This is a genomic window from Exiguobacterium sibiricum 7-3, from assembly GCF_000620865.1.
Taxonomy (GTDB): Bacteria; Bacillota; Bacilli; order Exiguobacteriales; family Exiguobacteriaceae; genus Exiguobacterium_A; species Exiguobacterium_A sibiricum_A.
The window spans coordinates 1,069,007-1,126,677 of sequence record NZ_KK211190.1; the positions used below are offsets into that span (position 1 = coordinate 1,069,007).

The 57,671-nt window shown below is 47.2% G+C and carries 61 protein-coding genes and 1 other annotated feature (2 of these 62 running past the window's edge); of the genes, 54 read left to right on the plus strand and 7 right to left on the minus strand.

Annotated features, from left to right (window positions below; all coding sequences use genetic code 11):
- A protein-coding gene (locus P402_RS0106310) for a cryptochrome/photolyase family protein (RefSeq protein WP_026827910.1) crosses the window boundary here: on the plus strand, positions 1 to 1,007 show its 3' portion. It extends 349 nt beyond the left edge of the window; only the last 1,007 of its 1,356 coding nucleotides appear in the window; its start codon lies beyond the left edge, outside the window; the stop codon is at positions 1,005 to 1,007.
- Positions 1,008 to 1,070: 63 nt separating this feature from the next.
- Here the strand turns inward: P402_RS0106310 and P402_RS0106315 are convergent, their stop codons facing one another.
- Positions 1,071 to 1,964, minus strand: a complete 894-nt coding sequence (locus P402_RS0106315; protein ID WP_026827911.1) for a COX15/CtaA family protein — start codon at positions 1,962 to 1,964, stop codon at positions 1,071 to 1,073.
- Positions 1,965 to 2,288: 324 nt separating this feature from the next.
- Here P402_RS0106315 and cyoE point away from each other — a divergent pair, with 324 nt between their 5' ends.
- The 9 genes from cyoE (at position 2,289) to P402_RS0106360 (ending at position 9,582) form a co-directional block, all read left to right on the plus strand.
- Positions 2,289 to 3,221, plus strand: coding sequence for a heme o synthase (gene cyoE / locus P402_RS0106320; protein ID WP_012370859.1), 933 nt, complete (start codon positions 2,289 to 2,291; stop codon positions 3,219 to 3,221).
- A gap of 64 nt (positions 3,222 to 3,285) precedes the next feature.
- The gene (coxB, locus tag P402_RS0106325) at positions 3,286 to 4,317 is read left to right on the plus strand and encodes a cytochrome c oxidase subunit II (RefSeq protein ID WP_012370858.1); all 1,032 of its coding nucleotides are present in this window, start codon (positions 3,286 to 3,288) and stop codon (positions 4,315 to 4,317) included.
- A 34-nt stretch (positions 4,318 to 4,351) separates the two neighbouring features.
- Positions 4,352 to 6,220, plus strand: a complete 1,869-nt coding sequence (gene ctaD / locus P402_RS0106330; protein ID WP_026827913.1) for a cytochrome c oxidase subunit I — start codon at positions 4,352 to 4,354, stop codon at positions 6,218 to 6,220.
- Between the two features lies 1 nt (position 6,221).
- Entirely contained in the window at positions 6,222 to 6,851 is a 630-nt protein-coding gene (locus P402_RS0106335; RefSeq protein ID WP_012370856.1) for a cytochrome (ubi)quinol oxidase subunit III, read from the plus strand.
- Between the two features lies 1 nt (position 6,852).
- A complete protein-coding gene (locus P402_RS0106340) occupies positions 6,853 to 7,182 on the plus strand; it encodes a cytochrome C oxidase subunit IV family protein (protein ID WP_026827914.1) in 330 nt (109 codons plus the stop codon).
- 130 nt (positions 7,183 to 7,312) lie between these two features.
- The gene (ctaG, locus tag P402_RS0106345; RefSeq protein WP_026827915.1) at positions 7,313 to 8,218 is read left to right on the plus strand and encodes a cytochrome c oxidase assembly factor CtaG; all 906 of its coding nucleotides are present in this window, start codon (positions 7,313 to 7,315) and stop codon (positions 8,216 to 8,218) included.
- 18 nt (positions 8,219 to 8,236) lie between these two features.
- The gene (locus P402_RS0106350; RefSeq protein WP_026827916.1) at positions 8,237 to 8,698 is read left to right on the plus strand and encodes a DUF420 domain-containing protein; all 462 of its coding nucleotides are present in this window, start codon (positions 8,237 to 8,239) and stop codon (positions 8,696 to 8,698) included.
- A gap of 12 nt (positions 8,699 to 8,710) precedes the next feature.
- Positions 8,711 to 9,316, plus strand: a complete 606-nt coding sequence (locus tag P402_RS0106355; RefSeq protein WP_026827917.1) for an SCO family protein — start codon at positions 8,711 to 8,713, stop codon at positions 9,314 to 9,316.
- 8 nt (positions 9,317 to 9,324) lie between these two features.
- Complete coding sequence (locus P402_RS0106360; protein ID WP_026827918.1) at positions 9,325 to 9,582, plus strand: hypothetical protein; 258 nt, start codon at positions 9,325 to 9,327, stop codon at positions 9,580 to 9,582.
- A 129-nt stretch (positions 9,583 to 9,711) separates the two neighbouring features.
- On the opposite strand, the gene P402_RS0106365 is transcribed toward P402_RS0106360, so the two are convergent.
- Together P402_RS0106365 and P402_RS0106370 are read right to left on the minus strand one after the other, a co-directional pair.
- On the minus strand, positions 9,712 to 10,062 hold the full coding sequence (locus P402_RS0106365; protein ID WP_026827919.1) for a YugN family protein: 351 nt from the start codon (positions 10,060 to 10,062) through the stop codon (positions 9,712 to 9,714).
- Between the two features lie 110 nt (positions 10,063 to 10,172).
- Positions 10,173 to 10,940, minus strand: a complete 768-nt coding sequence (locus tag P402_RS0106370; RefSeq protein WP_235188830.1) for an ATP-grasp domain-containing protein — start codon at positions 10,938 to 10,940, stop codon at positions 10,173 to 10,175.
- Between the two features lie 101 nt (positions 10,941 to 11,041).
- Here P402_RS0106370 and P402_RS0106375 point away from each other — a divergent pair, with 101 nt between their 5' ends.
- The 5 genes from P402_RS0106375 to P402_RS0106395 are packed head-to-tail and all read left to right on the plus strand — an operon-like array spanning position 11,042 to position 13,875.
- Entirely contained in the window at positions 11,042 to 11,482 is a 441-nt protein-coding gene (locus P402_RS0106375) for a YlbF family regulator (RefSeq protein ID WP_012370848.1), read from the plus strand.
- A gap of 25 nt (positions 11,483 to 11,507) precedes the next feature.
- Positions 11,508 to 11,765, plus strand: a complete 258-nt coding sequence (locus P402_RS0106380) for a YlbG family protein (protein ID WP_081776616.1) — start codon at positions 11,508 to 11,510, stop codon at positions 11,763 to 11,765.
- Positions 11,766 to 11,801: 36 nt separating this feature from the next.
- Positions 11,802 to 12,389 (plus strand): 16S rRNA (guanine(966)-N(2))-methyltransferase RsmD, encoded by a 588-nt coding sequence (gene rsmD / locus P402_RS0106385; protein WP_268745041.1) that lies wholly within the window; start codon positions 11,802 to 11,804, stop codon positions 12,387 to 12,389.
- The gene (coaD, locus tag P402_RS0106390) at positions 12,386 to 12,880 is read left to right on the plus strand and encodes a pantetheine-phosphate adenylyltransferase (protein ID WP_026827923.1); all 495 of its coding nucleotides are present in this window, start codon (positions 12,386 to 12,388) and stop codon (positions 12,878 to 12,880) included. The genes rsmD and coaD overlap by 4 nt, the downstream gene beginning before the upstream one ends.
- Entirely contained in the window at positions 12,877 to 13,875 is a 999-nt protein-coding gene (locus P402_RS0106395) for a SepM family pheromone-processing serine protease (RefSeq protein WP_026827924.1), read from the plus strand. The genes coaD and P402_RS0106395 overlap by 4 nt, the downstream gene beginning before the upstream one ends.
- Here P402_RS0106395 and P402_RS0106400 read toward each other — a convergent pair.
- Positions 13,848 to 14,999, minus strand: coding sequence for a tRNA(Met) cytidine acetate ligase (locus P402_RS0106400; protein WP_026827925.1), 1,152 nt, complete (start codon positions 14,997 to 14,999; stop codon positions 13,848 to 13,850). The two genes, P402_RS0106395 and P402_RS0106400, sit on opposite strands and share 28 nt — an antisense overlap.
- Before the next feature lie 170 nt (positions 15,000 to 15,169).
- Between P402_RS0106400 and P402_RS0106405 the strand changes: the two genes are divergently transcribed.
- The 35 genes from P402_RS0106405 to P402_RS0106570 all read left to right on the plus strand — a co-directional run bounded on the left by P402_RS0106405 (position 15,170) and on the right by P402_RS0106570 (position 51,589).
- Positions 15,170 to 15,679 carry a YceD family protein gene (locus P402_RS0106405; RefSeq protein ID WP_234944528.1) on the plus strand — a complete coding sequence of 170 codons (510 nt, stop codon included), beginning with the start codon at positions 15,170 to 15,172 and terminating at the stop codon, positions 15,677 to 15,679.
- A 47-nt stretch (positions 15,680 to 15,726) separates the two neighbouring features.
- Positions 15,727 to 15,900 (plus strand): 50S ribosomal protein L32, encoded by a 174-nt coding sequence (gene rpmF / locus P402_RS16835; RefSeq protein WP_012370841.1) that lies wholly within the window; start codon positions 15,727 to 15,729, stop codon positions 15,898 to 15,900.
- Positions 15,901 to 15,987: 87 nt separating this feature from the next.
- Positions 15,988 to 16,809, plus strand: a complete 822-nt coding sequence (locus tag P402_RS0106410; protein ID WP_026827926.1) for a ketopantoate reductase family protein — start codon at positions 15,988 to 15,990, stop codon at positions 16,807 to 16,809.
- Entirely contained in the window at positions 16,806 to 17,162 is a 357-nt protein-coding gene (locus tag P402_RS0106415) for a DUF3397 domain-containing protein (RefSeq protein WP_026827927.1), read from the plus strand. The genes P402_RS0106410 and P402_RS0106415 overlap by 4 nt, the downstream gene beginning before the upstream one ends.
- 25 nt (positions 17,163 to 17,187) lie before the next feature.
- Positions 17,188 to 18,747: a bacillithiol biosynthesis cysteine-adding enzyme BshC gene (bshC, locus tag P402_RS0106420; RefSeq protein WP_026827928.1), complete on the plus strand. Its 1,560-nt coding sequence runs from the start codon at positions 17,188 to 17,190 to the stop codon at positions 18,745 to 18,747.
- 160 nt (positions 18,748 to 18,907) lie between these two features.
- A complete protein-coding gene (gene rsmH, locus P402_RS0106425; RefSeq protein ID WP_026827929.1) occupies positions 18,908 to 19,846 on the plus strand; it encodes a 16S rRNA (cytosine(1402)-N(4))-methyltransferase RsmH in 939 nt (312 codons plus the stop codon).
- Positions 19,847 to 19,859: 13 nt separating this feature from the next.
- On the plus strand, positions 19,860 to 20,246 hold the full coding sequence (ftsL, locus tag P402_RS0106430) for a cell division protein FtsL (protein ID WP_026827930.1): 387 nt from the start codon (positions 19,860 to 19,862) through the stop codon (positions 20,244 to 20,246).
- Positions 20,243 to 22,381: a penicillin-binding protein gene (locus P402_RS0106435; RefSeq protein ID WP_026827931.1), complete on the plus strand. Its 2,139-nt coding sequence runs from the start codon at positions 20,243 to 20,245 to the stop codon at positions 22,379 to 22,381. Before ftsL ends, P402_RS0106435 begins: the two co-directional genes overlap by 4 nt.
- Before the next feature lie 104 nt (positions 22,382 to 22,485).
- Positions 22,486 to 23,805 (plus strand): UDP-N-acetylmuramoyl-tripeptide--D-alanyl-D-alanine ligase, encoded by a 1,320-nt coding sequence (locus tag P402_RS0106440; RefSeq protein WP_034769804.1) that lies wholly within the window; start codon positions 22,486 to 22,488, stop codon positions 23,803 to 23,805.
- 22 nt (positions 23,806 to 23,827) lie between these two features.
- On the plus strand, positions 23,828 to 24,790 hold the full coding sequence (mraY, locus tag P402_RS0106445) for a phospho-N-acetylmuramoyl-pentapeptide-transferase (RefSeq protein ID WP_026827933.1): 963 nt from the start codon (positions 23,828 to 23,830) through the stop codon (positions 24,788 to 24,790).
- A gap of 36 nt (positions 24,791 to 24,826) precedes the next feature.
- Positions 24,827 to 26,173 (plus strand): UDP-N-acetylmuramoyl-L-alanine--D-glutamate ligase, encoded by a 1,347-nt coding sequence (murD, locus tag P402_RS0106450; RefSeq protein ID WP_427376456.1) that lies wholly within the window; start codon positions 24,827 to 24,829, stop codon positions 26,171 to 26,173.
- Positions 26,170 to 27,264, plus strand: a complete 1,095-nt coding sequence (gene murG / locus P402_RS0106455; RefSeq protein WP_026827935.1) for an undecaprenyldiphospho-muramoylpentapeptide beta-N-acetylglucosaminyltransferase — start codon at positions 26,170 to 26,172, stop codon at positions 27,262 to 27,264. The genes murD and murG overlap by 4 nt, the downstream gene beginning before the upstream one ends.
- 61 nt (positions 27,265 to 27,325) lie before the next feature.
- Positions 27,326 to 28,105, plus strand: a complete 780-nt coding sequence (locus P402_RS0106460) for a cell division protein FtsQ/DivIB (protein ID WP_026827936.1) — start codon at positions 27,326 to 27,328, stop codon at positions 28,103 to 28,105.
- Positions 28,106 to 28,334: 229 nt separating this feature from the next.
- A complete protein-coding gene (gene ftsA, locus P402_RS0106465; protein WP_026827937.1) occupies positions 28,335 to 29,639 on the plus strand; it encodes a cell division protein FtsA in 1,305 nt (434 codons plus the stop codon).
- Positions 29,640 to 29,678: 39 nt separating this feature from the next.
- On the plus strand, positions 29,679 to 30,836 hold the full coding sequence (gene ftsZ, locus P402_RS0106470) for a cell division protein FtsZ (protein ID WP_026827938.1): 1,158 nt from the start codon (positions 29,679 to 29,681) through the stop codon (positions 30,834 to 30,836).
- A gap of 82 nt (positions 30,837 to 30,918) precedes the next feature.
- Entirely contained in the window at positions 30,919 to 31,695 is a 777-nt protein-coding gene (gene pgeF, locus P402_RS0106475; RefSeq protein WP_026827939.1) for a peptidoglycan editing factor PgeF, read from the plus strand.
- The gene (locus P402_RS0106480; RefSeq protein ID WP_026827940.1) at positions 31,682 to 32,353 is read left to right on the plus strand and encodes a YggS family pyridoxal phosphate-dependent enzyme; all 672 of its coding nucleotides are present in this window, start codon (positions 31,682 to 31,684) and stop codon (positions 32,351 to 32,353) included. The genes pgeF and P402_RS0106480 overlap by 14 nt, the downstream gene beginning before the upstream one ends.
- 201 nt (positions 32,354 to 32,554) lie before the next feature.
- Positions 32,555 to 32,878 carry a cell division protein SepF gene (locus tag P402_RS0106485; protein ID WP_233494514.1) on the plus strand — a complete coding sequence of 108 codons (324 nt, stop codon included), beginning with the start codon at positions 32,555 to 32,557 and terminating at the stop codon, positions 32,876 to 32,878.
- Between the two features lie 2 nt (positions 32,879 to 32,880).
- On the plus strand, positions 32,881 to 33,153 hold the full coding sequence (locus tag P402_RS0106490; RefSeq protein ID WP_034769807.1) for a YggT family protein: 273 nt from the start codon (positions 32,881 to 32,883) through the stop codon (positions 33,151 to 33,153).
- Positions 33,153 to 33,926, plus strand: a complete 774-nt coding sequence (locus P402_RS0106495) for a YlmH family RNA-binding protein (protein WP_026827943.1) — start codon at positions 33,153 to 33,155, stop codon at positions 33,924 to 33,926. Before P402_RS0106490 ends, P402_RS0106495 begins: the two co-directional genes overlap by 1 nt.
- A 26-nt stretch (positions 33,927 to 33,952) precedes the next feature.
- Entirely contained in the window at positions 33,953 to 34,474 is a 522-nt protein-coding gene (locus P402_RS0106500; protein ID WP_026827944.1) for a DivIVA domain-containing protein, read from the plus strand.
- Positions 34,475 to 34,703, plus strand: a binding site (T-box leader).
- A 58-nt stretch (positions 34,704 to 34,761) separates the two neighbouring features.
- Positions 34,762 to 37,497 (plus strand): isoleucine--tRNA ligase, encoded by a 2,736-nt coding sequence (gene ileS, locus P402_RS0106505; RefSeq protein WP_026827945.1) that lies wholly within the window; start codon positions 34,762 to 34,764, stop codon positions 37,495 to 37,497.
- Positions 37,498 to 37,569: 72 nt separating this feature from the next.
- Positions 37,570 to 38,043 carry a signal peptidase II gene (lspA, locus tag P402_RS0106510; protein WP_012370820.1) on the plus strand — a complete coding sequence of 158 codons (474 nt, stop codon included), beginning with the start codon at positions 37,570 to 37,572 and terminating at the stop codon, positions 38,041 to 38,043.
- Positions 38,044 to 38,967, plus strand: a complete 924-nt coding sequence (locus P402_RS0106515) for an RluA family pseudouridine synthase (RefSeq protein WP_026827946.1) — start codon at positions 38,044 to 38,046, stop codon at positions 38,965 to 38,967. It abuts the gene before it with no gap.
- A 243-nt stretch (positions 38,968 to 39,210) separates the two neighbouring features.
- The gene (pyrR, locus tag P402_RS0106520; RefSeq protein WP_012370818.1) at positions 39,211 to 39,741 is read left to right on the plus strand and encodes a bifunctional pyr operon transcriptional regulator/uracil phosphoribosyltransferase PyrR; all 531 of its coding nucleotides are present in this window, start codon (positions 39,211 to 39,213) and stop codon (positions 39,739 to 39,741) included.
- Positions 39,742 to 39,792: 51 nt separating this feature from the next.
- Positions 39,793 to 41,109: a uracil-xanthine permease family protein gene (locus tag P402_RS0106525; RefSeq protein ID WP_026827947.1), complete on the plus strand. Its 1,317-nt coding sequence runs from the start codon at positions 39,793 to 39,795 to the stop codon at positions 41,107 to 41,109.
- Positions 41,110 to 41,247: 138 nt separating this feature from the next.
- Positions 41,248 to 42,147, plus strand: a complete 900-nt coding sequence (locus P402_RS0106530; RefSeq protein ID WP_026827948.1) for an aspartate carbamoyltransferase catalytic subunit — start codon at positions 41,248 to 41,250, stop codon at positions 42,145 to 42,147.
- 1 nt (position 42,148) lies between these two features.
- Positions 42,149 to 43,420: a dihydroorotase gene (locus tag P402_RS0106535; protein ID WP_026827949.1), complete on the plus strand. Its 1,272-nt coding sequence runs from the start codon at positions 42,149 to 42,151 to the stop codon at positions 43,418 to 43,420.
- Positions 43,413 to 44,501, plus strand: a complete 1,089-nt coding sequence (locus P402_RS0106540; RefSeq protein ID WP_026827950.1) for a carbamoyl phosphate synthase small subunit — start codon at positions 43,413 to 43,415, stop codon at positions 44,499 to 44,501. The genes P402_RS0106535 and P402_RS0106540 overlap by 8 nt, the downstream gene beginning before the upstream one ends.
- On the plus strand, positions 44,494 to 47,706 hold the full coding sequence (gene carB / locus P402_RS0106545; protein ID WP_026827951.1) for a carbamoyl-phosphate synthase large subunit: 3,213 nt from the start codon (positions 44,494 to 44,496) through the stop codon (positions 47,704 to 47,706). The genes P402_RS0106540 and carB overlap by 8 nt, the downstream gene beginning before the upstream one ends.
- Positions 47,703 to 48,434 (plus strand): dihydroorotate dehydrogenase electron transfer subunit, encoded by a 732-nt coding sequence (locus P402_RS0106550; protein WP_026827952.1) that lies wholly within the window; start codon positions 47,703 to 47,705, stop codon positions 48,432 to 48,434. The genes carB and P402_RS0106550 overlap by 4 nt, the downstream gene beginning before the upstream one ends.
- Positions 48,431 to 49,360 carry a dihydroorotate dehydrogenase gene (locus tag P402_RS0106555; RefSeq protein WP_026827953.1) on the plus strand — a complete coding sequence of 310 codons (930 nt, stop codon included), beginning with the start codon at positions 48,431 to 48,433 and terminating at the stop codon, positions 49,358 to 49,360. Before P402_RS0106550 ends, P402_RS0106555 begins: the two co-directional genes overlap by 4 nt.
- Positions 49,335 to 50,033 (plus strand): orotidine-5'-phosphate decarboxylase, encoded by a 699-nt coding sequence (gene pyrF, locus P402_RS0106560; protein WP_026827954.1) that lies wholly within the window; start codon positions 49,335 to 49,337, stop codon positions 50,031 to 50,033. Before P402_RS0106555 ends, pyrF begins: the two co-directional genes overlap by 26 nt.
- Positions 50,030 to 50,674: an orotate phosphoribosyltransferase gene (gene pyrE, locus P402_RS0106565; protein ID WP_026827955.1), complete on the plus strand. Its 645-nt coding sequence runs from the start codon at positions 50,030 to 50,032 to the stop codon at positions 50,672 to 50,674. The genes pyrF and pyrE overlap by 4 nt, the downstream gene beginning before the upstream one ends.
- Positions 50,675 to 50,779: 105 nt before the next feature.
- The gene (locus P402_RS0106570; RefSeq protein ID WP_026827956.1) at positions 50,780 to 51,589 is read left to right on the plus strand and encodes a GNAT family N-acetyltransferase; all 810 of its coding nucleotides are present in this window, start codon (positions 50,780 to 50,782) and stop codon (positions 51,587 to 51,589) included.
- Between the two features lie 82 nt (positions 51,590 to 51,671).
- Here P402_RS0106570 and P402_RS0106575 read toward each other — a convergent pair whose 3' ends face one another.
- Both P402_RS0106575 and P402_RS0106580 read right to left on the minus strand, forming a co-directional pair.
- Positions 51,672 to 52,643 carry a zinc-binding dehydrogenase gene (locus P402_RS0106575; RefSeq protein ID WP_026827957.1) on the minus strand — a complete coding sequence of 324 codons (972 nt, stop codon included), beginning with the start codon at positions 52,641 to 52,643 and terminating at the stop codon, positions 51,672 to 51,674.
- Between the two features lie 2 nt (positions 52,644 to 52,645).
- Positions 52,646 to 53,137: a lactoylglutathione lyase family protein gene (locus tag P402_RS0106580; protein ID WP_026827958.1), complete on the minus strand. Its 492-nt coding sequence runs from the start codon at positions 53,135 to 53,137 to the stop codon at positions 52,646 to 52,648.
- A gap of 105 nt (positions 53,138 to 53,242) precedes the next feature.
- Between P402_RS0106580 and P402_RS0106585 the strand changes: the two genes are divergently transcribed.
- The 4 genes from P402_RS0106585 (at position 53,243) to P402_RS0106600 (ending at position 56,287) form a co-directional block, all read left to right on the plus strand.
- On the plus strand, positions 53,243 to 53,542 hold the full coding sequence (locus P402_RS0106585; RefSeq protein WP_012370805.1) for a winged helix-turn-helix transcriptional regulator: 300 nt from the start codon (positions 53,243 to 53,245) through the stop codon (positions 53,540 to 53,542).
- Between the two features lie 40 nt (positions 53,543 to 53,582).
- Positions 53,583 to 54,272: a metal-dependent hydrolase gene (locus P402_RS0106590; protein WP_026827959.1), complete on the plus strand. Its 690-nt coding sequence runs from the start codon at positions 53,583 to 53,585 to the stop codon at positions 54,270 to 54,272.
- 207 nt (positions 54,273 to 54,479) lie between these two features.
- Positions 54,480 to 55,379, plus strand: coding sequence for a DUF4097 family beta strand repeat-containing protein (locus tag P402_RS0106595; RefSeq protein WP_026827960.1), 900 nt, complete (start codon positions 54,480 to 54,482; stop codon positions 55,377 to 55,379).
- Positions 55,376 to 56,287, plus strand: a complete 912-nt coding sequence (locus P402_RS0106600; protein WP_026827961.1) for an FUSC family protein — start codon at positions 55,376 to 55,378, stop codon at positions 56,285 to 56,287. Before P402_RS0106595 ends, P402_RS0106600 begins: the two co-directional genes overlap by 4 nt.
- A gap of 58 nt (positions 56,288 to 56,345) precedes the next feature.
- Here the strand turns inward: P402_RS0106600 and P402_RS0106605 are convergent, their stop codons facing one another.
- A protein-coding gene (locus tag P402_RS0106605; RefSeq protein ID WP_026827962.1) for an Rqc2 family fibronectin-binding protein crosses the window boundary here: on the minus strand, positions 56,346 to 57,671 show its 3' portion. The gene runs 369 nt beyond the window's last position; the window shows 1,326 of its 1,695 coding nt (coding positions 370–1,695); its start codon lies off the right edge, out of view — the gene reads right to left on this strand; its stop codon occupies positions 56,346 to 56,348.

Here is a 57,671-nt window from a genome sequence, read left to right on the forward strand (position 1 = left end):
AAAAGTCGGAACGTCTGCTTGACCGTCATCTGCTTCATCCACATGCCGTCAAAAAAAATGACGGTTCCTATTATAAAGTGTTCACACCCTATAAAAATGCTTTTTTGAAGAAAGATATCGATAAGCCGTACCCTGTCAATCTGGATCTTCTGAAAGAACGTTATCACACACGACGTCAAAACAATGCATTTATGTTGGATTACTTTAAACAAGCGGCATCGGATGCTGACTTTGGTGTAGGGGAAGAACAGGCGAAGAAACGATTGCAGACATTCATCAAAAATAGTCTGTCTTCTTATGACGAGCAACGGGATCTGCCAGCGGTCGACGGAACAAGTCTGATGTCTCGTTACCTGCGGACCGGTGAAATTGGAATTCGGACAATCTATGAAGCCGTCAATCAGGAGGAAGATTCGAAAGGGAAGCAAACGTATGTGACAGAATTGATTTGGCGGGAGTTTTATTACACGATTTTGATGCATTATCCGGAGTCCAAACGATTACCGGTCAACGAGCAGTATACGAAGATTGAATGGGAAACAGATGAGGCTGGCTTTAAAGCCTGGACAGAAGGGGAAACGGGCTATCCGATTGTCGATGCAGCCATGCGACAGCTCAACACGACGGGGTGGATGCATAACCGTCTGCGCATGATTGTCGCGTCCTTTTTGACAAAGGACTTACTGGTCGATTGGCAAAAAGGGGAGCGGTATTTCCAGCAAAAACTGGTTGATTATGAAGCCGCATCGAATATTGGCGGGTGGCAATGGGCGGCGTCCGTCGGGACGGATGCTGTTCCGTATTTCCGAGTCTTCAATCCGACGACTCAGTCGAAGAAATTTGATAAGGATGGAACCTTTATCCGCCAGTATTTGCCGGAACTCAAGGATTTACCTAAAACGTCGATTCATGAGCCGACGGAACAACAACGACAAGATTACGATTATCCGATGCCGATTGTCGACCACGACATGGCCCGAAAACGAGCGATTGCCCGTTTCAAATAAAACGTGTAAAAAAATAGGGAGGAGGATTAAAATCCTCTCCCTGTTTTTTAGTTGAAAGTCGAATCAGCGTAACCGGGAATCGTCTTTTCGCGTCCGGAACGCATGGTAAGCGAGGTAAGAGATGACTCCGAAATAGCAAGTGATCAAGAACGCGTGCAATAACGGGACGTACGTGGCATGTCCACCAAGAACGATCCAGGCACCGGTTGCGACCTGACAAGAGATGAAGAAGGTTGCGAACAACATACCGGTACGCGAGGTCCGGTGTTTCAGGCGAATCGCCATGTAGTGAACGAACAGCGTATAGAAGAACAACAGACCGGCCAAAATCCGGTGAATCATTTGAACCCACGCTTCGAACGTCATCGTTGGTTGCGAACAGACCGGCCAGCCGACGCATGCATACGTCGCACCGACATGGCGGACGAACGCTCCGGTGTAAACGACAATTAACGTATAGATCAATAAGCCGTACAACAGTTTACGCAAGAACGCTGGGACCGATTCCCTGAATTCTTGACCGGGACGCTCCATAATCAAGATCGTCAAGATAAGTAAGGAAGCAAAAGAAATCAATGAGATTCCGAAATGTAATGCCATGACGAGATCTGACTGTTGCCAGACGACGGCACCTGCACCGACGATTGATTGAATCAACATGAAAATGAAGGCCAGGAAAGCGAAAATCTTGATATCCAGGCGATCTTTGAAAGCGACAAGTGTCCAAAGGCACAAGGCGATGATCAATAAACCGACGACTCCTGTTACTGCGCGGTGACTATACTCAATCATCGTTTCGACACTTGGATTAGTTGGAATCAATTCTCCATGACAGAGCGGCCAATCGGTCCCGCATCCGTTTCCGGAATCTGTTTTCGTGACGGTTCCTCCCATGAGAAGAACAATCATCATCGTGAATGTGACAAATGCTGAAAAAATCGAAAGTTTTCGATTCAAAACGCAGCCACCACCTTTCTAGGGAAATACATGATACTTGAAATACCTAGCAATAGTATCGCATAAAAAATATCGAAACGCTTGCAATCTTTTAGAAGAACGCTATTCTAATATTAGGTAAATATGGTGAACTGTGAGGTTAATCACATAGATTTCACATTTTGTTCATTATGTCGAAAGTATTTTCATACGTCATGACCTTGAATATGTGGTATCTTTTATAGAGAAAAGGACGTTTCGTGGCGTGTCTGTGTTATTTCTGTGAAGAAAATACGTGAATCCTACGTACAGAAAGAACGCAGACGGTTAGAAGGAGGAAACAACATGGCGAAAGTAAACGGGGAGACCCTGGACATCATGATCGAGCAATCGGATCAGCCGACGTTCAAGGACTATGTCACCCTAGCAAAGATGGGAATCGTTCGTGCGAATCTCATCACCGTCTTCGCAGGTTATGTCGTAGCAGCATCATACTTAACGGATGATGTTCTACTGTATTTGTGGCAGACGAAGTTGACATTATTGTGGACGCTTCTCGGAAGTGGACTGGTCATTGCCGGTAGTTGTTACCTCAATAACTATATCGACCGTGACATTGATTACAAGATGGAACGGACGATGGGAAGACCGAGTGTAACCGGTAAGATGGATGGGCAACGGATATTGGCATTAGGACTTGGGATACTGGCTACCGGTACCGTTCTCTTGCTGATCGTTAACCATGTTGCGGCAGTTTTCGGATTGATTGGTTCGTTTGTCTACGTCGTCATCTATACGATGTGGTTAAAGCGGACACACACGATCAATACAGTCGTAGGTGGTATTTCCGGAGCAGTGCCACCGATCATTGGATTTGCGGCAGTCACTCCAACACTTCATATCGATGCATGGATTTTGTTTCTCATCATGTTCGTATGGCAACCGCCTCACTTCCTTGCGCTCGCCATGAGACGGACGGAAGAGTACCGGGCTGCCGGTATTCCAATGTTACCTGTCGTGAATGGTTTTGCAATCACGAAACGACAAATTGTATGGTGGATTGCAGTGTTACTTCCATCATCACTCCTCCTCGCGCACTACGGCATCATTTATATGCTTGTCATGGCTGTGCTTGGCGGATACTGGCTCTACATGGGACTGAAAGGTCTCAAAATCAAGGAAGAACAAGCTGAGATTAAGTGGGCTTCGAAGATGTTTTTCTTCTCGCTCTTTTACTTCACGGCTTGGATCGTGACGGTCGTACTCGTTTCTCTCTAAAACGATTTGACATATTCACGGACACCATTTAAGAAAGAAAAAAATTGGGGAAAAGAAAGTGGGGATGGTTGTGAAAAAATCAGGAAAAATGCTCTTCCGGCTTCTTCCGATCGGTTTGATGGCATTATTGTTATCAGGTTGTGGAATCCCGGAATTGTCCGCACTACAGCCTCGCGGGGAAGGCGCACAAATGCAACTTGAAATCATTAAGCTTAGCTTATGGGTCATGTTGTTTGTCCTTGCGATTGTAGCAGTCATCTATATTTACGTACTTATGAAATTCCGTCGTAAAGCTGGAGACAACACTGTTCCGAAACAAGTGGAAGGAAATCACACACTTGAAATCATTTGGACAGTCATTCCGATTCTCTTGTTAGTCGTTCTTGCCGTACCAACCATCAAAACGACGGTTGAATTAGCAGATGCGAAAGAAGCGAAGAAAAATGAAGTCATCAACGTTACAGCAAACCTGTACTGGTGGGAGTTCGAATACCCAGACAAAGGTGTTTCGACAGGACAAGAACTTGTTATTCCAGTCGGAAAACGCGTTGCTGTCAACTTAACTTCAAAAGACGTCATTCACTCATTCTGGGTACCAGCTCTTTCAGGTAAAACAGATACAAACCCAGGTCTTGATAATGAAATGTGGTTACAAGCACAAGAAGCCGGTACGTACTATGGTAAATGTGCAGAGTTATGTGGACCATCGCATGCTTTGATGGACTTCAAGGTCATCGCGCTTGAGCAAGATGATTACGATGCATGGCTTAAAGACATGAAATCAGCTAAAGAAGCAGAAACAAAACAGTTGGATGCAAAAAACAAAAAGAACTGGACGACAGGCGAGCAAGTTTACGCACAAAACTGTCTCAGCTGTCACGGTGGCGGGAAAGTCGCGCCGAGCTTAACAAACTTTGGTGATCGTCAGCGTATCGCTGGATACCTCGATCATGATAAAGAAAATCTCGAAAAATGGATTCGCAATCCACAAAAAGAAAAACAAGGAACAAAAATGCCTGGTTTCTCTGAAGATAAGATTAGCGATGAAGAGTTAAGCGAACTTGCAGACTACCTATTGGACAAGAAGCTCCAATAATATTTAAGGGGGAATCATAGTGGGGACACATACTATGGGTATGCCGAAGAAAAAAACCGGCATCATGGACTGGCTAACGACAGTCGACCATAAAAAAATCGGGGTTCTCTATATCATCTCTGGATTGTTTTTCCTTCTAGTTGGTGGCGTAGAAGCCTTAATGATTCGTTTTCAATTGATTAAACCGATGAATGATTTCGTCAGCGGTGAATTATTTAACCAGTTGATTACGATGCACGGTACGACCATGATCTTCCTGGCAGCCATGCCGATGTTGATCGGCTATATGAACGCTGCTGTTCCGCTTCAAATCGGAGCACGTGACGTTGCGTTTCCGTTTTTAAACGCACTTGGTTTTTGGTTGTTCTTCTTCGGGGGAGTTTTGTTGAACCTGTCATGGTTCTTCGGCGCAGCTCCGAACGCAGGGTGGACAGCATATGCTCCGCTTTCAACTGTTCCAGAATCTCTCGGTGTTGATTTCTACTCACTCGGATTACAGATTTCTGGTTTCGGTACACTCATGGGGGGGATTAACTTCCTCGTTACGATTTTAAACATGCGTGCACCAGGTATGAAACTGATGCGGATGCCATTGTTCACATGGACAGCATTCGTTGCATCAGCATTGATCGTTTTCGCATTCCCGCCACTTACGGTCGGATTGTTCCTTTTGACGTTTGAACGTCTCTTCGGGGCACATTTCTTCGATCCGGCAGCCGGTGGTAACATCGTCATTTGGGAACACCTTTTCTGGATTTTTGGTCACCCGGAAGTATACATCTTGATTTTACCGGCTTTCGGTATTTTCTCTGAAATCATTCCTACATTTGCCCGTAAACGTCTCTTCGGTTATACGACGATGGTCTTTGCGACAATGTTGATCGGTTTCTTAGGATTCATGGTTTGGGTCCACCATATGTTCACAGTCGGACTTGGTCCGGTTGCGAATGCGATCTTCGCGGTTGCGACAATGGCGATTGCCGTTCCGACCGGGGTTAAGATCTTCAACTGGCTCTTTACGCTATGGGGCGGTAAATTGACGTTCCCAGTTGCGATGTTGTATTCAGTTGCGTTCATTCCATCGTTCCTCGTGGGTGGTATGACAGGGGTCATGCTTTCTGTTGCTCCTGCCGATTATCAGTACCATGACAGCTACTTTGTAGTTGCTCACTTCCACTACGTTATCGTTGGTGGGGTTGTCTTCGGTCTCTTCGCGGGTCTGTACTACTGGTTCCCACTCATGTTCGGGAAACAGCTCAACGAGTTCTGGGGTAAAATTCAATTCTGGTTGTTCTTCATTGGCTTCCACTTGACGTTCTTCCCGCAACACATTCTCGGTCTGACTGGTATGCCACGTCGTGTCTTCACGTACTTGCCAAACCAAGGCTGGGAAACAATGAACTTGCTGTCATCAATCGGAGCGGCCTTCATGGGTGTCTCGACAATCGTTCTTGTTGTCTCGATCGTTGCAGCATTGATGTCAAAAGAATACGTCAAACGTGACGTATGGGGTGACGGTCGTACACTCGAGTGGACACTTCCTGTTCCAACTCCAGAGTACAACTTTGCACAAATTCCACTTGTTAAAGGTCTTGACACATACTGGCTCGAAAAAATGGCTGGAAACAAAACCGTTTCTGTTTCGGAAGAAGTCGGCGATATCCACATGCCGAACAACTCGATCCTGCCATTCGTCATGTCCGTTGGTCTATTCCTTGCCGGTCTTGGATTCATTCTTCGCCTCGACTACGGTACAGTAGGTCTGATTATCGCCTTGATCGGTCTTGCGATGACACTCTTCGCAATGTTCCTCCGTTCTTGGATTGACGATGAAGGATACTACATCCCGAAAGCGGAAATCGAAAAAGATCTACGCCTTGAAGCTGAAAAGGAGGCGAAGTAAGATGGGACATCATTCAGTACCAAACAACCCGATCACGGGTATTCCGGATCATGTTGAAAAAGCAACACTTGAGGGTAAGAATAAATATGTAGCCTTCTGGTTCTTCCTTGGAGGAGAGACGACATTGTTCGCTTCGCTCTTCGGGACGTACATCGGGTTACACAACTCGGGTGCGAAAGAAGGATTACGCAGTTACGATATTTTTGAAATGGGTCTTGTCTTCATCATGACGATGCTCCTTCTCACAAGTTCACTGACAAGTGTTCTTGCGATGATGGCGATGAAACGTAATGATGTGAAGAAGATGAAAATGTGGTTAATCATCACGCTCGCACTTGGTTTAGGGTTCCTCAGCGGTGAGATTTATGAGTTCAATCATTATTACCACATCGGTCATACGTTTACTTCAAGTGCTTTTGGATCTGCCTTCTACACGTTGGTTGGATTCCACGGAGCACACGTCTTGTTCGGTCTCCTCTGGATTTCTACATTATTGATTCGGAACTGGAACCGCGGGATTACGGTCGTTAACGCACCGAAGTATTATGTTTCAAGTCTTTACTGGCACTTCATTGACGTCGTCTGGGTCTTTATCTTCTCAGTCGTCTACCTCATGGGGATGGTGAAATAAGATGGAAAAACACGAACCGCAATTAACACGAAATCAAGTTGAACTCGAGATGAAAGCAGATCGCAGCCGCGAGATGCAGTTGCAACTCACAAGTTTCGCTTTGATGATTTTTCTCACACTGATTGCTTTTGGTGCGGTCATGGCAGAACTCATGCCACACTGGGCAGCGGGTGGATTCCTGATCATCATGGCAATCGTTCAAGTCTACTTGCAGCTCTATATGTTCATGCATATGAACAATAAAGGCAACACGTGGATCAAAGTCATGATGGCACTCGGCGTCTTCGTCGCTTTGACGATCGTCGCGACACTCCGTCTTTTGATCTGGTAATAAATTGTGACCATTCTGCTAACGTTTAGCAGGATGGTCTTTTATTTTGGAATCGTTTTATGAGAAACCTTTACAATGAAATAGGGGAACGGTAATCTTAATCTGTAGGAAAAAGGAACGGGGTGAAAACATGTTAGGCAACTTAAGGGGATCTTTATCACAATTCGACTGGACGGTTTTATGGAGTCCATATTATGCATTACTTTTGATTGGTATATATGTTTTATACGCTGTCTTGACGGAAAAAATCCGTCGACCCGATGAAGCAGAGACGACGCTAGGGCAAAAATTTTCGATGCTTGCGGCATTATTCGTCTATTACATCGGTTTTGGCAGTCCGCTTGACGTACTCGCGCATATCACATTCTCTGCCCATATGCTGCAGATGGTATTTGTGTATATGGTGGCGCCGCCGCTCTTGATGATTGCGATTCCAGGGTGGGTGTTCAAACGGTTGTTTGAGGTGCCGTATCTCGGACGGACATTACGATTTTTCGTTTTGCCATTGATTGCACTGATTTTGTTTAATTCATTGTTCACGTTTTACCACATGCCATTCATCTTTGATTATGTATTGACGAATTATACGGTGCACCGGATTTTCCACGGAACATTGATTTTCCTCAGCATGACGATGTGGTACCCGATCATTGCACCCGTCAACGAAGAAGACAGCTTGTCGGACTTGAAGAAGATGGTGTATATCGTAGCGAACGGTGTGTTGTTGACACCGGCGTGTGCGTTCATGATCTTTAGTCAAAGTTTTCAATACGATGCCTATCAGGATCCGGCAACATTCGCGAAAGTATTAGCTTACTGTATGCCGAATAATGATTTGAGTGGGCTAAATATGGAACGCTTATTCGGAACAACAAAAGATTTGCTTGAAGACCAGCGTTTTGGCGGGGTTCTCATGAAACTCGGTCAAGAGTTAGTGTACGGGCTGTTCTTTGGTCTGACGTTCTTTACATGGGTCAGACGTTCTAAAAGTACTGCTGTCGATGAAGGTATGTCCTTCTCGCCAAAAGCGGATTAAATTGGGGGAAGTTGGAACATGAGTTATTTGCCATTGATTTGTGTCTCGTTGATTGTCATCAGTGCGATTTTCGTCGCGATTGGTTGGTTTTTGATTGCGCAGACACGCCGGAATATGAAAGCACACCAATTCGTGATGACAATTGCTGCTGCGTTAGCGTTACTATTTTTCATCATGTACGCGTTACGAACGATTTTGTTAGGGAATACTGCATTTGGAGGACCGGATACGGTCAAACCGTATTACACAGGATTTTTGATTTTCCATATCCTGCTCGCAACATCAGGTGGTGTCCTTGGACTAATGGCTCTTTTCTTTGCTTATAAGAAAAACTTTGCGAAACATCGTAAAATCGGTCCGAAAGCATCGGTCATTTGGTTTTTAACGGCGATTACAGGTGTTATCGTCTACTGTCTTTTATACGTGGTCTACGAGCCAGGAGAGACAACAAATGTGTTCCGGGCAATCTGGAACCATTAAGGAGGTCTTGATTTGAAGAAAAACAGTTATTTGACTGTCGCCGCAGTCGTATTGATCTTAGTGGCTGCAGCAGGCGGGTATTATTATTTCTTCATGAAAGAAAAATTACCTGTCATTGCGGAACCGACTCCGTTTGAATTGACGAATGCAGTCGATGGAAAGCAGTTTAGTTCGGAAGATGGAAAAGTCAAAGTCTTGACGTTTTTCTACTCGAACTGTCCGGACATCTGTCCGCTGACGTTAAACGATTACCGCAAATTAGAAAAACAGTTACGTTCTGAAGAATTGTACGGAACAGATGTTGAACTTGTCGCGGTTACGGTCGATCCGAAAGTGGATACACAAAAAGTCTTGAAAAAATATGCGTCCAACTTCGAAGCGAATGCAGAAGGCTGGAAAGTCTTGACGGGAGACGATGTCGTCATCGATCGTCTGACACGCCAATTGAATTTCTATTATTCAAAAGCAGAAAGCGGCTTGGTGACACACGGCACGCAGATGTTCATCCTCGATCGGGACAATAAAGTCCGGGCGATTTCTTCGATGGCAAAAACGACAGACGAACCGGTGGACTTAGAGGAAGTAATGACATCGGTCAAACAACTTGCGAAGGAGTGAATACCGTGATGGAACAGCAGTATGAAGTAACAGGCGAAGTGACGGTCTCCGTTCAAGCGATTGAAGAACTTTTACTCTGTACAGTCCTTGATTTCGGCGCAACTGTAGCACGAATCAAACGATTATCCGGAGACTCGATTTCATTCAGCTTGAAAGTCGAAGTGGACGTCAAACGACTTCCCGGTCTATATCACTACTTGCGTGAACAAGTAAACATCCAATTAGGAGAAGATGTATTGGATTACTTACAGTTGATTGCTAAATAAAAAAATGGTCTTCTCTTAATTGAGAGGACCATTTTTTGTTTTGTTCATCTTATGCGACACACTGAGAACAGGCAATGGTAAATAAAAAAATCAAAATCCACGCGAAGTGAATTTTGATTTGGAGATAACTTATTTTTCAAGTGTTTCAAGTAATGCAGTCAGGCGACGTTCGCAGTCTTTGACGATTTCAGGAGGGAACTCCTCATCGTATTCGACGCCGTGCGGATAATAGTGTTTTCCGAGTAACGGTGTCAACATCCGAACGACGGCTTGACGGTCTTCGATCTCACCTTGGATGGCATAGACCGGAACACGGAGATAGAATACCTCTCCCGTTGATTGTTTTTCGTACTTCATGTCATACATGGCACGCTCATAATCCCACTGTCCTTCGCGGACAAAACGATGATGATCCATGATGGTTTCGAGTAACCCGAATTTAATTTCTTTGCCTTCGATTCCGAACTGTTCAAACTTCATGTGTGAATCCCCCTATACCCCAGTTTGCTAGTGTACACTAGTCTTTCCAAGCTATCATACCATAATGAAACAATCGATAAAGAAAAAGTTGTGAAGTCAATTTGAAGAATTCATGAACTTCCGTATTTTCGTTCGACGTATTCAAGAATCGTATCTGGCGCATGGATGCCGAGATGATTTAATCCTTCTCCACCAAAGAAAACGTTAAACTCAAGAACATAGATATGATCATCTCGGAAAATGAGGTCGAATCCGGCATGATCGATATCAAGTTGCTTAGCGAGAGACAGAACAAAATCAAGTGCCTCTTGTGGAATGTTCTCGAAATCAAGGACACCGCCTTGAGCAACATTGTTTAGAAATTGAGCGCCTCCAACACGCCAGTAAGCCGCAAGAACTTTGTCGCCGATGACGACGACCCGAAGATCCTTCTCATTCGGGATGTATTCCTGAACATAAAACGTCTCATGCAGCGCGACATATTTGTCCCAATCGGCTTGATCTTTAATCAGATGGACGCCTTGTCCCATCGAACTCCGGACGGTCTTGGCAACAAACGGAAAACTGAACTCATCCAGCACACGGGAAATCGTGAATTCATTTTTTCCGTAAATTCCTGTCCGCGGAATATTCTCAGGTATGACGGTCTGGAAGATACGGGTCATTTCAATCTTATCGTGTCCGAGATGGAACGTGGCCGCCGAAGGGAAGATTGGTTTCTTCATCCCGTAGATGATGGAATGGATCTGCCAATATTCCGGGAACAAAATCACGTCAGCTTGAGCGATTTTGCCGAGTGAATCAAAGTGATAATCGGACTTCGCATGTTCGGTTTTAATCCCGATCGTGCGGAACATGTTAAATGATAAAAATTGCATACAATTCATTCCTTCCTTCTGAACAAATTATACACAATTCAGCGTGCTAGGAGCGAGATAAATGTTATGATATGATGGTTAAGTTAAGGAGGAGATTCGTTGTGATTTATTCAGATAAAACGATAGACCTCATCAACGCAGCGGAAGACCTTGCATACTCTCTCTCGCAAAGCGAAACAGGTCAAGCATATAGATTAGCAAAACAGGCACGTGCCAACTCAAGACAAGCACAGGACGTCATTCGTGACTTTAACCGGATTAAAGAAGAATACGAATTGGTGCAACGGTTTGGCCGGTATCATCCGGATTATCAAACCATCACAAAAAAAGTGCATGAAATTAAACGTGCACTGGATTTACAAGAAGAAGTCGCGCAGTTTAAAAAAGCTGAAAAGCAACTGGAAACGCTTCTCGGACAAGTCAGTCTCGTCCTAGCAGGACAAGTCTCTCCTCAAATTAAAGTACCGACCGGAAATCCATTTTTCGATCAAGGATGTGCAGGAGGATGTTCGACTGGAGGAAGCTGCAGCTGTAGCGGTTAAGAACGACACGAGGGAGGAACGGTGTGTGATTAAGGATCGAATCGGACTTATCGTCTATGTCAATGCGTTGAAAGCATCACGTCAATTGCGTCGGTTCGGAAATGTCTATTTCACTTCAAAGCGGGAACGATACGTCTTTTTATACGTTGATTTGGAACGACATGAACAGATGGTTGAGCGGATTACAGAATTACCGTTTGTCGAGAGCGTCATTCGATCAGAACGACCGTTCATCAGTGAAACGTATGCGAATAAAAAAGGTAAGATACAAGAAGAAGTCTAACAGGTAGAGCGATGAGGACATCCTCGTCGCTCCTTTTTGAAAGGAAGGAACAGGATGCGAGTCATATCGGGGGAACGAAAAGGCATGCGAATCAAAGCTGTACCGGGAGATCAGACACGACCGACGACAGATAAGGTCAAGGAGTCCTTGTTTAATGTCATCGGACCGTATTTTGACGGAGGAAAGGCACTTGATCTATTTGCAGGGAGTGGTGGGCTTGGAATCGAAGCATTATCACGAGGCTGTGATGAAGCTGTTTTTGTCGATCAACACTTTAAAGCGATTCAAACGATTAAAGAAAATCTAGAGACGACACGTTTTACGGATCGAAGCCGTATCTTGAAGAAAGATGTGAACGTTGCGTTATCGGAACTTGCGGCTGAATCACCGTTTAAACTGATTTTCCTTGATCCGCCGTATGCGAAGGAGCAACTTGCCGATCAAGTGGCATACATAGACCAACATGACATGCTGACAGACAATGGTGTCATTATTTGCGAACATGGATCAGAGACGGAGTTACCAGATGAAATTGGACGTTTACAGGTCATCAAACGCCTGCGGTACTCTACGGTCATCTCGATTACATTGTATGAATTTACAGAACTGGAGGAACAAGCATGAAACGAATCGCCATCTGTCCGGGAAGTTTTGACCCCATCACGAACGGACATCTTGATATCATTGAACGGGCAGCACCTATTTTCGACGAAATCATCGTTGCGGTACTGAACAATTCCTCGAAGCAACCGCTGTTTTCAGTTCGTGAACGAATGGATCTGATTTCAGAAGTGACGGAACATTTACCGCATATTAAAGTCGACTCCTTTAACGGGTTACTTGTCGATTATGCCTCGGAGGTCGGGGCGGGTGTCATCGTCCGTGGATTACGTGCTGTATCGGATTTCGAATATGAGATGCAAGTCGCCTCAATCAATAAAAAAATGAATGATCAAATTGAGACTTTATTTATGATGACAAATAACCAGTATTCGTTTTTGAGTTCATCGATTGTCAAAGAAGCGGCAAAATACGGAGCATCAGTTGCTGGACTTGTTCCTCCTGCTGTTGAAGAAGCATTACGTCATAAATATAGCAAGGGAGAATTGAGATGAAAGCTTGGAAACCGGCATTAGCCGCTGTACTTGCAGCGATGATTGCTTTTTTTGTTCCGCTTCCGTATTTCATCTCTTATCCGGGGGATGCGACATCGACAGAACAATTGATTGATGTTAAAGGGGCGACGAAAGAACCAGGGGATTTGATGATGCTGACGATTGCCCAGCGCCGGGCGACTCCTTATTTTCTTGTAGAGAGTCTATTTTTACCGTTTGCGGACCGTTCGAGTGTCAGTGACTATTTGTATGACGGTGAGTCGGATACGCAGTACGAGAAGCGTCAGAAGCTTTACATGGAAGAAGCACAGTATAATGCGACGATTGAAGGGTATGAACTCGCAGGGGAAAAGGCGACCGTCGATTTCAAGGGGATCTATGTATCGGGCATCATTCCCGACGGTCCGGCAGACGGGAAATTAAAAGCGGGGGATCAAATCACGACCATCGGTGACAAGGCAATTACTTCATTAAGCGGATTCATGAAAACGATCAGTAGCAAAAAAGCAGGGACGGAAGTAAAGTTGACGTTCCTGCGAAATAAAAAACAACGACAGACGACCATCACCGTCAGTCAGCTGACAAACGAGTCAGAGCGAGTGGGACTGGGGATTTATGAGCCTCTTCCGATGTCTTCCGTAAAAACGGAGCCGAAAGTTGATTTTAATGTCAAGGATGTCGGCGGACCGTCAGCTGGAATGATGTTTACGCTCGAGATTTACGATCAACTGACGAAAGGTGATTTAGCAAAAGGGTATAAAATTGCCGGAACAGGTACCATTGAAGAAGGTGGAAAAGTCGGTCCGATTGGCGGTGCCTGGCAAAAAGTCGTAGCGGCAGACGAAGCCGATGCAGAAATCATGTTTGTCCCGGCCGGTGAAAATTATAAAGAAGCCAAGCCATCCATCAAAAAAATCGAGACGAATATGAAACTCGTCCCGATTAAGACAGTGGAAGATGCACTGGATTATTTAGAAGCGTTGCCAGAAAAATGAGCAAAGCGACGATGTTCTTCGAGTATGTCGTAACGAGCCAAGGGCACAGCATATGCTGCTGTGACTTGGCTTTCTTTGATGAGCCAAGGATGTTTCTCGAATGTCGAGATGACCGGGATACGCTGTTTGATTTCGCGTAAGGCCATGCGTCCTTTATCATTGAATGCTAACGGACGGATGTAATCAATCCGGTCAAATGCAACATCATCCATTTCGTTTGCCATAGTTGAAGTCAATAAGTAAATCAGTACGCGCTGCAGGCTGGTACGGGTATAACGACGCGTTTTTACAGCAGTCATGAAGTCATCGAACGTCTCATTTCTGCGTGCTCCTTCAATCAATCGCGGAGCCAAAGAGGAATCAATACCATTAAATTGCGTCAAATCATCGAGACTGGTTGTCAGAAGACGATGGCGGATAAAAGGATAGTAGGACTCAAATGAAGCGAAGACCGCGTTCTGCAGCGTCTCAGCGGTCAGTTTTGGCAAACCGATTAACGAGTGATGGTTGGCGTAGTAGGCGCGGATTGCCGTGGCACTCATGATGTCACCAGTTGAAAGGTCATGATAGCCGCTTCCGATTCGTTTGGTCGTGTGTAAGGTGATCGTAGAGGCAGCCCGCGCGTAATAGTACCCTAGGGTATTATTCGGTGTCGTCAAATCCAGTATCGTGGTCATTTCCCGAAAAGCTTGGCTAGCAGCTGTTGCAGAAGACAGTCCGCGCGCTAATCCTTGTTGGACCATTTCTTGATAACGCGGACTCGCTTCATGATTTTCAGCAGCGGCGTGGATGAAAGGGGCTAACTGACCACATTCGCTCCCGAACGATAAACTCTCGGCCCCGATGGTCTCAGCGATCGTCACCCCGCCGAGGGCGAATCGGTCAGCCCGTTGGACGGCAAAATAAAATGGAAGTTCGAGAACGAGGTCGATTTCACCACTTGCGACAGCTGCCTGTGCGCGCGTCCATTTATCCGTAAAGGCCGGTTCACCGCGTTGTGTGAACGTCCCGCTCATGATCGCAACGATCAAATCAGCATCGGTTTCCTGACGTGCGACTTTCGCTTGATAAAGGTGTCCGTTGTGAAACGGATTGTACTCAGAAATAATTGCAGTCATTCTCATGAAACTTTCTCCTTTGCAAACCGAATTAAGTGCGGTAATATGGATGAAGACGTCCAAAAGTGTTCGTTCTCTAGCGATTTCAGTGTAAAGAAAAAACATTGACAAAACAAGATGTCCTCTCTATAATTCATATTGTTGCAATTGAGGTGATTCGGATGAAATGGTCCCTGATGCAATTGAATAAATTGCGCAATCTGGGTCAACTTCAGGTTAACGAGACGATTGAGCTTCCTGAGCTTATCGCCCTCCATCCGGATATCCGGGCGGTGCAACCTGTGCACGTTCGTGCAAATGCATCGTTTACATCGAATCAATTAATATTCAATCTCCGGATTACAGGTGAAATGACGCTTCCGGATGCCCGGACGCTGAGTGACGTCGCGTACCCGTTCGAGATTGAATCCATCGAGTCGTTCCTGCTCGAGGTTGATGCTGTTCCGAGTGATTCGGATGACATCAACTTACCGAACGGGAATACGGTTGATCTTCAACCACTCGTGCAAGAATTGATTTTACTTCATGTGCCAGTGCAAGTGCATGGGGATGATGAAGAAAATCAGTTGGTTCAAGGGGAAGGCTGGACGGTTCTCTCTGAAGAAGCGCCAGAAGAAGCTGAACCAAAAATTGATCCGCGACTTGCGGGTCTCGCTCAGTTCTTTAAAAAAGATCAGGATTCCTAATCTTTTCATAAAAAGACGAGTGTATTTTTTCAAGGAGGTGGACAACGATGGCAGTACCATTCCGCAGAACGTCGAAAACACGCAAACGTCTTCGCCGTACTCATTTCAAACTCCGTGTACCAGGTATGGTCGAGTGCCCAAACTGTGGTGAAATGAAACTTTCACACCGCGTTTGTAAAGCATGTGGCTCGTACAAAGGTAAAGAAATCGTCAGCAAGTAAGCTGAATGATCGGTATAAAAGCGACCCTAGAATCGAGCAATCGGTTTGACAGGTCGCTTTTTTTGATGACAGAAGGAGCGTGAGCAGATGAGTAACATAGGAATCATCGGTGCGGGATCGATTGGATTGTTAATCGCGTCCTACCTTGCAGAACAACACCATGTGACACTCTATACGAGACAAACGACAGGACATGACATCACGATCCTCCGGGATGATCAAGTCAGCCGACCGGTAGAGGTACGGCCGCTTGATCAATTCGAGTCGCAAGACTTGGTGTTCGTGACGACAAAGTCGTATGATATAAAAAGTGTGATGCCTTACCTGACGTCCGCGGAGATGCCGGTCATGTTCTTACAGAACGGAATGGGGCATGTGAAAGAAACAGAGCGGGTACAGTATGCTTTGTTCGGGATCGTTGAACACGGTGCCATGAGAACGGGACAATACGCGGTGCGACACACCGGGATGGGACGCATCCGCTACGGACGAGTACCTGTTCCGATGCTTGAAGCGACACCGTTACAGTTTGAGTATGTTCCGAACATCGAGCAGGTCATGTTAACGAAATTATTCATGAATGCGGTCATTAATCCTTTGACTGCCTATTACGGGATACCGAATGGTCAATTATTAGATTCACCCTATGCTGAAAAGGCACATGGTATTTTTGAAGAGTTGCGAAACGTCTTTCCAGAGCATCCGATCAGCTACGAAGAAATCGAACAGGTCATCAGACGGACGGCATTAAATCGTTCGTCGATGCTTCAAGATCTAGAGCGGGGAAGGCAGACAGAAATTGAACCGATTGTCGGTTTCGTCCTGGAACACGCGGTTAATCCGACGCCCTTACTGACTTTTTATTTTCATCAGATTAAATCTCAGGAAAAAAGAGGGGATTCGATGTGACATGGTTTATTATTTTTCCGATCTTCAGCTTGGTTAGTCTATATATCATTTTTTTGGCTGTCTTTCGCCAACATGGAAAAGCAGTTCGTTTTGCACTTGATTTAGGTACATTCATCGTCTTGTATGGGATCCACGTCGCGTTGATTGCACTGACAGGTCAAAATTACTTAGGATGGTTGCTGATTGCCGTACTGTTGATTTTTGCGGTCAATGCACTATGGCAACGCATCAAAAAAGTGGACGTGGATTATATACAAATGATACGACACAGTTGGCGGATTACGATCTTGATTGCTCTTCCAGTTCAGTTGATGCTGTTTGGAATCGGAATTCAACAACTGTTCATTCATTGATTTTGTCAGAAAGAAGGGATTTTGTTTGAAGGTACAATCATTTCATGCCTTGTACGACGAAGATTCATTGATGCATAAAGCCTCTCGCCAGGAATTTTCGAAATACGTTGATCATATTGGAACAGAAGGAATGCAGGCAAGGAGCAATCTTTTACAAGAACGGCAATACCCGCATCTTAACTTGCTTGTCGACGAACTGATGCGGCAAAATCCTCGGTTGAACGACAACTTGAAGAACCGTCTCGAACTGTTGCGGACAGGTGAGGCACAAGTCGTGATTACCGGTCAACAAACCGGAATCTTTGGCGGTCCGATGTATGCCGTTTATAAATTGTTGACCTGTCTAAAGGTTGCCCGCCAAACGGAAGAACTGATCGGTCGTCCGGTTCTCCCGATATTTTGGCTCGCAACCGAAGACCATGATTTTGATGAAATCAATCATCTGATCGTCCCGACACATGATTTCCGGACGCGGAAGCTGGCAGTCCAGGCGCCGGACTCGATTTCGCGCTCTGTCAGCCGCTTGGCCTTTGATCAGGCGGCCGTCCAGGACATCGTACGTCAGGCATTATGTACCGAACGAGAGACGCCCTATACAAAAGAGTTATTGGCATTGTCGGACCGGTTAATCGAATCCAGTACGACATACGGAGACTTTTTCGCTTCTTTCTTAGGAGAACTTGTCGATCACGATATCATCTTCTTTGATGCAGATACGGAAACAGTCCGTCAACTTGAAATCCCGTTTTTCGAACGATTGATTCAAGACAATGCAGAAATCCGCCAAGCCTTATCGAGAGGTATCCAACAAACAACCGAATTACCGGATACATTTCTGAATGAAGAAGCGGCCCACCTCTTTGTTGAGGATATCGGACGCGATTTATTATACCCGGGTCAAGATTTTGTGACGAAACAAGGTAAGACCTATACCGAACTGGAACTGTTGGCATTGCTGTATGCGAGTCCGGAACGTTTTTCAAACAGCGTCGTCACACGTCCTTTGATGCAAGATTACTTATTCCCGACACTCGCTTATATCGGAGGACCGGGAGAGATTGCGTATTGGACGAGGCTCCGTCCGTTGTTCCATCACTTTGATTGGACGATGCCGCTGCTGATTCCACGGATGGGAGCCGTCATGTTGCAGGCGAAAGACGAGAAGGGACTTCGGCGTCATGGTCTGAGTCTTGAACAAGCGCTTCAGGCGGGTGTGCCTCTCGCGGCATTTGATGTGACTGCGATCAAACGACAAATGCATGAGTCGACCTTGTTAAGCACGGTCTTGATTGAAGAAGTCACCCGGGTTGAAAAAGAGGTGTTGCAGACGACGGCTGTCGCAACAAAGCTCAACAAACAGCTTCAGCTTGCCTTGGAAACAATCGTCGATCAAAAGCGGCGTCTCCATGAACAAGCGAACCGTTCGGACCGGGCACTTCAGTATCAATTGGCACCCGATCATGCACCGCAAGAACGGATTCATTCGATCTTACCTTGGCTGAACCGATACGGTTTGAATTTAGTTCAGACCTTACGAATGCAATATGAACAAACTGATGCGGAACAATTGAAAATCATGCTATAAACCTGCGAATTCAGCAGGTTTTTTTGTTTTTTTAACGAAAGATACATAAAAGTTCAAAAAATCAAGGAAACTGTCTCATTTTCGTAACGTTTTCAAGAAAGAATATGATACATTGAAAAAGAGTAACGTCCGGTTTGGACAGTGAAAGGTGAGGCAGCACATGTTTGAGCATGAAACAGTATTAAAATGGGAGTCCATTAAAGGACTGAATATCAAACCTGACGGGATTTATGTCGATTGTACGTTAGGTGGAGCAGGACACAGTGAAGAGATCGTCAAACAGTTAACGACAGGACATCTGTACGCGTTTGATCAGGATGATGTCGCACTGGCACATGCAGCAGAACGTCTCGCGGCGTATGAAGGTCGCTTTACTTTAATAAAAAGTAATTTCGTACATTTAAAAGAAGAATTAGCAGAACGATCTGTGACAAAAGTGGACGGGATTTTATTTGATCTCGGTGTATCTTCTCCGCAACTAGACGAAGGCGAACGTGGATTCAGCTACAACTTTGATGCCCGACTCGATATGCGTATGGACCAAACGTCATCGCTATCGGCATATGAAGTCGTCAATGAGTGGCCGTATAACGATCTTGTTCGAATTTTGTTTACATATGGGGAAGAAAAGTTCTCCAAACAGATTGCACGCAAGATTGAGAAGGCACGTGAAATCGCACCGATTGAAACGACGTTTGAACTAGTTGAATTGATCAAAGATGCGATTCCGGCACCGGCCCGCCGCAAAGGGGGGCATCCGGCAAAACGGACGTTCCAAGCGATTCGAATTGCCGTGAATGATGAATTGAACGTTTTCGACCGTGCCGTCTATCAAGCAATTGATTTACTCGCTGTCGGTGGACGCTTATGTGTCATTACTTTCCATTCACTCGAAGACCGCATGTGTAAGCAAGCGTTCAAAGAGAAATCATCTTTACCTGAGCTTCCGCAAGGGTTACCGATGATTCCGAAAGAGTTTGAACCAGAACTGCGCCTGGTGACAAGAAAACCGATTACAGCAGGAGATGATGAACTCGATGACAATCGTCGATCACGGTCTGCTAAGTTACGAATCGTTGAAAAAATGAAGGAAAGTTGAGAGGAGCATTCAAATGGCAGAGCCACTTCGTAAACCGATGCAATCCATGGAACCCGTTCGGCAGCAACCGATGCAAGAACCACGTAAGACGGAAGATATCGCACGTCGTGTCGCGGTTCGTCCGAAATATCGTCTATATCCATTTGAAAAATTTTTGTACAGTGCGATGATTGGTGGAATCGTCCTTTTCGGCAGTATGACGATTAGCGCTCATAATGAAGCGTATAATGTAAGCCGGGATCTCGCGAAGGAAAATCAAGTCACACAAGAGATGAAGAAAGAAAATGAACGTCTTCAACTCGAAGTGACCAACTTAAGCTCTCCAGAACGAATTTACAAGATTGCGAAAGAACAAGGTCTTGATATGCGAAAAGGGAACATCAAGGTGATTCCTAAATGAATCCACTATCTAAATCCCGACGGAGAGTAGCCATTGTCATGTTGATATTTGCTGCTCTCTTTTTGGTGTTCATTTCACGCTTTTTGTACTTATCGACGACGAAGAAATTCCACGGGGAAGACATGCTTGTCTATGCCGAAAAAAAACGTTGGGAGTCCCAGGCCACGCTGTCGGCAGAACGTGGAGAAATCTTTGACCGACTTGGATCGCCGATTGCCATTAACATCCCGTCCTATCATTTGGTCGCCGTTTACCGGTTAGGTGGGGAAAAAGATCCGGATGAGACAGTAGTCGACTTTAAGAAAACAGCAACCGGACTTGCACCGATTTTAGGCATGTCGGTTAAAGAATTGGAAACCTATCTGATTGAAAATAAAAATCGCTCCCAAATCGAATTCGGTAAAAAAGGGAACGATTTGACGGTTGATCAGAAAGAACAGATTGATCGGTTAAAGCTGCCGGGTATTCGATTGATTGAAGAACCGAAGCGCTATTATCCGAATGGGATTTTCCTGTCCGATACGTTAGGATTCGTCCAGAAAATCACAGAAGATAATGGACGGGTCGTCTTAAAAGGACAGATGGGCATCGAAAAACAGTATGATGAGGCCTTACGTGAATCGTTTGGTTCCCGTGTCTTTGAAAAAGATCGCAGTGGCGGAGAATTGGTTCAAGGTACTTCAAAAATCTCGAATGAGCCGAAAGACGGATCGAACCTCTATCTGACAATCGATCACCGGATCCAGCAAGCACTTGAGAAACAGATGCAGAAGATGTACAACGAGTACAAACCTAAAAATGCGACAGGAATCGTCATGGATGCCAAGACAGGCGAAATTTTGGCGATGACGGATCGCCCGTCGTTTAACCCGAATTTGCGTGATATGACGGATTTTACGAACTTTGCTGTGTCCTCACGGTTTGAACCCGGGTCGACGATGAAGATTTTTACGCTGGCTGCTGCAATCGATGCAGGTGTCTTCCGTCCGAACGAACCCTACAAATCAGGGAGTTATAATTATAAGGGAACCGTCATCAAAGACTACAATGATGTCGGTTGGGGAACGATTCCGATGATTGAAGGGGTCTACCATTCCTCCAATGTCATGTTCTCGATCCTGACAGCTGAAAAGCTTGGGATCGAACGGTATAAAGACTATTTCAAGAAGTTTCATTTTGATCAAAAAACGGGTATAGACATCTCGGGCGAAGTAAACAGCCAATCTGATTTATCAAAACCGTTGAATACGTTGATTACATCATGGGGACAATCGACGGCGGTGACGCCGATGCAGATTCTCCAAGGGGCGACAGCAATTGCCGGAAACGGTGAAATGGTCAAACCGCACATTATCCAAAAAGCGGATCATACGGATAAAGCGCCGTATAAAGCAAAAACGGAAGTGGTCGGAAAACCGATTTCTGCGGAAGCGGCAAAAGCGACCCGTGAAGCACTAGATGGTGTCGTTAACAGTAAAATCGGAACCGGACAGATGTATAAGCTGAAAGATTACCGCGTCATCGGAAAAACAGGGACGGCGCAGATTTCAGAGAATGGGAAATACATTCAAGGGCAGTTCATTCATTCCTTTATTGGAATGGCACCGAAAGATGATCCGGAATTGATCATGTATATCGCTGTGGACCGACCATCGAAAAATGAATCATCGGTTTCCGGACCAAGTATCATGAGTCCGGTCTTCAAAAGTGTCATGAATACCGCTTTGCAATATCGAAGCATTAAACCTGCGACTCAAAAAGAGTCGGTGGATGTCAAGGCTAAAATCATTCCAAGCTACATCGGGAAAAGTATGAATCAGGCAGAAACAATGGCGAAGGAACAAGGTGCTGTGCCGGTCGTTTTGGGGGACGGGGTTGAAGTCGTCTCACAAATACCGACGCGTGGACAAGAATTCGTCAGCGGGGAACGTGTCCTCTTTAAAACAGGACGGACGTTTAAGATGCCTGACATCACCGGTTGGTCACAACGGGATGTGAAAAAGCTCGTCAGTCTCTACGATTTAAAGTTAGACGTGATTGGTAAAGGTTTTGTAACCAAACAATCGGCACGAACTGGTACACTAGTGAAAGAAAATGGAAAGCTGACGGTGGAACTCGCTGAACCAAAAGAGTAAGAAACAGCGGTCTCCTGATTTCTGCAGTGAAACGAGGACGAACCGGAGTCATTCGTTGACTTCTGTTTGTCCTCGTTTGCTGTAATCGAGTGGAGGAAATAGTGATGGTAACAATTGCACAGATAGCCCAGTGGTTGGGATTGGAAGAAACCGATACACGATCACTAAGAAATTTTGCAACGGATTCGAGAAGTACACTCACGGAAGGGTTGTATATCCCAATCCAGGGAGCACGCGTCGACGGACATTCGTTCATCGAGGGAGCAGTGGCCCGAGGAGCGATTGCTACGTTGTGGAAAAAAGGTATTCCTCTTCCAGAGATGGACATTACGGTTCTTGAAGTCGAAGATCCATTAAAGGCGTTACAGGTAATCGCACAACGGTATTTACAACAAGTTGCGCCAAAAGTCATCGCGATTACAGGTTCAAATGGCAAGACATCAACAAAAGATATGATTGAGAGTGTCTTAAAACAGTCATTTCGGACGCATAAAACGGCAGGTAACTTCAATTCAGATATCGGAATGCCTTTGACAATCTTGATGATGCCGAACGAGACGGAAGTTGCCGTTCTCGAAATGGGAATGAACGGTTTTGGAGATATCGAACTCTTATCGAATCTTGCCGAACCGGATATTGCACTCGTGACGAACATTGGCGAGTCACATGCCGAACAGGTCGGCGGACGAACTGGAATTGCCCGAGCGAAACTAGAGATTCAATCAGGTTTAAAACCGAATGGTCATCTTTTTGTAGATGGCGATGAACCGTTGTTAGGAGAAGTGCCGGCTGAACGCATCGGGTATCATGCGACCAATACGTATGTGATCGAGCAGGCGGAAGCGACGTTCATCGGAACGACATTCAAATTTGATGGGGCGACGTTCAACATACCGGTTCTTGGCAAACATCAAGTCCGGAATGCAGCGTATGCAATTGCGACAGCTAGAGCACTTGGGCTTACTGACAAAGTGATTCAGGCAGGATTAAACGATGTACAATTGACACCGATGCGGATGGAACGTTTAATGTACGGTCAAACCGCGATCATCAACGATGCATATAATGCCAGCCCGACCTCCATGAATGCAGCAATCGAGACGATTGCAACGCTCGATGGATTTACGAATAAAGTCGTCGTCCTCGGTGATATGTATGAACTAGGTCAACAAGAACGTCTGTTACACGCCTCTGTCGGGAAGAAAATTGCACTTCCTGTATCCCATGCTATTCTTGTAGGAGGGAAAGGGCGTTATATCGCGGATGGAATTGTTGATCCGACCGTCCAAGTCCAATTTGCGGACACGGTCGAAGACGCAGCACGTCTGCTCCAACCTCTGCTCGGCAAACAAACCGTTGTTTTGCTAAAAGCTTCACGCGGACTGGCACTGGAACAAATCTTCACATATCTAAATGAAACATAATCCTTAAAAGTAGGTGTATGCAATGATCACATTATTCATCAGTTTAATTATTGCGTTTTTGGTTGTCGTACTCGTGATGCCAAAAGCGATTCCTTTTTTACACAGCCTTAAATTTGGTCAAGAGATTCGGGAAGAAGGACCGGATTGGCACCAAGTGAAATCAGGGACACCGACGATGGGCGGTATCGTCATTTTGCTTGCCATGATCGGCAGTCTGATTGTTCTCTTATTGATGGGAGATTTGGATCGGAGTCATCTGTCGTTGCTGTTCTTAACGCTTGCCTACGGGGCAATCGGTTTTATCGATGATTATATCAAGGTCGTTAAAAAGCGTAATCTTGGTTTAAACTCAAAGCAAAAATTAGTCGGACAAATTGTTGTTGGGCTGTTGTTTGTCTGGTTGAGCGGCGGATTTTCGAGTGAAGCGACGTATCTGTCGATTCCATTTACGACGTGGTCAATTGATTTCGGTATTCTGTATCCACTCGTCGCGTTATTCTGGCTCGTCGGATTCTCGAATGCGGTCAATCTGACGGACGGACTGGACGGACTCGTATCCTTTACGGCAATTCCGACGTTCTTGTTCTTTGGTCTCTACGGGTGGTTCATCGCCGATGAGCCAGGCATTGCCTTGTTTGCTTTTTCAGCTGTCGGTGCGCTGATCGGGTTCCTCGTGTTTAATGTCTATCCGGCTAAAATCTTCATGGGTGATACCGGTTCACTTGCTTTAGGAGCAGCGCTTGCTGGTTTATCCATCTTATTGAAACTGGAATTATTATTAGTATTGATTGGGATTGTGTTCGTTGTTGAGACATTATCGGTCATCCTACAGGTTATTTCCTTCAAGACGACAGGAAAACGTATCTTTAAGATGAGTCCGATTCACCACCATTTCGAAATGGTCGGTTGGAGTGAATGGCGAATCGTTGGAACATTTGCTTCGATTAGTTTAATCGTGGCGTTAGTCGCCTATCTGTTCGTGTAATCGAAATTCGTGGTCAAGAAAGTGAGCGATTTAATGATGAAGAGTTCTGAACTGGAGAAGAAAAAAGTACTGGTCCTTGGGACTGCGAAAAGCGGGATTGCAGCAGCGACCTATCTTGTTAAGGCAGGAGCCGTCGTGACGGTGAACGATGGGGGGACTCCTTCGGAAAATGACGTACAAACGCTTGAATCCTTGGAAGTCGAAACGATTTTCGGAAGTCATCCGTTATCCTTACTGGATGGAACAGAATTAATCGTGAAAAATCCGGGGATTCCCTATCAGATTCCGTTGTTACAGACGGCAATTGAGCGTGGTATTCCGATTTGGACAGAAGTTGAACTGGCATACCGTTCAACGAAAGCAGATTGGGTAGCGATTACTGGATCAAACGGTAAGACAACGACGACGACACTTGTCCATGAATTATTGAAACAGGGTTCAAGACGCGTTCATTTAGCTGGAAACATTGGCTTCCCGGCAGTTGAGGTTGCCCAGCAGACAGCTGCAGATGATGTCATCGTCATCGAGTTATCCAGTTTCCAATTAATGGGGATTCAATCATTCCAACCAGTCAGTGCAGCATTCTTAAACTTGTCGCCGGCGCATCTTGATTATCACGGAGACGTAACGTCGTACGCGGCAGCAAAAGCACGGATTTTCTCAAACATGGATGAAGCTGGACGACTTGTCGTCAATGCGGATGACGAGGAAGTCATGCGATTGAGCGAAACAGCGGTGGCGGAACGATTGACGTTTTCACGTCGTCAACCTGCCTATGCACATGTCAAAAACGGTATCATCTTCGTCGGTCAGACAGAAATTCTTCCCGTCAGTGAACTGGCGCTCGGTGGTGGACATAATCTCGAGAACGTCCTGGCCGCCTTAACATTGATTGAACCGTTTGGGATTGCCTTAACGGCGATTCAAGAAGTTTTGCGGACATTTGGCGGAGTAGCACACCGGACAGAATACATCGGAGAGTTTGCCGGACGAAAAGTTTACAATGATTCAAAAGCCACGAACAATGTGGCGACGGAAGCGGCATTATCTGGTTTTCACTCGTCTATCATCTGGATTTGCGGCGGACTCGAACGCGGTGCAGATCTGACACCGTTAAAAAGTGCGATGACCCATGTCAAACACGTCATCGGACTCGGTGAGACAGGTCAACGCTTCGCCGATCTAGCGGCCGATCAACAAATCGCTTCGACAGTAACGCGTGAGATGGAAGAAGCTGTTGTCACAGCATTTGATGTTTCGAAGCCTGGCGATATCATTTTACTTTCTCCGGCATCAGCCAGTTGGGATCAGTACAAGACCTATGAAGAGCGTGGCGAACATTTCATCCGTTCTGTCCAGAAAATAGGAGGGATGTCAAAATGAGAATCGTAGTTTCAGGTGGAGGAACAGGCGGACATATTTATCCCGCATTGGCCATGATCCGAGAAATTGAACGTCGTACGGCATGTGAAGTGTTATACATCGGTACTGAGAATGGACTCGAAGCGGACATCGTCCGCCGGGCAGGCATTCCGTTTGAATCAATTAAAATTTCAGGACTACGCCGTTCCTTGTCGTTTGAGAACGTCAAGACCGGTTTCCGTTTCATGAAAAGTGTTGTCCGCGTCCGAAAACTTCTGCGGGACTTCCAACCGGATATCGTTGTCGGAACAGGTGGTTTTGTCTGCGGTCCCGTCCTATACACGGCAGCGAAGATGGGGTATAAGACGCTTGTCCATGAACAAAACAGCTTACCTGGAATCACCAATAAATTCTTGGCGCGGTATGTTGACCGGGTGGCTCTGTCCTTTAAAGGCTCTGGTCACCATTTCGGTAAAAACGAAGGAAAAACGATTCTAATCGGAAATCCCCGGGCTTCGGAGGTTGCGATGTTGCAAATCGATCCGATCGAAGAAAAACAAAAATATGGTTTTGAACAAGAACGTCCTCTGATTGTCGTGTACGGCGGTAGCCGAGGTGCGCCGGCCATCAATAAAGCGGTCGTCGAAATGATTCCTAAGTTATCAACAACTGACTGGTCGTTGTTGTTCGTCACAGGACAGGTTCACTACGAAGACATTCAGACTCAGTTAGGAACATTACCGGACCGGATTCAATTACGTCCGTTCATTTACGATCTGCCGTTGATTTTAAAAGCGAGTCAACTGGTCATCTCGCGTTCCGGAGCAAGTACATTAGCAGAATTGACGACACTTGGTTTACCGAGCATTTTGATTCCGAGTCCTTACGTGACGGAAAACCATCAGGAAGTGAACGCGTCATCACTTGTCGAGACAGGAGCAAGTCTTTTGATTCGCGAATCCGAATTGACGGGAGACCGGTTATTCGATGCTTGTACGAAGGCGATTGCCAATCAAGCCAGCATGTCAAAAGCATCGCTCGCACTCGGCATGCCAAATGCGGCAAGTGATTTAGTCGATGAATTATTACGGTTGATTCAGCAAAAAAACTAAAGCATTGCAGGAATAGACCGATAAGGTACTGAAATTAAACATAATGGAGGGAGAGGCTTACGTGAAGGAACAACAACCGGCAAGCCAGCCGAAGATGGATACGACTGTCCGCAGCTTAGAAGATAAAATTCCATATGTCCGTGAGCAGCGTCGGAAAAAGGCGAACCGGCGTTTAATCTATGTCCTCATCCTGATCGGTCTATTGATTGGTGTCGTCTTCTATCTTCAATCGAGTTTCTCGCGTGTCGCGACGTTTGACGTCACAGGCACCGTGAACGTCAAGAAGGAAGACATCATTCAAGCATCACGTATTAAGGTGAAGGAGACACATGCTTTCAATGTGTCGGAAGAAGCCGTGTTGGAACGGATTGAAGATGTCCCAGGTATTCGCGAAGCGACGATGAAAAAAACATTTTTACATCATTATGAAGTTGACGTCGTCGAAGAAAAAGAGATTGCGTATGCCAAAGATAAACCGGGCGCCCGGATTGTCTTAGCGGACGGGACGATTATTCCCGGAAAGTCGAAGGAAGAATTGTTTGATGCACCGATTCTAACAGGATTTACGGATCAATCCTTGCGACGTCTGACAAAGGAACTTGTCAAAATCGAGCCGAAAGTCCGGAGCCGGATTTCGGAAATCGTAGCCAATGATCAGACCGACAAGGGTGGATTAAAGTTATTCATGACCGACGGAAATACCGTCTTATTGAGTACATCGGCTTTTTCTAACTCGTTGAATGAATATGTCAAGGTCATTTCTGCTTTGCCAAAAGGAAAAACAGGAACGATCACCATTGATGGAGGAATCTATTTCAAACCATATAAAGGTAAAAAATAGAAAATAACACCACGGATTTGATGGGTTTGACAAACGTTTGTTTTCATTAGTAAGAAAGCGGAGACATCGTCATCAAATCGTAATCTATTAGATGGGTAAGTTAGACAATAACTTCTTTTCGTGAGGTTTTTTATAGTGTAGACTTAAACGAGAAGAAGATTGTCTCGATTCCTGTAAATATAAACAGGGACGATAGGATTAGTATTATGAAAGTGGAGGTGTCACTCCCATGGAAACGAAAGGTACGATTGCCGCACTAGATATTGGGACATCGGAAGTGAAACTCATCGTCGGTGAACTTCTAGGCGGAACACTGAATGTCTTAGCGGAAGGGTCTGCACCATCTGCAGGCGTCAAGCGAGGTGTCATCGTCGACATCGATCAAACAGTAAATGCCATTAAACAAGCGGTTGCAGAAGTGGAGCGCACACTCGGCGAACCAATTGGTGAAGTATATGTAGCAATTTCCGGTGAACACATCCAAGTCAAGGATTGCCAAGGGATGACATCAATCAAAGGGGAAGACAACGAAATCACAGATGACGACGTGAAAGATGTTCTTCACTCAGCCATGGTGATGCGGATTCCAAACGAATTGAGTGTTGTCGATGTGTTACCTAAAACGTTTACTGTCGATCAGCAGACGGAGATCACGGATCCACGTGGCATGATCGGTTATCGTTTAGAAGTGACAGGGAAGCTGATTATCGGAGCGAAGACGATTCTACATAGCATCAAACGTTCCATCGAACGAGCTGGTTTAGAACTTGCGGGGTATGTGCTGGAAAGCTTAGCCGTCTCACGAATCGCAGCTTCGATTGATGAATTAGAACTGGGTGTCGGGATCGTTGATATCGGACATGAAACGACCACTCTTTCAATTTACGAAAAAAACGATCTAGTTTACTCAACGACACTTGCGTACGGTGGAGATCATCTGACACGCGATTTGACGTATAAAATGAATTGTAAATATCAAGATGCGAAACTAGCCAAAGAAGAATATGGCGTCGCGTTGGAAGCTTTAGGTGATCCAGAAGAAAAAGTCTCATACGTGACAATCAACGGGGAACACCGTTTCGAACCACAGACGGAGATTGGCTTTGTCCTTGAAGCCCGTCTGGAAGAGATTTTCGAAATGATTCAGAAGCGGATGACACAAGCTGGGTATGCACAAATGAACAGCGGAATCATTCTTTGTGGTGGTAGTTCTTCCTTACCAGGAATTGACCAGCTCGGTAAGCGAATCTTTAAGCAAAGCGTGAACGTGTATCAACCAGCCAGCTTAGGGATTCGTCATCCGAAGTATGCTGTCGCTGCTGGGATGTTACGATATGTTCTATCACGCAGTGCCGTTTCGAAGTCAGGGTTTGACCGTGCGGACGAAAAGGGAATAGCCGCACAAGGCCGTGAGCAAGAGGAATTACTTGCACATCCTTCCCAACCTTCAGTACGCGAAGAGCGACCACAGAAGGAACAGCCTCCAAAAGAGCGAAAGTCATTCAGTAGTTTCTTTGAGAAATTTTTCGGCTAAATAAAAAATTATCAGTAAAAAAAATAGGGGGCCCCTTTTATGTTGCATTTTGATGAAATGATGGACCAAGTAGCTAAAATCAAAGTCATCGGAGTAGGTGGCGGTGGATCAAACGCTGTCAACCGAATGATTGAACATGGTGTCCAAGGCGTAGAATTCATCGCTGTCAATACGGATGCACAAGCATTAAACATGTCACAGGCAGATGTAAAACTTCAACTCGGAGCAAAATTAACACGTGGTCTTGGTGCCGGAGCAAATCCGGAAATCGGTAAAAAAGCTGCCGAAGAAAGCCGCGAACAGTTGACAGAAATTTTGTCTGGTGCCGATATGGTTTTCGTAACAGCAGGAATGGGTGGAGGTACCGGAACAGGTGCTGCACCGGTCATCGCAGAAATTTCTAAAGAAATCGGTGCATTGACAGTAGGTGTCGTGACAAAACCTTTCATGTTCGAAGGCCGTAAACGGATGCAACATGCTGTTTCAGGCGTGCAGAACTTTAAAGAAAAAGTCGATACACTCATCGTCATCCCGAATGATAAATTGCTTGAAATCGTCGATCGTAACACGCCGATGCTTGAAGCATTCAAAGAAGCCGATAACGTTCTTCGTCAAGGTGTACAAGGGATTACGGACTTAATCGCCGTTCCTGGTCTCATCAACTTGGACTTCGCGGATGTTAAAACGATCATGACGGAAAAAGGTTCAGCATTGATGGGTGTTGGTGTCGCAACCGGCGAACACCGTGCAACGGAAGCTGCGAAAAAAGCGATTTCGAGTCCATTGCTTGAAACATCGATCGAAGGGGCAAAAGGCGTCTTGATGAACATCACCGGTAGTGCAAACTTGAGCCTTTATGAAGTAACGGAAGCAGCTCAAATCGTCCAAAGCGCTGCGGATGAGGAAGTCAACTTGATCTTCGGATCAGTCATCAATGACAACCTGGAAGACGAAATCATTGTTACGGTCATCGCAACGGAATTCGAAAACGAACCACTCGATTTTGAAATCCCATCAGCACAAGAGATGATGAAAAACTTGCTCAAGAAAAAGCAAGCAGCGCCATCACCGGTAGCTGAAGAACCTAAACCGCAAGTCGAAGAGACACCTATTAGCTCGAACCAAGAATCAGCAAAAGGGTCAGATGTCGAAGAGACGATGGATATTCCTTCTTTCCTTCGCCGGAATAATCGTTAATCCGATATTCCAGGGACACGACTGCTAGATCAAGAGGTGTCGCGTAAGCGACACCTCTTTTTTTAAAAAAGGATGGGATGAGATGTTTGGTCAATGGATAAAATGGGATACGCCGACAGGAACTGTTCGTGCAGCGTTTACGACAAAGTTCTCAGCACCTCATGGCAAGGGTAACTTAGGACTGCACGTTAAGGATGATCCGGAAGGCGTCATCAAAAATCGTGAAGTCATCGTCCGACAACTGGAGTTATCTCTTGAAAACTCAGTTTGGGCTGAACAAGTGCACGGCAATCATGTAGAGCAGGTGACGACACTGGAGTCGGGTCGTGGAGCCTCTGATTACGAAACAGCAATCAAGGGAACAGACGGACTGGTGACGACAGATTCAAATGTTTTATTGATGATGCTGTTTGCTGACTGTGTGCCGCTCCTTTTCTGTGATCCGCGGACAGGTATCATTGCAAACGTTCACGCCGGTTGGCGCGGAACAGTCGCTAACATCGTAGAAGCCACACTGACAAAGATGGAACAAGCGGGTGCCGACCGTTCTTCGATTCAGATGGTCATCGGTCCGTCGATTCGTGAATGTTGTTATGAAGTCGATGGACCGGTTCTTGAAGCGGTGGATCAACTAGGTCTTGAAGAGTCTCCTTACATCAAGAAAGAAGACGGGAAAGCCATGTTATCCCTTCAAAAAACGAATGCCATGTTAGCCGAGCGTAGTGGTGTCGGCGATGTGCTCGATACAGGAATCTGTACGAACTGCCAGGCGGAAGACTATTTCTCATATCGTCATGGAGACCATGGTGGACGGTTTGCCAGTTTGATTGTAAAGGAGTCTCTCGATGTCAATTTCTGAAAATGTACAACATGTCCGACAAAACATGAAACAGGCGTATGAAAAGACCGATCAAAAAAAGCAGGTACAATTGATTGGCGTGACGAAATCAGTGTCAAGTGAAGTGGCAGCGGAGCTGCTTGAAGCGGGTATAACGGCACTTGGTGAGAATCGTCCGGAAGGGCTGACCGACAAACAAACGGTCTTAGGGCGTGAGGCATGTGAATGGCATTTCATCGGAACGTTGCAGACTCGTAAAGTCCGACAAATCATTGATCGGATTGATGTGTTACATTCCTTGGACCGGTTACATTTGGCGGAAGAAATCAATAAACGTGCGAAACGGCCAGTCGATTGTTTTATTCAAGTCAATGTCTCCGGTGAAGAATCAAAGCAAGGAATTGATCCGGGAGATGTCCATTCATTTTTACATGAAGTGGGGCAATATCCGATGGTCCGTGTGATCGGGTTGATGACGATGGCTCCGTTGACGGAGGACGAGCAACTGCTCCGTTCGGTCTTTCACTCGCTTCGTGTGCTGCGGGATGAAGTGGCGGCCCGCCATTTACCGCACGCACCGTGTACGGAGTTATCAATGGGCATGTCATCAGACTATCAGATTGCCATTGAAGAAGGTGCGACATATGTCCGAATCGGAACAACTTTAGTCCAATCATAAATGGTCTAGATATACGGAAGGAGAATCGATATGGGATTCAAATCAAAAATGCAAAATCTATTTCTCGGTAACACAGACGATTTAGATGAACTCGAATATGAAAATGATGCTACAATAAATAAAGGTAGAGGTGCATCACAGCAAGAATATGATGAGTATTACGAGGAATCTACCCCGAGTGTTACTCAAAAGGAGGACCATGTGAGACAATCGAACATCGTACCCATTCATACAAAAAAGACAAAATCACAAGTCATTCTCAGTGAGCCGCGTGTGTTTAACGAAGCACAGGAAATTGGCGAACACCTTCGTCAAAATCGGGCTGTCATCGTGAACATGCAACGGATGTCTAAAGATCAATCGCGCCAAATGATCAATTTCTTATCAGGTGTCGTGTTTGCTCTTGATGGAACGATTACGACAATCAGTCAAAACACACTCCTCTGTGTACCGAACAACGTCGAGCTGGCTGGAAGTATTTCAAATCTGCTCGGTGAAGATGATATCAACCATAAGGGGTGGTAAGCATGGATTCGCAAGTCATGTACGCAATCGGTCGTACACTCAGCACGTTACTTCAATACTACAGCTACGTCATGATTGCCTATATTTTATTATCGTGGTTCCCGAATGCACGTGAATCACGATTCGGTCAAGTTCTAGCGATGTTAGTCGAACCTTTCCTCGCACCATTCCGACGGATTATCCCGCCCATCGGAGGTATGCTTGACATTTCACCTATCGTTGCCTTTCTTGTGCTTAATCTCGCACAGTCAGGTATCAGAGCGATCTTCTTGTAATGAGTGTCTATGATCATTATCGCGGACATGAGCGGGAGTTTGTCGATCTCGTCTTGAATTGGATCGACCATGTCGAAGCGACCTATACGTTTAAAGTGACAGATTTTCTGGATCCGCGCGAACAACAGATTACCCGAGAACTCGTCGGAACAAAATGCGCCCTCTTTTTTGAGGGCGGTTTTGAAGGCGCCGAACGACAGCGTGCGCTTATTGCCCCTGATTATTACGATCTTGATGCCAACGATTTTGATATTGCCATTTATCGTATCCATTATCCCACTAAATTCGTGGAGCTCTCGCATCGCCAGGTGACAGGCACATTGCTGAATGTCGGATTAAAGCGCGGGAAATTCGGTGACGTCGTCATCCAGGATCAACTCGTTCAATTTGCCGTTGCGAAAGAAGTAGCTTCTTATATCGAAGCAAATGTCGATCGTGCGGGAAAAACAAAGATTCGGTTGTCGCTCGTGGATTCAGAAGAACAGTTGAAGATTAAGGATCAAGAATGGCAAGAAGAACTGGGCTTCGTCAGTTCGCTCCGTTTTGATACGGTTGTCAGTGAAATCCTTGGTTTTTCAAGACAAAAAGCGCAAAGCCTGATTAAACAAGGTGAAAGCAAAGTGAATTATAAAATCGTCGAAGATCCAAGTTTTTTATTGGAGGAAGGCGACTTACTCTCACTTCGTGGAACAGGACGTGTCAAGTTGATCGCCGTACTCGGCTCAACAAAACGGGATCGGATTAAATTGCAATACGGTCTGCTAAAAGGATAACCAACAAGCTGAGGGAGGATTTCATCATGCCATTGACGCCACTTGATATTCACAATAAGGAATTTACACGGAAGTTTCGCGGCTATGACGAAGATGAGGTCAATGAATTTCTTGATCAAGTCATCAAAGATTTTGAATTGTTGCTCCGTGAAAACCGTCAACAGCAAGAAGTCATTCAAAATATGCAGTCTCGTGTCGATTACTTCAGCTCGATGGAAGAAACATTAAACAAGTCCATCATTGTGGCACAAGAAGCGGCAGAAGAAGTCAAAGCCAATGCGACGAAAGAAGCGAGCTTGATCGTCAAACAAGCGGAACGAGAAGCTGAACAATTACAAGATGCGGCACAACGTCGAGCACAACGGACCGATTTCGAAGTTGAACAGATGCGTAAAAAAATCGAACTGTACCGGAATCGTTTCAAAGTGTTGATTGATGCACAGATGGAATTGTTGACGAGTCATGACTGGGATGCATTCGACAGTTCGACCCGGGGTGCGCTTGACGAGATTCCTGCAGTTGCGTATAATGACGACGATGTCATATAAGCTAAATCAATGAGAAGGACACGTCTTTTATCAGGATACTGTCAGCGAATCGGGGACTGGTGCGAGCCCGATCAGAGAATGAAAAAAGATATCCCCTTTGAGTGCGGGACTGAATGTTTTCAGTAAGCTCCGCCGTTTCGCCTCCGTTATCGGGCTCTTAAGTGGTAATCTGTTTGTTAGGATTGCTAGTAGGGTGGTACCGCGAGTTCAAGCCAAATTCGTCCCTATCAGGGGATGAGCTTGGCTTTTTTTTGTACGTAAAATACAGACAAGTGAGGGAATGCCAGATGGAATACAAAGATACGTTATTGATGATGAAGACGGAATTTCTAATGCGAGGAAACTTACCGAAACGTGAACCAGATATGCAGGCACGTTGGAACGAGATGAATCTATATGAAGCAGTTCAAGAAAAAAATGCTGGGAAACCGGCATTCATTCTACACGACGGTCCTCCCTATGCAAACGGGGACATCCATATGGGGCACGGATTAAATAAAGTCTTAAAAGACATCGTCGTCCGTTACAAATCAATGAACGGATTCCGTTCTCCGTACGTACCGGGTTGGGACACACACGGACTTCCAATCGAGACGGCTCTTCAAAAAGCGGGTGTCGACCGGAAATCGATGTCGGTCGCAGAATTCCGTGAACTGTGTGCGAAATATGCACTCGAGCAAGTTGATCATCAACGTGAACAATTCAAGCGCCTTGGTGTTCTCGGTGACTATGACAATCCATATATCACGTTGCAACCGGAATTCGAAGCAGCACAAATTCGTTTGTTCGGCGATATGGCCAATAAAGGATATATCTATAAAGGGAAAAAACCGGTATACTGGTCGCCGTCATCGGAATCGGCTCTTGCAGAAGCCGAAATCGAATACCAGGATAAACGTTCTGCTGCCATCTACGTAGCGTTCCAGGTCATGGACGGAAAAAATATCTTGGAGCCGACGGATCATTTCGTCATCTGGACAACAACACCTTGGACAATTCCGGCAAACCTCGGAATCTCAGTCAGTGGCGAGTTGACCTATGCACGGATCGAACACGAAGGAAAAGGCTATATCGTGGCCGAGACACTCGTACCGGAAGTCATCGAGGCATTGGGCTGGGAAGATGCTACGGTGGGTCGTATCTTCAACGGGGCCGACTTTGAGTACATCAAAGCGAAACATCCACTCTATGACCGGGAATCACTTGTCATGCTCGGCGATCACGTCACGGCAGAAGCGACGGGTGTCGTTCATACAGCACCTGGACACGGGGAAGATGACTTCAGAATCGGTCAAGCTTACGGTCTGGATATCCTTTGTCCGGTTGACGACAAAGGGGTCATGACGGCAGAAGCTCCTGGTTTTGAAGGATTATTCTATGAAGATGCCAACAAAGAAATTGGTGTGGCATTGGAAGAAGCCGGTGCTTTATTAAAACTGTCATTCATCAAACACTCGTACCCGCATGACTGGCGGACGAAAAAACCAGTTATCTTCCGGGCGACACCACAGTGGTTCGCTTCGATCAAAGATTTCCGGGCTGAAATCCTCGACGAAATCAAAGAAGTCCAGTGGGTGCCGGAGTGGGGCGAAACACGTCTTCACAACATGTTCAAAGACCGTGGCGACTGGGTCATTTCCCGTCAACGCGCGTGGGGTGTCCCGTTGCCGATCTTCTATGCAGAAGATGGTACGGAAATCGTCACACCGGAAACAATCGACCATATCGCGAATCTGTTCGCTGCACACGGATCAAACGTCTGGTATGAACGGGAAGCCGTTGATTTGTTACCGGAAGGATTCACGCATCCGGCAAGTCCGAACGGGATCTTCAAAAAAGAAACGGATATCATGGATGTCTGGTTCGATTCCGGATCATCACATGCCGGTGTTCTTGCTACACGTCCGGAACTTGAGCGTCCAGCTGACTTGTATCTAGAAGGTTCTGACCAATACCGCGGATGGTTCAATTCGTCCCTTTCGACAGCTGTCGCAACGACAGGGAAAGCACCATACAAAGCCGTCGTCAGTCACGGGTTCGTCCTTGACGGTCAAGGCCGGAAGATGTCGAAATCAATCGGAAATACGATTGCCCCAATCCAAATCATGCAACAGTTCGGAGCGGAAATTCTTCGTCTCTGGGTCGCTTCTGTCGATTATCAATCGGACGTCCGTGCCTCGATGGACAACTTTAAACAAGTATCAGAATCATACCGGAAAATCCGCAATACGGTTCGGTTCTTGCTTGGAAACCTGGATCAGTTTGATCATACAGCGCATCGAGTTGCGTTTGCTGACTTGCCGGAATCGGATCGCTTCATGCGGACGAAACTGGATCAACTCGTTGGCAAAGTAAAAGCAGCGTATGACGCCTATGACTTCATGGCCGTGTACCAGTTATTGCATAACTTCTGTGTCTTGGACTTGTCTTCGTTCTATCTCGATTACACGAAGGATATCTTGTACATCGAAAAAGAAGATGCACCAGCGCGTCGTGCCGTTCAAACGGTCATGTACGATACGGTCGTCACATTGTTACAACTGATGGCACCGGTCTTACCGCATACAGCAGACGAAGCATGGGAATTCGTTCCTGGCGTCGAGACGGCAAGTATCTTCCTGACGGATCTTCCGGAAGCACCGGAAGTAACGGAAGAGGGTCTTACGCTGATTGCGAAATGGAACAGTTTCCTTGTCTTCCGTGATGATGTCTTGAAAGCACTGGAAGAAGCACGTGCTGAGAAACTTGTCGGGAAAACGCTGGAAGCGAAATTAGAATTGGCACCAAATGACGAAACGAAAGCATTGCTTGCGACAATCGATCATCTTGAGCAGTTGTTGCAGGTTTCACAGATTGAGTTCGTCGCTTCGGCGGAGAAATCATATGGGACGACAGGTATCACCGTTCTCAAAGCAGACGGCGAAAAATGTGAACGCTGTTGGACATATTCGACTGAGCTTGGACAAGATCCGGCTCATCCGACACTTTGCCCACGTTGTACTGAAGTCGTCAATTCTTTATAATGAATCAGGGAGGGGCAGCTACGGCGACTTCGTAGCGGTCCCTCATTATTTTTGGATGTGGAGGAAAAAAGAATGTGGCTTTACTTAGCGATTGCTGCTGTACTCGTCGGAGTGGATCAATTGACGAAATGGATCGTCGTCCAACAGATGACGATTGGTCAAGCGATTGAGATCATTCCCAATTTCTTTTATTTAAATTCATACCGGAATCGTGGCGCTGCCTGGGGGATGCTTGAAGGGAAGTTTGGATTTTTCTTCGTCATCACGCTGGTCGTCGTCATTGGGCTGATTTATTTTCTTTACAAAGAAGGCACAAAAAACAAAGTATTTGCTTGGAGCGTCGCCTTATTACTCGGCGGAGCGGTCGGGAATTTCATCGACCGGATGGCACGTGGAGAAGTCGTCGACTTTTTTCATTTTTATCCGTTCGGGTATAATTTCCCGATATTTAATGTGGCAGACGTCAGTTTGACGTTTGGGGTTATTCTGATGCTGATCAGCGTCATGTTTGAAGAGCGTTTGACTAAGAAGGGAACGATTGATTAAATGAATGAACAAAATGAATGGGCTGTTAAAGCCAATGGTGCTACCGGTCGAATTGATAAATGGTTAGCAGAACAACAAGATTGGTCACGGTCACAAGTCCAGGATTGGTTAAAAGCCGGTCATGTCGAAGTCGACGGACGAATCGTCAAACCGAACTATAAGATGTCCGGCACGGAAGAAATCCTTGTCCGGATTCCAGAAGCAGTCGAGCTTGAAGTTTTACCGGAAGATATCCCGCTGGATGTCGTGTATGAAGACAGTGACGTCATTGTCATCAATAAACCTAAAGGTATGGTCGTGCATCCGGCAGCGGGTCACGTATCCGGAACACTCGTCAATGCGTTGCTCCATCACTGCCAGGATTTGTCCGGCATTAATGGCGTCAAACGTCCGGGAATTGTCCACCGAATCGATAAAGACACATCAGGTCTCTTGATGGTCGCTAAAAATGATTTGGCCCATGAATCACTGGCACAGCAATTGAAAGACAAGACGACAGAGCGTCTGTACATCGCGCTTGTCCACGGCGAGATTCCGCATGAACTGGGAACAATTGAAGCACCGGTTGGCCGTGACAAAAATGACCGTCAACGGATGACTGTGACGGATAAAAACTCGAAAGCGGCTGTGACGCATTTCCGTGTCCTTGACCGTTACGAAGGGTTCACTGTCGTTGAATGTAAGCTCGAGACAGGACGGACGCACCAAATTCGTGTCCACATGCGTTACATCGGTTTCCCGCTTGCCGGAGATCCGAAATACGGACCACGGAAAACGATGAAAATGAACGGTCAAGCGCTTCATGCTGCTGTTCTTGGATTCAAGCATCCGCGGACTGGTGAGATGTTACATTTCGAGGCACCGTTGCCGGAAGAGATGACGTTCGAGATTAGTCAGTTGAAAAAACTTGAATTAGAGTCTTGACGTTTTTCTAATAAAACGGTAGAGTATCACCTAGAGAGCGATGCGAGACATCTGCCTCAAACAACCGGTCGTCCGCGTTGACGATCCTACCCATAGTACACCTTTAAACGAGTCCGGAGAGGCTACGAAAGGGAGACATTTCATTTGTGTAGATACGTGTAGCGTGAGCTGCCCACACTTATTGTCTTCAACAACCTCCTGCGACTTTACGCAGGAGGTTTTTTTTGCAGAAAGGAGCAAGTGATGAAACCATCCGTCATTTTAGATGAAGCAGCAATCAGTCGGGCGCTGACACGCATCGCCCATGAAATCATCGAACGTAACAAAGGAATTGATCAACTGATGATCGTCGGCATCAAGACACGCGGGGAGACACTCGCCCGCCGTCTGGCCCGCCGGATTGAGGAGATTGAAGGTAAGCCGGTCCTGCTCGGTGTCGTTGACATCTCAATGTACCGCGATGACTTATCGAAAAAAAGTCTCGAGCCGGAAATCAAAGGTACGGACATGCCGGAGACGGTGACAGGAAAAATCATCGTCCTGGTGGATGATGTCCTATACACCGGACGCACCGTCCGTGCCGCAATGGATGCACTCGTTGATCACGGTCGTCCGAGTATGATTCAACTTGCTGTCCTCGTCGACCGGGGACACCGGGAACTTCCGATTCGACCAGATTTCATCGGCAAGAATGTCCCGACATCACGTGAAGAACAAGTTGTCGTCGCCTTATCTGAAGTCGATGACGCCGATCAAGTATTTATCAAACGTTAAACACAAATACCTTTAACGTGGTCCAGAGAGACCAGAAAGGGAGTTATCCTTATGAAAACCCACACAGCGATTCTTGATGTACAAGAACGGCCAAAACACCCCCTCCAGTGGCTGATGCTCAGCCTTCAACATGTCTTCGCGATGTTTGGCGCGACGGTCCTTGTTCCGTTATTGACGGGATTAAACACATCCGTTGCCCTCGTCGCAAGCGGAGTCGGCACTTTGATTTTCCTCGCCGTCACACGCTTTAAAGTCCCGACGTACTTAGGTTCAAGTTTTGCTTATATCGTTCCGATCATTGCCGTCAGTGAACGCTGGGGAGTGGAAGATGCGCTTGTCGGCGGAATGGTCGCAGGGCTGGTCTACGGAATCGTTTCTCTCGTCATCACGTATACTGGTGTCGGTTGGCTGATGAAACTCTTGCCACCGGTCGTCATCGGACCTGTCATCATGGTCATCGGATTATCGCTTGCTCCAACGGCCGTCAACATGGCGATGAACGGGGCGGATGGGAAGTACAGCGGTACATTCCTACTTGTCGCCTTGACGACACTTGCTGTGACCTTGCTTGCGATGACGTACTTCAAAGGGATGTGGAGTACAGTGCCGATCCTGTTCGGTATTCTGACGGGATATCTTGTCGCCGTCGCTGCGGGAATCGTCGACTTCACGTCACTGAAACAAGCGAGCTTTTTCCAAATTCCGAACTTTACGGTACCATTCCTAGATTACTCACCAACTTTGAACTGGGCCGCACTTGCGCTCATCGTCCCAGTCACACTGGTCACATTGACAGAACACATCGGAGAACAAAAAGTGACATCACGGATTATCGGGCGCGAGACGCTTCTTGATCCGGGGATGCACCGGACGGTTCTCGGAGACGGATTGGCGAAGACGATTGCCTCAATGCTCGGCGGTCCACCGGTGACGACGTACGGTGAAAACAACGGCGTCATGGCCATTACCCGTGTATACAGTGTGTTTGTCCTCGGAGGCGCAGCCGTTCTTGCCATCAGCTTCGGATTCCTCGGCTATGTCGAAGGGTTCATCAAAACGATTCCGACACCTGTCATGGGTGGCATCAGTATCCTGCTGTTCGGCGTCATCGCTTCGAACGGTCTGCGGACACTCGTTGAAAGTAAAGTTGATCTTGCAGATAAACGCAACCTGACAATCACTGCTGTCATCCTCGTCATCGGAATCGGCGGAGCTGCCTTGAAAATCGGCAACTTCTCGCTCGAAGGCATGGCATTAGCAACGATTTTGGGTGTCCTCCTGAATCTGGTCTTGCCAAAAACGAGTATCGAAGTCGCAGAACACGAACAAGAAACACCACAACCGAAACGAGCAGCTAACGACTTTTAAGACGTTCCAGAGAGAACGATAAAGTGGAGGCCCTTCAGAAACAGATGGCGACATCTGTCTTCTTCAGCGCACCTTCACATCAGAAGGTGCGCTTTTTTGCGGCCCAAAGGAGAGGAAAACATGCAGACACGACAACGGATTGGCCATTTTACGAGTCTTGACGAGCTATCGACAAATGAAATCGAACGATTGATAAAGCGGGGACTGCAACTGAAACAAGGCGCACCCGTCCAACCGCTGCCGACGAAAACCGTCGCTAATTTGTTTTTCGAACATTCGACACGGACTAAATGTTCGTTTGACATGGCAGAATATCATCTCGGACTTCACGTCCTGCCGTTTGAGACAGCAACCTCATCCGTTCAAAAAGGTGAAACGTTACTCGATACATGTAAGACGTTACAGGCAATCGGAGTCGATGCACTCGTCATCCGTCATGGAGATACCGGTTATTACGAACAGTTACAACAGCAGTTGTCGATTCCGATCATCAACGCCGGGGACGGTAGCGGACAGCATCCCTCACAGTCATTACTGGATTTGATGACGATGTACGAGGAGTATGGTCATGTCAGCGGAAAAACGATTGTCATCTGTGGTGATCTCCGGCATAGCCGGGTCGCACGGTCCAATGCGCAAGTCTTACAACGTTTAGGAGCGACCGTCATCGGTTCCGGACCAAGGGAATGGTTTGATGAGACGATGGGAATCACTTACCGGGAGATGGATGAGGCAGTGGCAACCAGTGACATCATCATGCTGCTTCGGGTCCAACATGAACGGCACGTGGATAAGCATTCGTTTGCAGCAGACGAGTATCACGAACGGTACGGGTTGACGGAGGAACGAATGAAATGGATTCGACCGGACGCAATTGTGTTACATCCCGCACCGGTCAACCGGGGCGTCGAAATTGCCGAAGAACTGGTCGAACATCCGCAATCGCGTATCTTTGATCAGATGACAAACGGTGTGTTTGCACGGATGGCGATTTTAGAACGGGCTTTTGAGACCTCAACGACAAAGGAGACGAGATAAGATGGCAATTCGAATTGATCATGCAACATGGTATAAAAATGGGGAACGGCAAGAGTCGAGTATTCGCATCGAAGAGGGTGTCTTTACGGAGCTCGATGCGACACCAATCGAGACGGATCAAGTGATTAATGCCAAAGGTTACACTGTTGCACCGGGTTTTGTGGATATTCACGTTCATTTACGCGAACCGGGCGGCGAACATAAAGAGACGATTGCAACAGGAACGGCAGCAGCGGCAGCAGGCGGATTTACGACGATTTGTCCGATGCCGAATACGCGTCCGGTTCCGGATGACCGAGAGACGCTTGACGCCCTCTTTAAAAAGATTGAAGAGACGGCATCTGTCCGTGTTTTCCCTTATGCGGCGATTTCAAAAAATCAGCTAGGGCAGGAACTCGTCGCATTTGAACAACTGACCGATGCCTTTGCTTTTACGGATGACGGAGTTGGTGTCCAAAGTGCCGCTGTCATGCGGGAAGCGATGACATGCGCCGCCGCCGTCAATAAAAGTATCATCGCCCATTGTGAAGATGATTCGCTTAAGGCAGGTTGTGTCCATGAAGGGACATACAGCCGACGAGAAGGATTACAAGGGATTCCGTCACTGGCAGAAAGTATTCATATCGCCCGGGATGTCTTGATTGCGGAAGCGACCGGATGTCATTATCATGTCTGTCATGTCTCGACGAAGGAGTCCGTCCGGGTAATCCGGGATGCAAAACGGGCAGGTATTCGGGTAACGGCGGAAGTCACGCCACATCATCTTGTGTTGACGGAGGACGATATCATGGGACGCGATCCAAACTTCAAGATGAACCCCCCACTTCGGAGCGAAGCGGATCGCCAAGCGTTGCTTGAAGGTCTGCTGGACGGAACGATTGATTGTATCGCAACCGACCATGCCCCGCATGCAGCAGAGGAAAAAGCACTCGGGATTGAGCGTGCACCGTTCGGGATTACAGGATTTGAGACGGCATTTCCTTTGCTGTATACGAAATTGGTTGAACCGGGCATCTTCACGCTTGACCAGTTACTGGATTGGATGTCGCGTAAACCCGCTGACTTGTTTGACTTACCATTTGGACGAATCGAAGTCGGAGCACCTGCCGATTTAGTCTTACTCGATTTAGAAACAGTTCGGACGGTCGAACCGGATCAGTTTCTGTCGAAAGGAAAAAATACACCGTTTCGTGGTGAACAGTTGACGGGTTATCCGGTATTGACGCTCGTCGGTGGAGAAATTGTATTTAAGGGGGAAATGACACATGTCTAAACGGACGTTGATTTTAGAGGATGGAATGGTTTTTGAAGGAGAAGCGTTTGGTTCGAGCGAGGTGACAATGGGGGAGGTGGTCTTCCAAACAGGCATGACCGGGTATCAAGAGATGTTATCCGATCCTTCCTACTGTGATCAAATGATTGTCTTAACCAATCCATTGATCGGCAACTACGGCATGAACCGCGATGACTATGAAACGACCCGTCCGCTTGCGAAAGCACTGATCGTCCGGGAAGTCTGTCATACCCCATCGAACTTCCGCTCCCAGACGTCTCTTGCAACGGCTCTAGAAGAATTCAATATTCCCGGTTTAACGGGAATCGATACCCGTCAGTTAACCCGTCACCTGCGTTCAAAGGGGGTTATGCGGGGACTGCTCGTGGATGGCGCGTACGATTTGTCCGAGCAACTGGAACGGATTCAACAGATGACGCTTGCGACCGATCAGGTCAAACGGGCTTCGACGGAACGCGCCTATGTCATCCCGGGTGCCGGCCCACGGATCGTCTTGGTTGATTTCGGTGCCAAACTCGGGATTATCCGGGAGCTCGTCCGACGCGGATGTGAAGTCGTCGTCGTCCCGCACGACGTGACGGCGAAGGATGTCCTGCGTTACGTACCGGACGGTGTCATGTTGTCGAACGGTCCTGGAAATCCAAAAGATGTCCCGACCGCGATTCCCTTAATTCAGGAACTGACCGGTCAAGTCGTCATCTTCGGAATCTGTCTCGGTCATCAATTGATCGCCTTAGCGCATGGGGCAGATACGTTTAAGTTACCGTTTGGTCACCGGGGAGCAAACCATCCGGTCGAAGATCTTCAAACGGGACAAGTCAGTATCACGTCACAAAATCATGGTTACGCCGTTGAAGAACAGTCGCTGGCCGGGATGAATCTCAAACTGACACACCGAGCAATCAATGATGGGACTGTCGAAGGAATCCGGCATACGACCCACCCCGTCTTTTCCGTCCAATATCATCCGGAAGCTTCTCCCGGACCGATGGATGCCAATGATTTATTTGATCAATTTTTAACAGAAATCACGAACCAACAGGAGGTCTCTCATGCCTAAACGTCAAGATATTCAAAAGATTCTCGTTATCGGATCCGGTCCAATCGTCATCGGACAAGCGGCAGAATTTGATTATGCCGGAACACAAGCCTGCCAAGCCTTAAAAGAGGAAGGGTACGAAGTGGTTCTCGTTAACTCCAATCCAGCGACCATCATGACGGATCCGACAGTAGCGGACCGCGTGTACATCGAACCGTTACAAGCAGAGTTTGTTTCCCGGATCATCCGGAAAGAGCGTCCCGATGCGTTACTTGCCACTCTCGGCGGACAAACGGGACTGAATCTCGCTGTTGAACTGGATCGGTTGGGTGTTCTTGCCGAATATGACGTTGAACTGCTCGGAACGAAACTGACGGCGATCGAGGAAGCGGAAGATCGTGATTTGTTCAGAAAATTGATGTTCAGACTCGGACATGGCGTTCCGGAAAGTGAGATCGTGCATACGGTCGAAGAAGCCGAACAGTTTTGTGCGAAAATCGGTCTTCCGATCATCATTCGACCAGCGTACACACTCGGCGGAACCGGTGGCGGCATCGCTGAAACGATGGATGAGTTCATCCGGATTGTTGAAGGCGGACTCAAAGCCAGCCCGGCGACACAAGTTTTACTTGAAAAATCAATCGCCGGGATGAAAGAAGTCGAATTTGAAGTCATGCGTGATGCGACGAACCAGGCAATCATCGTCTGCGCGATGGAAAACTTTGATCCGGTTGGTGTCCATACAGGTGATTCGATCGTCTTTGCCCCGACACAAACATTATCTGACCGCGATTATCAGATGATGCGTAATGTATCACTCGATATCATTCGTGCACTCGGAATTGAAGGCGGATGCAACATTCAGTTCGCACTCGATCCGGTCAGCTTCACGTATTATGTCATCGAAGTGAATCCGCGCGTCTCCCGTTCTTCGGCACTGGCTTCGAAAGCGACGGGATATCCGATTGCCAAACTGGCTGCTAAAATTGCCGTCGGGTATGCCCTGTCCGAGTTGAAGAATCCGATTACGGAAACAAGTTTTGCTTCGTTCGAACCGGCACTCGACTATGTTGTCGCCAAGATTCCACGGTGGCCGTTTGATAAGTTTGAATCAGCTGACCGGACCCTCGGGACGCAGATGAAAGCGACGGGCGAAGTCATGGCCATGGGACGGACGATGGAGGAAGCCTTGTTGAAAGCCGTCCGTTCACTTGAAATCGGCCAATCCGATTTACACATGACACGTTTTGCCGAAATGAATGAAGCTGATCTGCACCGTCATATCATAAAAGCGACGGATGAACGATTGTTTGCCCTCTATGCGGGCATCGAACGTGGTTATACCGTCGAACAGCTGCACGAATGGACAAGCATCGACCGGTTATTCTTAGAAAAACTGCATCACATCCACCGAATTGAACAAGATATCGTCAAGAACGGATTGACACAGGAACGCCTGCGTCATGCCAAACGTTATGGCTTCAGTGACCAAATGCTCGCCCGGATCACGCAACAAACCGAGACAGCTGTGCGGTCTATCCGCAACGAAGCAGGACTGCATCCGGTCTATAAAATGGTTGATACGTGTGCAGCGGAATTTGCATCCGACACACCGTATTACTACGGTACGTACGAAGTTGAAAACGAAGCGGCACCAACGACACGGCCGTCGATTCTCGTCCTCGGTTCCGGACCGATCCGGATCGGGCAAGGGGTGGAGTTTGATTATGCAACGGTCCACTCGATTCAAGCGATTCGTGAAGCGGGATATGAAGCCATCATCGTCAACAATAACCCGGAGACGGTCTCAACTGATTTCTCGATTTCCGACCGATTGTACTTTGAACCCTTGACGACGGAAGATGTACTCGAAGTCATCCGAAATGAGAAGCCAATCGGGGTCATCGTGCAGTTCGGCGGACAGACGGCAATCAATTTAGCTGAATCGCTGGAAGCGGAAGGGGTGAAAATCCTTGGAACGGCGCTAGAGGATCTCGACCGGGCAGAAGACCGGAAACAGTTTGAAGCAGCCCTGACACAGCTTGAAATTCCGCAACCTCCGGGGAAAACTGCCGTCACGGTAGCTGAAGCGACAGACGCGGCAAGCGAACTCGGATACCCGGTTCTCGTCCGCCCGTCGTATGTCCTTGGTGGACGCGCGATGGAGATTGTGTATGGACAACAGGAACTCGAACATTATATGAAACATGCCGTGATTGCCTCGCCGGAACGTCCGGTTCTCGTTGACCGTTATTTGACTGGAATGGAACTTGAGGTGGATGCGATTTGTGACGGAGAAGATGTTGTCATTCCGGGCATCATGGAACATATCGAACGGGCCGGCGTCCACTCCGGGGATTCCATCGGGGTTTATCCGCCGCAACGGGTACCGCAAGCAATCAAGGATTTGATTGTCGATTATACGACACGGATTGCCAAAGCCTTCCGGATCAAAGGATTGCTTAATATCCAATTCGTCTTTGCAGACGGAGAACTGTATGTGCTCGAAGTCAATCCGCGGGCAAGCCGTACCGTCCCGTTCATCTCAAAAGTCACGGGCTTACCGGTTGCGCGCCTCGCGACGAATGTCATCTTAGGGGATACGCTTGCGTCTTACGGATTGACGAGTGGCGTTTTACCGGAAGAAGAACTGGTCTCTGTTAAAGTGCCGGTCTTCTCGTTTGCGAAGCTGAAGGAAGTCGACCCGTCGCTCGGACCGGAGATGAAATCGACCGGAGAAGTCATTGGAACGGACCGGACACTTGAAAAAGCACTTTATAAAGGTTTGCTTGCATCCGGTATGGCGATTCCGGAACACGGTCGGGTCTTGCTGACGGTTGCCGATCAGGATAAACAGGAAATGCTGGATCTCGCCAAACGCTTTACAGCACTCGGCTTTACACTCCTCGCCACGGCGGGAACTGCCAGTGTCTTGGCGGAGAACGGTCTGCGTGTCCAAGTCGTCGGTAAGCTCGGTTCGGAACAAGGATCGATGCTCGAGTGGATTGAAAAAGCGGAAGTCGAATACGTCATCAATACAATGAGTCGGGATTCGCAAGTCACGAAAGACGGCTTCATCATTCGCCGGGCGGCAGCAGAAAATAATGTCGTCTGCCTGACATCTCTTGATACAGCCGAAGCCTTGTTACGGGTCATTGAAAGTCTGTCCTTTGAAGCCAGCGCCATTCAACCGTTCGACTATATGAAAAAGGCGGTGACTCGATGATTCAACTCTTGACGGTCGTGACACGACGACAAATTGCTTCAGGCGCGACAGAATTAGTCTGTCGCCGCCCTGATGCGACGTCCATCGAACCAGGTCGGTTCATGCATTTACGGGTCGGTCCGTTATTACGTCGCCCGATCTCAATCGCTAACGTCGAAGGAGATTTAATCACGTTTTTGTTCAAGGAAATCGGTCAAGGTACAAAAGAACTGGCGCGTCTTCGGGCAGGGGATCAAATCGATGCGCTCGGTCCACTCGGAAACGGGTTTCCGGTCGAACATGTTGCGCGTGATGCCAAAATTGTTTTAGTCGGGGGAGGCATAGGGGTTCCGCCGCTTTATTATACGATGCGCCGATTGGTTGAACGGGGAATTGCCTGCGAAGCGATTTTGGGATTCGATACAGCAGACAGTGTCTTTTATGAAGACGAGTTTCGAAAACTTGGTCCGACGACCGTGACGACCATCGATGGGACAGCGGGAATCCAAGGATTCGTGACCGCCGCGCTCGACAGCAACCGGTTCGATACACTGTTCGCCTGTGGACCGGAACCGATGTTACGCTCGATTCAACAGGTTCCAATCGAACATAAGTTTTTATCGATTGAAAACCGGATGGGGTGCGGCATTGGCGCCTGTTTCGCTTGTGTCTGTCCGACACCTGACGGACATTATGTCAAAACCTGTTCCGATGGTCCGGTCTTTCGGGCAGAAGAGGTGATCCTATGAACCGTCTGCAAGTGGTCTTGCCCGGTCTGCATTTAAAAAATCCGATCATTCCGGCGTCCGGATGTTTCGGATTCGGTGAAGAGTTTGCCAAACTGTACGATTTATCGATGCTTGGCGGCATCATGATCAAAGCGGCGACCGGAGAAGAGCGGTATGGCAATCCGACGCCGCGGGTTGCAGAGAGCGGTATGGGCATGCTGAATGCGATCGGTTTACAAAATCCAGGTGTCGACGGAATCATCGCACAGAAATTACCGTTTCTCAGTCAGTTTGATACAGAAATCATTGCGAACGTGGCCGGCTCGACACCAGAAGAATATGAGGAAGTCACAAGACGGATCAGCCGGGATCCGGTCGTTAAAGCAATCGAGTTGAACATCTCCTGTCCAAACGTCAAGTCCGGCGGGTTGCAGTTCGGAACGGATCCGAAGATGGCGGCTGAGCTGACACGGCGCGTCAAAGCGGTTTCCGAAAAACCGGTCTATGTCAAATTATCTCCGAATGTCACGTCGATTGTTGAGATGGCCCAAGCAGTTGAACAGGCGGGTGCGGATGGACTGACGATGATCAATACACTTGTCGGGATGCGGATCGACGTTCGGACCGGTCAACCGATTTTGGCTAACCGGATCGGCGGATTGTCCGGACCAGCCATCAAACCGGTTGCCATTCGGATGATTCACGATGTCGCCCAAGTCGTCTCGATTCCGATTATCGGGATGGGAGGCGTCATGGAAGTGGATGATGTACTCGAGATGATTTACGCAGGCGCGTCAGCGGTAGCAATCGGAACGGCTAATTTCGTGAATCCGTTCATTTGTCAGGAACTGATAACGGCATTGCCGAAACGAATGGACGAGTTAGGCATTGAACACATTTTGGACATCAGGGGGAAAGCATATGGAGCAACTTTACATCGCGCTTGATTTTGAGTCAGCCAACCAAGTCGAACGATTTTTAGAAAAATTGGCACCATACCGTCCGGCAGTCAAAATCGGGATGGAGCTGTATTATGCGGAAGGTCCCGCTTTTGTCCGGCATTTGGTCAAACAAGGACATGCTGTTTTTCTCGATTTAAAAGTCCATGATATTCCAGAAACGGCCCGGCGGACGATGCGGATCATTGGTCAACTCGGTGTTGAACTGACGAACGTCCACGCAGCAGGTGGAAAAACAATGATGCAGGCGGCCCTTGCAGGATTACGCGAGACGTCGGCCGATACACGGTTAATTGCCGTCACACAGCTGACATCGACTGATCAAGCGATGTTGACCGACCTGATGATTCCACACACGATGGACGAGGTAGTTGCGCATTATGCCCGCGAAGCCGAACAGTCCGGTCTTGACGGAGTCGTGTGTTCCGCTCTCGATACGACACACATCAAGACCATCTGTCAACCCGGATTCCAACTGGTCACGCCGGGAATCCGGCCAAACGGGACGGCAGCAAATGATCAAAAACGGATTGCGACCGTGACGGACGCCGGGCGAAACGGGGCAACGGATCTCGTCATCGGACGTGCCATCACACAGGCAGAGAATCCGAAAGTTGTCTATGAAGCATTACTCTCAGAATGGAAGGGGATCACATCATGAATCAACTAGCAAAAGCTTTACTCGAAATCGAAGCGGTCACGTTAGCACCGACGACACCGTATACGTGGGCGAGCGGGTTACGGTCACCCATTTATTGTGACAACCGATTGACTTTATCCAGTCCGGCCGTTCGGACGCTGATTGCCGACAAATTAGCGGAACGCATCCGCCCCTTAAACGTCGATGTCATCGCCGGGACGGCAACAGCCGGCATTCCGCATGCGGCGCTCGTCGCAGAACGACTGGGTCTTCCAATGATTTATATCCGCGGAAGTGCGAAAGGACACGGAAAAGGAAATCAGATTGAAGGACGATTGCACGCCGGACAACGTGTCATCGTCATCGAAGATTTACTATCGACCGGGATGTCTTCAATTGAAGCCACTCAAGCAGTTGAAGCAGCCGGGGGAACCGTCGTCCGGATTCAAGCCATCTTCTCTTACGGCATGACACGACTGAAGGAAAACTTAACGGCAGCCGAAGTGGAGGCGGATGCATTACTGACGTTCACAGAATTGCTGGAGACAGCTGTCGAGACGGCATACATTTCCAAAGAAGAACAGGACGCTTTACGGACCTGGTCAGTCGATCCGGTGCATTGGAGTGAAACGTTCCTTGCAGTCGCCAAGACAAATGGATGACAGCATTATGAAAAGTGATCCGGGCATGGCGGAAAAGATAAGAATCATCCGTCATGTGTTCTTTTTTTTGATACACTGAAAACAAAGAAAAGGAGCTGTTTTCAGATGTTGACCCATTATCGTGATTATGAGAGCTTCAAACAGGTTGCGGTCCCGATACTCGAACGACGACCGGATGTCCATCAGTTGCCGCTCGGCATATTGGAGCGTGGAGATGTTCCGATTTTGATGGCGATTGCAGAAGAAGGAAATCGGACGATTGTCGTCCTGCAAACGATTGAAGAACAGGCGATCCTGGCAGGGGATGTCTTTACATACGAAGGAATTCGAAAGTTATCACGGATTTTGAACTGTCCCGGATATGTCGGCGAGCAGGCAATCATTGAACCGTTGCTGGTTTCGCACAGTCCGTTTCAAATCAAGATGGATCAAGGGATTTACGCATTGACGACGGTCATTCCTCCGGTAACGCTCGACTATGAGTTCTGTCTAATCGAGGAACAGTTTGCTGATCAGGCTGTTGCGTTTGGCTGGTCATTCATCCAGGAGACCGGTGCCTTACCCGCGACAGAACGCAGTCGTTTGAAAAATGAACAAACAATCCGAAAACATATTCAAGCAGATACCTTGTTTGGTCTGTTCGACGGGGATCAGTTGCTCGCGATGGCGTCTTCCAGTCGACCAACTGCTTCCGGTGTGACGATTTCGTATGTCTTCACCCCGCAAAAATGGCGGAAGCAAGGGATTGCTTCTTACTTAGTGGCATGTTTGTCCGAGCATTTATTACAGCAGTATCCGATGGTGTCATTGTACACGGACTGGTCGAATCCGACGTCGAACAAGATTTATCAAGCAGTCGGCTTTGAACTCGTCGGACGTTCGGTACAAATTACGAAACGTCCGAAATACCAATGATCGGATGACGGCATGAAAAAGCAGCAGTGCTTTCCTGAATCAGGAGGAAGCACTGCTGCTTTTGTTGTAGAAATAAGGTATTTTAAAACGTCGCGATGATTTTTCCGCGGACGTGTCGCTCTGACAAACGTTGTAAACCTTTGACGATGTCTGCCGCCGGAATTTCTTCCGTGACGAGCGGATCAAGTTCTTTTGCTGAAACGAGTTTTAGAAGCTCATTCGCCATATGACCAAGGTTTCGGATGGCACGGTCATCTTTGCTCGCATAAGCAGCAGCGAGTGCGACTTCATGGACGGACGGAGAGAGCGTAAACGGTTTGACGACCGATTGATCGGGACCACCGGCGATGAAGGCAAGTTGACCGGAAAAAGCGAGGCGTCCGAAATCAGCTGTTGCTTCGTCGCGACCTACCGTGTTGAAAATCAAATCAGCACCGCGACCGTTCGTCCAGTCTCGGATGACTTCTGTCACATTTTCTTTTTTATAGTCGATCGCAAGATCTGCACCGAGGTTCTTGACCCAATCGTGATTCTCCGTCGAGGCCGTCGTTGCAACGGAAAGTCCAAGACGTTTGGCGAGTTGGATCCCGATTCCGCCGACCCCACCCGCACCGGCATGGATGAGAATGGTTTCTTTACCGGTGGTGTTCATCTTCTGAACGATTGCTTCATAGGCTGTCATCCCGGCACACAAAATGGCCGCTGCCTCGGTAAAGCTGACATCGTCCGGGATTTTGGCCAAGGCACGGGCATCGACGACAGCATATTCCGCAAAAGCCCCGTTTTTTTGGAGGTTCGTATGAATTGCCACCCGCTCACCGGGTTCGATATCCGTTACGTCTTTCCCCACTTGTTCAACGATACCGGTTAAATCAACACCCGGAATATGCGGGTACGTCCAGGCCGGATTTTTTGTCGCTTTGTAGTCAACGGGATTCAAGGCGGCAGCTTGAACGCGAATCAAGGCCTGCCCTTCATCCGGTATCGGAGTTTCGACTTCTTCAAATGTCCATTGATCGATTGTGTCGCCTGCGTGATTTAGCCATGCTTTCATTTTTAATACGCTCCTTCCGAGTAGGTCAGCTCATACGAATGGGAATACAGTTCAACGAGGTTGCCGAACGGATCTTCGCAGTACACCATCCGGTACGGTTTTTCGCCTGGATAATATTCACGGATCGGCATCCGTTGTTTGCCGCCATGCGCGACGATTTTTTCGACCATTCCTTCAATATCCGGATCTTGAATCGCATAGTGGAAAATACCTGTCTTCCAGAATTCAAAATTGTTTTCCGGTTGTTCGTTGTTCGGGAACTCAAATAACTCGATCCCGACCCGGTCACCTGTTGCCATATGCGCAATGCGGAATTTCTCCCAGCCGGCTCCGAAGACATCCGTACACATGACACCGATCGGCGAATCATCCTCCATGACATCAGATGGTTCCATGATGATATACCAGCCCATGACCTCCGAGTAAAACGAAATGGCTTGTTCTAAATTCGGGACAGACAGTCCGATGTGCGAAAAATTACGTGGATAGTTCATCACTTCCAGCTCCTTTGCTTTTTGATTTACGACAACGATAACTTACGATACACTCGACTGCATAGTACGCACTTTGAAGTAACTACCTGAAGGAGAGACGAAGCAATGACGACAGAACAATTTCCAGTCAATCGGGCGCTCGCCATCATCGGCGGAAAATGGCGTCCACAGTTATATTGCACGTTAGAGGACGGTCCGAAACGTTTTTTAGAATTACAACGCGCGATTCCCGGTATCTCGAGGAAAGTCTTGACCGATCAATTAAAGGAACTGGAACGGCTCGGGATGGTCGAACGGATTGAATTCGATGAAGCTGTCTTACATGTCGAGTACCGGTTGACAGACGCCGCTTACACGTTGCAACCTGCGATAAAAGGTTTATGTGCCTGGGGAGAAGGGAACTAAATGTTCTGTTGATACCACTAATCTCAGGAGGTCCTTTTAGATGAAATTGACTTATCATGGACAGTCTACTGTCACAATCGAAACGAACGGGCATCACATCGTGATTGATCCGTTTTTCAGCGGTAACGATCACGCGATGACAAAACCGGAAGACGTCAAAGCAGATTTTATCTTGTTAACGCATGCACATGCCGATCATATGCTGGATGCGGAAGCCATCGCGAAAGCCACAGGTGCCACGATTGTCGCAACACATGAACTGGCGACTTATCTCAGTTTTAAAGGACTGAACGTGCATCCGATGAACCTTGGCGGGCAGTTTGAGTTTCCGTTTGGGAAAGTCAAAATGACGCAGGCATTTCATTCTTCAAGCATCATTGATGAAGAAAAGCAGACGATTACGTATATGGGAATGCCGGCCGGCTTCTTATTGACGATTGAAGACAAAGTCATTTACCATGCGGGAGATACGGCACTGTTTGGTGATATGGCGCTTTATGGTGCACATTATGATATTGATCTTGCATTCTTACCGATCGGGGATAACTATACGATGGGTCCGGATGATGCGTTGGTAGCAGCAGATATGTTGCAGGCAAAAACGATTGTTCCGGTCCATTACGATACGTTTGATCTCATCAAGCAGGATGCAACTGCTTTTTGCGCAAACCTGGAAGCGCAGGGACAAACGGGTCAAGCATTGAAAATCGACGAGTCGATTGAACTATAAACAATAGGGTGATAGCTAGTACGACTAGCTGTATCCGGTTAAGACGAACAATTCTTCTGGAATATCAGAAAGAATTGTTCGTTTTTTGTCATGTTCCATCTTCCGCCCGATGGTAATATGTGAACAATTTCGTATGATAAAGAAGGAATGTTGACAGACGAATCATAAATTCGGAATAATGGGAGAGAATTGGATGGAGGTAGACCAATGGAGGAGAACACAAGTAGAACAGAACGAAAACGCAAACAATCTTCGTTTACACGGTTAAAGGATAAACGACGGAAAATAACGGCGTCATTTGATCGGATTGGTTCCCGCAAACCGGTCCGGCGTCCACTGATTGTGTATGGGTCGGTTATTTTGAGTTTGCTGGTTTTATATACGGTGACTTTGTTTTTGACGACGGAGTCCTTATCACGGGGCGAAGCGTTTAAAACGACGAACCGGTATAAAACGTTACAAATTAATGCCCCAAACGGCACGATCAATTTTGTCCGTAGTACGGACGGAAATGTCCAACTGAAATTGGTCGATAGTGCGTCAAGTCAAAAACGATTAAAAATCGGAACGTCAGGAAATACTTTGACGGTGACGGGGCGAGACGGATTTGCGGCACGACTCGGGAATCGTCCGAGCGAGAAGGCGGGTGATTTTTCGATTCAAGTCGGATTACCAAACTATATGAATCGTATCGATGTCGACGCCGAATCGATCAAAGGAATGGGTGTTTACGCCAAATCAATTAATCTGTCAGCTGAGACGATCGACTTAAATAAAATGGACGCCGACGATATTGTGCTGACAGGTCAAGGCAGTGTCAAAGCATCGAATATGAATGCCGTCCATGCTGAAGTGACGGCAGAATCGGTTAGTTTATCGGAATACGGTGCAAAACTGGATTTGGCCGTTTCAACGATTGATGGTCCGGTTCGGTTGAAACCGACGAAAGCGGCTGGGACAATCGCCGTAACGACAGAAGGCGACATTAAAGCTTCCGACCGGTATACGAAACAAAAAGACGAAGACGTCGCTTTATTCGAGTTATCCAAACAAGAAAAACCGGAAGTGACTGTCGAGAGTGAAGTCGGGCAGGTGACGCTCGAGTGAAATTCCAGTTTCGTATTGGTCTCCGGACGATCAAGACCGGAATTGCTGTAGCGATTGCCCTTAGTTTTTCTTGGTATGTCTTCGGGATCTATTCGGGTATGGGAGCCGTTGCTGCCATCGTCGCGATGCAACCGACGATTCACCGGTCGTTTAAAATCGTCTTCAATCGGATTTTAGGAACGATTCTTGGCTTAGTTTGTGGACTAGCAGTCGTCGCCACGCTGGGAGCGAATCCGTTGACGATTGGTTTGGCGGTCATCGTTTCACTTGTTTTCAACTCGATGATCGGACGTACCGACATGTCGACGTTTGCTGCCTTTGCCATCGTCCTGATGTTTGAGAGTCCGACAGCTGACTATGTCCATTATGCGTTGACACGGTCCTTATTGACGGTCGTCGGTGTCTTATCCGCTGTCGCTGTCAACTATATCGTCTTCCCGCCACACTACGAAGACCGCTTGTTGCTGTTCGTCAAAAAGACGACCAAACAATTGATGGAGGATTGGCGGAGTCTGGTCAAAGACGATGCGAAATTACTGACGGTCCGTAAACAAGTCTTAAAACATGAGGAAATGATTATCATGTTGCAAGAAGATCAGAAATATCCACTTGTCGCCAGTGGTCAGAGTAAAGCGTTCATTCAATTGAAACAGCTTGTTGATTTGGAAGACAAACTTCTGTTGCTTCTCGAGAGTATCGCCAGTCATCGTGACTTACCGATGTCAGACGAGCAGGAAAAAACACTCGGTCAAGAAATCGATTTTCTTCTCAGCCATCATTATGATGTGATCTTTTCGCATGACCGTGATCAACCGATGTTCAGCTTTGACCAGGAAGTCAGTGAAGTCAAAGACATCATCAACGGACACTTGCTTGATTACCGGGAGCAACTCGAAAAAATGAAATAAAAAACGTCGTCCTCGAAACGCTTTTTCAATTGAAAAAGAACGAGGACGACGTTTTGGTTTAAGGTGTGCGCAATGACTGGACGAGATCGGCATCCGGTGTGACGTAAAGTGTCGTTTGATCCGTATAGATGACGAATCCGGGTTTTGCACCACTCGGCTTTTTGACATAACGGAGTTCTGTGAAGTCGACCGGGACTTGGCTCGATTCACGTGCTTTTGAATAATAAGCGGCGACAATTGCTGCTTCTTTCAGTGTCGTCTCATCCGGCTGTTCACTGCGGATGATGACGTGTGAACCAGGGATATCTTTTGTATGCAACCATGTCTCGGAACGGCGTCCGAATTTAAAGGTCGCATAATCATTTTGTTTATTGTTTTTCCCGACGAAAAATGGAATGCCGGTCGAAGATTGGTACGCCTCAAGTTTCGGGACGAGGGGTTTCTTTTTCTTTTTACTGCGCTCCCGAACGTAACCTTCTTCGACGAGCTCCTCTCGCATCTCCCGAATATCTTCCGGTGAAGCGACATCGAGTTGTGCCAGCAATGACTCAAAATAATTGATTTCGAGCTGATTTTTCTCGAGTTGTTTCGCCACTTCGATTTTAGCGGTCTTCAGTTTGTTGTACCGTTTGTAATAGCGTTGGGCATTTTCATTCGGTGAAAAGCGGGGATCAAGGGCAATCGTAATTTCCTTGCCGTCCTCCTCGTAATAATCCACGACCGTTGCTTCTTTCATCCCACGTTCGAGCTGGTACAGGTAGGTCGTCAATAATTCCCCTTTGTGTTTCAGTTCGTCCATCTTTTCAGTGGCGGCGAGATCACGCTCGAGTTTCGTTCGTTTGAGGATATTTTTATCGTATTCACTTTTAATGAACCGTTCCAAGTCGGCAGCTTGTTGTTTGACACGATCCCGGTTCGATTTCTGATGGAAAAACGCATCGAGGACGTCTCCGCTGGTTGCGAACGTCTTTTCTTCAGCAATCTCTCCGTGGTGTAGCGCGACAGGAGAGAACCGTTCCTTGCCGTTTGTGAGACGCTGGAAATAATAAGGACCTGTCAGTTCGCCCAGTACGGAATGAATCGCTTGCGCAAGTGACGTCCGGTTCGAGAGTCCGGCCCGTGACACGATCTCAGCAGTGATCTGTGGTGAAAAACCACTGAACAATCCTAATAACTGACGGTCAATCTTTCCGGCATTCCAATCAATCCGGTGTAACGTCTGTTCGATGTCACCAGTCAGCGGATCGACCTTATCTTGTTCCGGTGGCAATTGATACTGTAAACCCGGCATGATGGTCCGGAATGTATTTTGGCTGAGCGGAAGATGTTTGATGGCATCTAAAATTTTATCCTGTCCATCTGTCAGCAGGATGTTGGAGTGACG

What these genes read in the sequence shown, in the direction of transcription:
- P402_RS0106435 (WP_026827931.1), top strand. Translation starts at nt 20,243, where the DNA reads ATGAATCCACTATCTAAATCCCGACGGAGAGTAGCCATTGTCATGTTG.
- P402_RS0106580 (WP_026827958.1), bottom strand. Translation starts at nt 53,137, where the DNA reads ATGAACTATCCACGTAATTTTTCGCACATCGGACTGTCTGTCCCGAAT.
- pyrF (WP_026827954.1), top strand. Translation starts at nt 49,335, where the DNA reads ATGGAGCAACTTTACATCGCGCTTGATTTTGAGTCAGCCAACCAAGTC.
- P402_RS0106400 (WP_026827925.1), bottom strand. Translation starts at nt 14,999, where the DNA reads ATGAGAATGACTGCAATTATTTCTGAGTACAATCCGTTTCACAACGGA.
- P402_RS0106535 (WP_026827949.1), top strand. Translation starts at nt 42,149, where the DNA reads ATGGCAATTCGAATTGATCATGCAACATGGTATAAAAATGGGGAACGG.
- ctaD (WP_026827913.1), top strand. Translation starts at nt 4,352, where the DNA reads ATGGGTATGCCGAAGAAAAAAACCGGCATCATGGACTGGCTAACGACA.
- P402_RS0106585 (WP_012370805.1), top strand. Translation starts at nt 53,243, where the DNA reads ATGACGACAGAACAATTTCCAGTCAATCGGGCGCTCGCCATCATCGGC.
- P402_RS0106515 (WP_026827946.1), top strand. Translation starts at nt 38,044, where the DNA reads ATGAATGAACAAAATGAATGGGCTGTTAAAGCCAATGGTGCTACCGGT.
- P402_RS0106405 (WP_234944528.1), top strand. Translation starts at nt 15,170, where the DNA reads ATGCAATTGAATAAATTGCGCAATCTGGGTCAACTTCAGGTTAACGAG.
- P402_RS0106595 (WP_026827960.1), top strand. Translation starts at nt 54,480, where the DNA reads ATGGAGGAGAACACAAGTAGAACAGAACGAAAACGCAAACAATCTTCG.
- P402_RS0106365 (WP_026827919.1), bottom strand. Translation starts at nt 10,062, where the DNA reads ATGAAGTTTGAACAGTTCGGAATCGAAGGCAAAGAAATTAAATTCGGG.
- ftsA (WP_026827937.1), top strand. Translation starts at nt 28,335, where the DNA reads ATGGAAACGAAAGGTACGATTGCCGCACTAGATATTGGGACATCGGAA.
- cyoE (WP_012370859.1), top strand. Translation starts at nt 2,289, where the DNA reads ATGGCGAAAGTAAACGGGGAGACCCTGGACATCATGATCGAGCAATCG.
- P402_RS0106570 (WP_026827956.1), top strand. Translation starts at nt 50,780, where the DNA reads ATGTTGACCCATTATCGTGATTATGAGAGCTTCAAACAGGTTGCGGTC.
- pyrE (WP_026827955.1), top strand. Translation starts at nt 50,030, where the DNA reads ATGAATCAACTAGCAAAAGCTTTACTCGAAATCGAAGCGGTCACGTTA.
- P402_RS0106335 (WP_012370856.1), top strand. Translation starts at nt 6,222, where the DNA reads ATGGGACATCATTCAGTACCAAACAACCCGATCACGGGTATTCCGGAT.
- P402_RS0106490 (WP_034769807.1), top strand. Translation starts at nt 32,881, where the DNA reads ATGGATTCGCAAGTCATGTACGCAATCGGTCGTACACTCAGCACGTTA.
- ftsZ (WP_026827938.1), top strand. Translation starts at nt 29,679, where the DNA reads ATGTTGCATTTTGATGAAATGATGGACCAAGTAGCTAAAATCAAAGTC.
- P402_RS0106410 (WP_026827926.1), top strand. Translation starts at nt 15,988, where the DNA reads ATGAGTAACATAGGAATCATCGGTGCGGGATCGATTGGATTGTTAATC.
- P402_RS0106590 (WP_026827959.1), top strand. Translation starts at nt 53,583, where the DNA reads ATGAAATTGACTTATCATGGACAGTCTACTGTCACAATCGAAACGAAC.
- P402_RS0106480 (WP_026827940.1), top strand. Translation starts at nt 31,682, where the DNA reads ATGTCAATTTCTGAAAATGTACAACATGTCCGACAAAACATGAAACAG.
- P402_RS0106395 (WP_026827924.1), top strand. Translation starts at nt 12,877, where the DNA reads ATGAAAGCTTGGAAACCGGCATTAGCCGCTGTACTTGCAGCGATGATT.
- P402_RS0106440 (WP_034769804.1), top strand. Translation starts at nt 22,486, where the DNA reads ATGGTAACAATTGCACAGATAGCCCAGTGGTTGGGATTGGAAGAAACC.
- P402_RS0106550 (WP_026827952.1), top strand. Translation starts at nt 47,703, where the DNA reads ATGATTCAACTCTTGACGGTCGTGACACGACGACAAATTGCTTCAGGC.
- P402_RS0106500 (WP_026827944.1), top strand. Translation starts at nt 33,953, where the DNA reads ATGCCATTGACGCCACTTGATATTCACAATAAGGAATTTACACGGAAG.
- mraY (WP_026827933.1), top strand. Translation starts at nt 23,828, where the DNA reads ATGATCACATTATTCATCAGTTTAATTATTGCGTTTTTGGTTGTCGTA.
- P402_RS0106350 (WP_026827916.1), top strand. Translation starts at nt 8,237, where the DNA reads ATGAGTTATTTGCCATTGATTTGTGTCTCGTTGATTGTCATCAGTGCG.
- P402_RS0106360 (WP_026827918.1), top strand. Translation starts at nt 9,325, where the DNA reads ATGGAACAGCAGTATGAAGTAACAGGCGAAGTGACGGTCTCCGTTCAA.
- P402_RS0106340 (WP_026827914.1), top strand. Translation starts at nt 6,853, where the DNA reads ATGGAAAAACACGAACCGCAATTAACACGAAATCAAGTTGAACTCGAG.
- P402_RS0106555 (WP_026827953.1), top strand. Translation starts at nt 48,431, where the DNA reads ATGAACCGTCTGCAAGTGGTCTTGCCCGGTCTGCATTTAAAAAATCCG.
- ileS (WP_026827945.1), top strand. Translation starts at nt 34,762, where the DNA reads ATGGAATACAAAGATACGTTATTGATGATGAAGACGGAATTTCTAATG.
- ctaG (WP_026827915.1), top strand. Translation starts at nt 7,313, where the DNA reads ATGTTAGGCAACTTAAGGGGATCTTTATCACAATTCGACTGGACGGTT.
- coaD (WP_026827923.1), top strand. Translation starts at nt 12,386, where the DNA reads ATGAAACGAATCGCCATCTGTCCGGGAAGTTTTGACCCCATCACGAAC.
- coxB (WP_012370858.1), top strand. Translation starts at nt 3,286, where the DNA reads ATGGTTGTGAAAAAATCAGGAAAAATGCTCTTCCGGCTTCTTCCGATC.
- ftsL (WP_026827930.1), top strand. Translation starts at nt 19,860, where the DNA reads ATGGCAGAGCCACTTCGTAAACCGATGCAATCCATGGAACCCGTTCGG.
- lspA (WP_012370820.1), top strand. Translation starts at nt 37,570, where the DNA reads ATGTGGCTTTACTTAGCGATTGCTGCTGTACTCGTCGGAGTGGATCAA.
- P402_RS0106540 (WP_026827950.1), top strand. Translation starts at nt 43,413, where the DNA reads ATGTCTAAACGGACGTTGATTTTAGAGGATGGAATGGTTTTTGAAGGA.
- carB (WP_026827951.1), top strand. Translation starts at nt 44,494, where the DNA reads ATGCCTAAACGTCAAGATATTCAAAAGATTCTCGTTATCGGATCCGGT.
- rsmH (WP_026827929.1), top strand. Translation starts at nt 18,908, where the DNA reads ATGTTTGAGCATGAAACAGTATTAAAATGGGAGTCCATTAAAGGACTG.
- P402_RS0106495 (WP_026827943.1), top strand. Translation starts at nt 33,153, where the DNA reads ATGAGTGTCTATGATCATTATCGCGGACATGAGCGGGAGTTTGTCGAT.
- P402_RS0106575 (WP_026827957.1), bottom strand. Translation starts at nt 52,643, where the DNA reads ATGAAAGCATGGCTAAATCACGCAGGCGACACAATCGATCAATGGACA.
- pyrR (WP_012370818.1), top strand. Translation starts at nt 39,211, where the DNA reads ATGAAACCATCCGTCATTTTAGATGAAGCAGCAATCAGTCGGGCGCTG.
- murG (WP_026827935.1), top strand. Translation starts at nt 26,170, where the DNA reads ATGAGAATCGTAGTTTCAGGTGGAGGAACAGGCGGACATATTTATCCC.
- pgeF (WP_026827939.1), top strand. Translation starts at nt 30,919, where the DNA reads ATGTTTGGTCAATGGATAAAATGGGATACGCCGACAGGAACTGTTCGT.
- P402_RS0106370 (WP_235188830.1), bottom strand. Translation starts at nt 10,940, where the DNA reads ATGCAATTTTTATCATTTAACATGTTCCGCACGATCGGGATTAAAACC.
- murD (WP_427376456.1), top strand. Translation starts at nt 24,827, where the DNA reads ATGAAGAGTTCTGAACTGGAGAAGAAAAAAGTACTGGTCCTTGGGACT.
- rpmF (WP_012370841.1), top strand. Translation starts at nt 15,727, where the DNA reads ATGGCAGTACCATTCCGCAGAACGTCGAAAACACGCAAACGTCTTCGC.
- P402_RS0106525 (WP_026827947.1), top strand. Translation starts at nt 39,793, where the DNA reads ATGAAAACCCACACAGCGATTCTTGATGTACAAGAACGGCCAAAACAC.